We start from the raw sequence: 50,219 nt of genomic DNA, 5'->3' as shown, positions 1-50,219 counted from the left end.
AGGGCGACAAGGGCGACACCGGCGAACGCGGCCCGAAGGGCGACCGCGGCGACACCGGCGAACGCGGACCCAAGGGCGACCGCGGCGACACCGGCCCGCAGGGCCCCAAGGGCGACACGGGCCCGGCGGGCGGCCCGCAGGGCCCCAAGGGAGACAAGGGCGACAAGGGCGACACCGGCGAACGCGGCCCGAAGGGCGACCGCGGCGACACCGGCGAACGCGGACCCAAGGGCCGCACCGGCGAGACGGGCCCGCAGGGACCCAAGGGCGACCGCGGCCCGGCCGGCCCCCGGGGCCCCGAAGGACCGCGCGGCCCGAAGGGCGACCAGGGCCCGAAGGGCGACACCGGCCCGTCCGGAGGCCCGCAGGGGCCGAAGGGCGACAAGGGCGACCGCGGCCCCGCCGGTCCGCAGGGCCCCGAAGGACCGCGCGGCCCGAAGGGCTACCCGGGCGAGCAGGGCCCCAAGGGCGACCGCGGGCCCAAGGGAGACAAGGGCGACAAGGGCAAGCCCGGCGACTGCAAGTGCGGCAGCCACCACGGCGGCAAGGACGACCACGGCAAGGGCCACGACAAGGGCCACGGCAAGGGCGATCACGGAAAGGGGGACAAGGGCGACAAGGGCGGCCCGAAGGCCCGCATCGTGGACACGAACCAGGGCCTCGGGATCCGCTCCGGCCCCGGCACCGGCTACACCAAGACCGGCCGGATCGCGGCCGACACGGTCGTCGCCCTCCAGTGCAAGGTCAACGGCGAACAGGTCGACGACAACGCGATCTGGTACAAGCTGGCCGACGGCCGCGGCTGGATCTCCGCCCGCTACGCCCTGAACCTCAACAAGGTCCCGTACTGCTCGTAACCGCAGCACGGTCTGCTTAATGACGAAGGCCCCGCGGCCCACCGGCCGCGGGGCCTTCCCCCGTCAGTGCGCCCATTCCTCGCGCAGCATCCCGAACAGCACCCGGTCATAGCGCTTCCCCGCCACCAGCACGGCCGCCCGCAGACGCCCCTCCTCACGGAAGCCGAGCTTGGAGAAGGCCCGTACGGCACGCTCGTTGCCGCTCCAGGTGTCCAGCTCCAGCCGGTGCAGCCCGTACGCGCCGAACAGGTGGTCCACCATCAGCCGTACCGCTTCGCTGCCGTGGCCGCGGCCCCAGAACTCCCGTTCGCCGATGGTGATGCCCAGGGTGGCCACTCCGGCGTAGGGGTCGAGGTCGCGGTAGTCGGCCATCCCGATGACCGCCCCGCTCGCCAGGTCCTCGACCGTGAAGACGGCCGCCTCCCTGGGCACCAGCCGCAGCTTCCCCTCGAACGCGATCCGGACCGCCTCCGCCGTGACCGGCCCGAACAGGGGATCACCGGCCGCTGCCAGGCGCACCACCTCCGGGTCGTTGCGCCACCGCAGGTGGTGTTCGGCGTCTTCGGCGCGCAGCGCGCGCAGTCTCACCAGGTTTCCTTCGAACATCGCGCCACCCTAAACGATCACCGTTGGCATGACGAAGGCCCCGCAGCCGGTCGACTGCGGGGCCTTCGCCCACATGGGATGAGTGGAGATGGCGGGAATCGAACCCGCGTCCAACGGTGCAGAAGCAGGGCTTCTCCGAGCGCAGTCCGCTGCGCTTTTCTCGGCCCCGGAGATCACACGGACAAGTCTCCGACGGGCTCAGTCACTGTTTGGTTTCCCTCCAGCCCCCGTGACCGGGGCTAGAGGTTTAGATCCCTTGTTGACGCCAGGATCCGGACCGGGACCACTTCCGGGCTGACGCTCCTCACAGAGGCTTCAGCTCACTGTTATTAGGCAGCGAGGGTGAAGCGGGAGTTATCGCTCTTGGAGTTGGCGATTATTTTTTGCGACATGTGGTTAGCGAGATCATTGCCGCTTCCTCGGCTCGCTTCCCCTGCATCGACATCCGCTGTCGAAACCGATCATCCCCATGTTTTGTTTACAAGCTGCGCCACCCCCGGAGGGGCGGTGCTGACACCCATGGTACGCGAAGTGGACCACCGGGTGCCAGGAGATTACAGCGTGCCCCGCTGCTTGCGGCGGATCGCCGAGATCGTCCGCTGCGTCTCGCGCGTGTCCTGCTTCTCGCGCAGGGTCTGGCGCTTGTCGTACTCCTTCTTGCCCTTCGCCAGCGCGATCTCGACCTTCGCGCGGCCGTCCTTGAAGTACAGGGCCAGGGGCACGATCGTGTGGCCCGACTCGTCCGCCTTGCGCTCCAGCTTGTCGATCTCCTCGCGGTGCATGAGGAGCTTGCGCTTGCGCCGGGCGCTGTGGTTGGTCCAGGTGCCCTGGCTGTACTCCGGCACGTGGACGTTGTACATCCACACCTCGCGGCTCTCCACCGACACGAAGCCGTCCACCAGCGAGGCCCGGCCCTGGCGCAGGGACTTGACCTCGGTGCCCGTGAGCACGATGCCGCACTCGTAGGTGTCGATGATCGCGTAGTCGTGCCGCGCCTTCTTGTTCTGGGCGATCAGCTTGCGCCCTTTTTCCTTAGCCATAGTGCGGTCATTTTCGCACTACGACCCCGCCCCGAGGCCACCCAATACCGTGCGCGCCCGCTCCTCGGCCCCGTCGCCGGCGGCCAGGTCCGGGGTGATGCCGCCGCCGTCGAGGCTGCGGCCCGCCGGGGTGCGGTACGTGCCCACCGTCAGCTCCGCCACCGCGCCGCCCGGCAGCGGGGTCGGCATCTGCACGGATCCCTTGCCGAAGGTGCGGGTGCCGACGGTCACGGCACGGCCGCGGTCCTGGAGGGCGCCGGTGACCAGTTCGGCGGCGCTCATCGTGCCGCCGTCCACGAGGGCCACCAGCGGGCGGGCGGTGTCCCCGCCGGGGGGTGCGTACAGGGCGCGCTCCGAGCCGCGTACGTCGTACGTCGCCACGAGCCCGCCGTCCAGGAAGGCGGAGGCCGCCGCGACCGCCTCGGTGACCAGCCCGCCCGGGTTGCCGCGCAGGTCCAGCATCACCCCGGCACCGGGCGGGGCCTGCCGCACGGCCTCCTTGACCCGCTCGCCCGAACCCCGGGTGAAGGAGGCCACCTTGATCACGGTGATGCCGCCCGCGAGGCGGCGTACGGTCACCGGGTCGGCGCGCAGCTGTTCCCGGCGGACGGTCTCGGTGAGGGCGGCGCCGTCCCGGCCGATGCCGAGGACCACCGGGGTGCCGGCCTCACCGCGCAGCAGGGCCACCACGTCGGCGACGGGCAGGCCGCTGACCTGGTGCCCGTCGACGCTCAGCAGCCGGTCGCCGGCCCGCAGCCCGGCCCGGGCGGCGGGGCTGTCGGGCTGGACCCGCTCGACCTCGATGCGCCCGTCGGCGCGCCGCCCGGCCCAGACCCCGACGCCGGTCCAGCGGCCGTCGAGGTCCTCGGCGAAGGCGGCGTACTCGCCCTGGTCGTAGACGGCGCCCCAGCGGTCGCCGCTGCGGCTGACCACCTCCTGGGCGGCCTTCTTCCCGGACTTCCCCTCGGCGACGGCCTCGGCGGCGGCCCGGGCGACGGCCTCCCGGTCGGCGGTCCCGGCGGACGGGACGGCCCCCGGCCCGGCGGCGCCGGCGGAGGCGGCGGGGACGTCGTCCACCTCGGCGGACCCCCAGCACCCGGTGGCCGCCGCGGTGCCCACGGACACGGCGAACAGCAGCGTCAAGAAGGCCCCGCGACGCAGGTCACGGGGCCGGAGACAGAGAGCGGGCAGACCCGGCATACGCCCGAGTCTAGGCCAAGCCCCCCTGCCCCCACCGGGGTTGACCGTCGACGGCAGGGGGCGCTCGTCACACTTTGAGGTACTTGCGCAACGCCACGAACGCTGCCAGGGAGGGCATCAGCAGGCCGATGACCAGGACCAGGGGGAGCTTCGTGAAGACCGCGTCCCAGCCGATGAAGTTGATCAGCTGGAGCTTGCCGCGGAGGCCGATGCCGTGGTCGATCACGAAGTACTGGACCGCGCCCAGCATTCCGCAGGCGAAGAGGGCGCCGATGAGGCCGGCCACGGCCGCCTCCATGATGAACGGCACCTGGATGTAGAACCCGGAGGCGCCGACCAGCCGCATGATGCCGGTCTCCCGCCGACGGCTGAACGCCGAGACGCGCACGGTGTTGACGATCAGCAGCAGCGCCACGATCAGCATGATCAGCATGATGCCGAGGGCGGCCACGTTGAGGGTGCCCAGCAGGGCGAAGAGGTTGTCGAGCTCGGTGGACTGGTCGGCCACCGACTGGACCCCGTCGCGGCCGGCGAAGGCGGAGGTGATGACCTCGTACTTCTCGGGGTTCTTCAGCTTGACCCGGAACGAGTCGGGCATCTGGTCGGGGGTGACGACCGAGGCGAGGGCGGTGTGCCCGAAGCGCTCCTTGTAGTGCTTGTAGGCCTCGTCCGAGGACTCGTACATGACCGTCTGGACGAGGTCCATCTTCTTGAGCTCGCGCTCGATGCCCTGCTTCTGCTCGGGGGTGACGGCCCCCTTCGAGCAGGGCTTGCCGTTCCCGGCGGCGGGTGCGGCGGCGGTGCCCGGCGCCCCGGCCGCGGCCGGGGCCGGGGCGGTGCCCGCGGCGGCGTCGAGGGCGTCGTTCTTGGTGCAGAGGTAGACGGTGACGTTGACCTTGTCGTACCAGTACCCCTTCATGGCGCTGACCTGGTCCCGCATGAGCAGGGAGCCCCCGAAGAGGGCCAGCGACAGGGCCACGGAGATGATGACCGCGAAGGTCATGGTGAGATTGCGGCGGAGGCCTACGCCGATCTCCGACATGACGAACTGGGCGCGCATGGCGTCTCAGAGACCTTTCAGTGCTGGTAGCCGTAGACGCCGCGCGACTGGTCGCGTACGAGTCGGCCCTGTTCGAGTTCGATGACGCGCTTGCGCATCTGGTCCACGATCTGCTGGTCGTGCGTGGCCATGATGACGGTGGTGCCGGTGCGGTTGATCCGGTCCAGCAGCTTCATGATCCCGACGGAGGTCTGCGGGTCCAGGTTGCCGGTCGGCTCGTCGGCGATCAGCAGGGCGGGGCGGTTGACGAAGGCGCGGGCGATGGCCACGCGCTGCTGCTCGCCGCCGGACAGTTCACCCGGCATCCGGCCCTCCTTGCCGCCGAGGCCGACCAGCTCCAGCACCTGCGGGACGGCCTTGCGGATCTCGCCGCGGGGTTTGCCGATGACCTCCTGGGCGAAGGCGACGTTCTCGGCCACCGTCTTGTTGGGCAGGAGCCGGAAGTCCTGGAAGACGGTCCCCAGCTGGCGCCGCATGTGCGGGACCTTCCAGTTGGAGAGCTTGGCGAGGTCCTTGCCCAGGACGTGCACCTGCCCGTGGCTCGCCCGTTCCTCGCGCAGGACCAGCCGCAGGAAGGTGGACTTGCCGGAGCCGGAGGAGCCGACCAGGAAGACGAACTCGCCCTTGGCGATGTCGAGGGAGACATCTCTGAGTGCGGGCCGGGTTTGCTTCGGGTAGGACTTGGAGACGTTGTCGAATCGGATCACGGGTGCACCACGGTCGCCGGGAGTAGGTGTGCGTGACCATACGCGAACGGGCGCGAGGTGGGGACCCGGCATCCGGACTTGCCCGATTTATCCCCAGCTCCTGGGGGAGCCGGACCGCTCTTGTCCGGACGGGCCGCGCCGAATGCCGAAGGAGCTGGCACAGTGGGAGGGGGAACGGACTCGCTCCCCCCGCCGTTAAGCGTCATGAGGGGACGAGAGGAGGAGCGCATGACATATGACCGGCTCGTGTGCGCGAACTGCGCCGCACCTGTCAGCCAGGGCCGCTGCCCGGTGTGCCGGGCGAACCGGGAGCGCCTCCAGCAGGAGGGCCCCTTCGCGGGGCTGAACCCGATGGCGCTCATCGCGCTCATGGTGGTGCTGGTGGCCGCACTGGCACTGGTGGCCCGGACCGCGTAGGCCGCGCCGCGTCCCGATCAGAGGCGAAGAGAGAAGGGCCCGGACACCCACGGTGTCCGGGCCCTTCCTCACTGTGTGCGGCGGCGCCGCGTGCGCGCTCAGGCGCTCTGCTGCTCCTGCTGCTTGCGCCAGCGGATGCCGGCCTCCAGGAAGCCGTCGATCTCGCCGTCGAGGACCGCCTGGGGGTTGCCGACCTCGAACTCCGTCCGCAGGTCCTTGACCATCTGGTACGGGTGCAGGACGTAGGAGCGCATCTGGTTGCCCCAGGAGCTGCCGCCGTCCTTGAGGGCGTCCATCTTGGCCTGCTCCTCCTGGCGGCGCCGCTCCAGCAGCTTGGCCTGGAGCACGTTCATCGCGCTGGCCTTGTTCTGGATCTGGGAGCGCTCGTTCTGGCAGGAGACCACGATGCCGGTCGGGAGGTGGGTGATGCGCACCGCCGAGTCGGTCGTGTTGACGCCCTGGCCGCCGGGACCGGAGGCGCGGTAGACGTCCACGCGTAGCTCGGACTCGTCGATCTCGACGTGGTCGCTGGTCTCGACGACCGGCAGCACCTCGACGCCCGCGAAGGAGGTCTGGCGGCGGCCCTGGTTGTCGAAGGGCGAGATGCGCACGAGACGGTGGGTGCCCTGCTCGACGGAGAGGGTGCCGTACGCGTACGGGGCCTTGACCACGAAGGTGGTCGACTTGATGCCGGCCTCTTCCGCGTACGAGGTCTCGTAGATCTCCGTCGGGTAGCCGTGGCGCTCGGCCCAGCGCAGGTACATGCGCTGGAGGCGCTCGGCGAAGTCGGAGGCGTCGACGCCGCCGGCCTCGGCGCGGATGTTGACCAGGGCCTCGCGCTCGGCGTACTCGCCGGAGAGCAGGGTCCGGACCTCCATCTCGTCCAGCGCCTTGCGGACGGACGCGAGCTCGGCCTCGGCCTCGGCCAGGGTGTCCGCGTCCTCCATCTCCTGCGCGAGCTCGAAGAGCACCGCGAGGTCGTCGATGCGGCCGCGCAGCGTCTCGGTCTTGCGGACCTCGGCCTGGAGGTGCGAAAGCTTGCTCGTGATCTTCTGGGCGGCGTCCGGGTCGTCCCACAGGGACGGCGCGGCGGCCTGCTCCTCAAGCACGGCGATTTCTGCCCTCAGCTTGTCGAGGTCCAGGACGGCCTCGATCGACCCCATGGTCGAGGAGAGGGACTTCAGCTCTTCGGAAACATCGACGACTGCCACGGGTCCAGCGTAGCCGGTCCGCGGGCGGCCATCTCCGGCCAGGCCGGGTCAACGGGTTCGGAGGAGGGTCGGTACGGGCGTACGCTCACCGTATGACCGTTCTACTCGTGAAGCGCCGCCATGTGGACCACATGCGTGTCACCACCACGAGCTGTCTGCCGCCGGACCTCGCACAAGCCTGATCAACCCCGATCCGACTTCGGTCCTGTACGCGGTCACGCCCGCCCGGCGCCATCCCTGCCGGCCGGTCCTCTCCACGCTGCCCGCCGCCCCGCCATCTCTGGGGCACAGGACCCCGTGACATCCGAAACGGAGCCGTCATGCCGTCCGCGCACCCCTCCTCCTCCCCTTCCTCCGCCTCCTCCGCCTCCTCCGCGTCCCTCGCAGTGATCGACCTCTCCCGGGCCGACGACCCCGCGGAGCGGGACGACTTCCTCAAGCAGCTGCACGCCGCCGCCCGCGACACCGGCTTCCTGTACCTGACGGGGCACGGGATAACGGAGGCCGAGACCGCCCGCATCCTGGAGCTGACCCGGGCCTTCTTCGCGCTCCCGGAGGCCGACCGGCTGGCGGTGAGCAACCTGAACTCCCCGCACTTCCGGGGCTACACCCGCATCGGGCACGAGCTGACCGGCGGGGCCTCGGACTGGCGGGACCAGCTGGACGTGGGGGCGGAGCGGCCGGCGCCCGAGGTGGGGCCGGAGGCCCCCGCGTACCTGTGGCTGGAGGGCCCGAACCAGTGGCCGGCGTCGCTGCCGGAGCTGCGGGAGGCGGTGCTGGGCTGGCAGGAGCGGCTGGCGGCGGTGGCGCACCGGCTGCTGCGGGAGCTGCTGACCTCGATCGGGGCGCCCGCGGACTTCTTCGACGCGGCCTTCGCGGACCGGCCGCACCTGCACACGAAGCTGATCCGCTACCCCGGGTCGGCTCCGTCCGGCGCGGACCAGGGGGTGGGCGCGCACAAGGACTACGGGTTCCTGACGCTGCTGCTCCAGGACGGGGTGGGCGGGCTCCAGGTCGTGCGGGACGGCGGCTTCGTGGACATCCCGCCGCTGCCGGGGGCGTTCGTGGTGAACCTGGGCGAGCTGCTGGAGATCGCCACGGAGGGCTACCTGGTGGCCACCGACCACCGGGTGGTCAGCCCGCCGGGGGCGGTGGAGCGGTTCTCGGTGCCGTTCTTCTACAACCCGCGGCTGGACGCGGTGATCGACACCGTGCCCGGAGAGTACCTGCGGTCCGCGCCGGGGGTCGCGCACGACGCGTCGAACCCGCTGCACGCGGAGTACGGCCGCAACGAGCTGAAGGGGTGGGTCCGGGCGCACCCCGAGGTGGCGCGGCGCTGGCACCCGTCCCTGATCTGACCGTTCCGCCCCGGCGGCGGTGGCCCGGGCCCGGCCGCCACCGCCGCCGCGCGACACCCCCTACGGCCGGGACGGCGACGAGTGCTTCGTGTCGCGGGGCGGCGGGGTCGCGTCGTCGCCGGAGCCGGCGAGCCAGCTTCCCACCCCCACCGCCGCGGCCAGCGCCACCGCCGACGCCGAGAGGACCAGCCTGCGCTTGCGCACCGCCTCCGCCCGGTGCCGGGCGGTGCCCGGGCGGTGGCCGCCGGCCGGGCGCGGCACGCGGGCCGTGCCCAGCGCCCCGCCCGCGAGCTCGTCGGGCGTGGGCACCCGCATGGAGGTGTGCGTGTCCCGGTTGGAGTCCGTCGCGGAGCCCGGGACCAGCGGGACCACCCCCCGCCTGCGCACCGGGTCGGCGGCGGCCGACTCCTCCGAGGCGGCGGCCGGGGCGTCCTGTTCCGAGGACTCGGCGTCGTCCGGCTCGTCCACGTCCAGCGGCGGCAGGCCGGCCAGCAGCGGCAGCAGCTCCCGCAGCCGTACCGACAGCTCGGAGGCGCGCAGCCGGGACGCGGGCGCCTTGGCCAGGCACTGGACGATCAGCTGCCACAGCTCCTCGGGGATCCCCGGCAGCGGGACCACGGTCTCCGTGACGTGCCGGCGCAGTACCGCGCCCGGGTGCCCCCCACCGAAGGGGGTGAACCCGGCGAGCAGCTCGTACAGCACGGTGGCCAGGGCGTATATGTCGACGGCCGCCCGCGGGGGCAGGCCCTCCACTATCTCCGGGGCCAGGTAGTCGGGCGTCCCGATGATCCGCTTCGCCGGCGCCGCCGGGCGGGCTCCGGCGGGTGCGGGGGCCCGGCGGGGGTGGTCGATGAGTTTGGCCACGCCGAAGTCGGTCAGCAGCGCGGGGTGCGCGCCGGCCGGGCCGAGGGGGCCCTGCATGTCGAGCAGGACGTTCTCGGGCTTCACGTCCCGGTGGACGACGCCCGCGGCGTGCGCCGCGGCGAGCGCGTCCGCGACGTCGGCGACGATGGCCACGGCCGCCTCGGGGGCCAGCCGCCGCTCCCGGTCCAGGCGCGTGCGCAGGTCCGTACCGCGGACGAGGTCCATGACGAGGGCGAGGTCGCTGCCGTCCACCACGAGGTCGCGGACGGTGACGATGTGCGGGTGCTCCAGGCCGAGCAGGGCGCTGCGCTCCTGGACGAAGCGTCCGACCAGCTCCTGGTCGGAGGCGAGGTCCTCGCGCAGCAGCTTCACGGCGACGGGCCCGTCCGGCCCCTCGCCCAGCCACACCGTGCCCGCGCTGCCGCGCCCCAGGATCTGGTGCGCTGTGTACCGGCTGCCGATCTTCCGTGCCACGACTGCTCCCTCAGCGGCTGGCGTAACGCCCCAAAGCTACGCGGCCGAAGGGGGGCCCGGCGCTCCGGATCGGGGTGACCTTCACTTCTGCGGGCGAAATCACGCCCTGGATGTCGACAAATCAACAAGGTCGGCGCTACGGAGGGCCGAAAAGGCCCCCCGCGACGCCGTCTTGGCCCGCCACCGGGGCTGCCGGGGCGTCAGGAACCGGTGGCGCCGCCGCCGTTGGCCTTGTCGCCGATCGAGCCGACGAAGTCGACGACGTCGGTGCCCCAGCTCCAGATCTGGTCCCACCAGCCCTTGCCGGTGCCGACCCACTCCTGGAGCGGGGTCAGCTCCCAGACCAGCCAGCCGCCCACGAAGAGCAGCAGGATCAGGACGAGGCAGCCCTTGAGGCAGCCCAGGCCCGGGATGCGGATCGGGTTGGCGCTGCGCCGGCGCGGCTCGCGCGGCGGACGGGGCTCGCGCGGGGGCTGCTGGCGGGGCGGGCGCTGCGGCTGGGGCTGCTGCACCGGCGGCTGCGGCTGCGGCTGCCGGTACGGCGCCTGCTGCTGCGGCGGAGGCTGCGGGGGCTGGTAGGCCTGCGGCTGCTGGTACGGCTGGGGCTGCGGCGGCGGTGCGTACTGCGGCTGCCGGTACTGCTGCGGCGGCGGGGCCGGACGGTACTGCGGCTGCTGCGGCTGGTGCTGCGGGGGCGGCGGGGCCTGGCGCTGCGGGCGGCGGCGCAGGGGGTCCTCGCTCGGGTCGAGGTAGTGCATCTGCGTCTGCTCGTTGCGGTCCCGGGCGGCCCGCATCTGCGACTGCCAGGGGTGCGGGGCGTCGGGCCGCTGCACGGGGGGCATGACGGAGGTCGGGTCGGGGGCGCCCGGGCCGCCCGCCTGGCCCTGCCCGCCGGCGACGGGCGGCAGCACGGTGGTGGCATCCGCCCCGTCGACCGGCGGCAGGACGCTGGTCATGGCGTTCGGGTCGTACTCGCCCGCGTCCCCCACGGGGGTCGCCTGGGTGGGCGCGCCGCTCCCGGGGAACTGCGGCGCGGCGGCCGGGACCGGCGCCGGCGAGGGGTCGGGGGCGAGGAGCGCGCCGACCCCGAGCGCGGCCTCGACCTCGTCGGGCGAGGAGTGCACGCGGATGCCGGCGGCGACCACGCGCAGGCCGCGGGCCAGGCTCTCGGCGCTCGGGCGCTCGTCGGGCTCCTTGCGCAGGCAGCGCTCGATGACGATCCACAGCGCCTCGGGCACGGACGGGGGCCGCTGCGGGTCCTCGCTGAGGTGGCGGTGGAGCACTTCGAGGGCGGTGCCGCCGGCGAAGGGCGGACGGCCGGTGAGGAGCTCGTAGAGCAGGATGCCGGCGCCGTAGATGTCGACGGCGGAGGTCTGCGGGCGGCCCTCGGCGGACTCGGGGGCGACGTAGGCGGGGGTGCCGACGAACTCGTGGGTGCGGGTCAGGCCCGGGGAGTCGGCGAGACGGGCGATGCCGAAGTCGGTGAGCATCGGCTTCATCTGCCCGTGGCTCTCGTCGAGCAGGACGTTGGCCGGCTTCAGGTCCCGGTGGACGACGCCGTCGGCGTGGCTGGCGGCGAGGGCGTCCGCGATCTGGGCGGTCAGCAGGGCGGCGGCGACGGGGCTGAAGGGGCCGTTCTGCCGGATGTACTTGTGCAGGTCGGGGCCGTCGATCAGGTCCATGACGAGGGCGAGGAGGTCGCCCTCGACCACGAGGTCGCGCGTGCGGACGATGTTGGGGTGCGTCAGGCGCAGCAGGACGGAGCGTTCGCGCAGGAAGCGCATGACGATGTCCGCGTCCTGGGCCAGCTCCTCCTTGAGGACCTTGATGGCCACGGTCTCGCCCGGCTGGCCGGCGACCGCGGCCTCCGCGCCGGCGGTCTCCCTCTGGCGGGCACGCCAGACGGTGCCCGTGGCGCCGCGTCCGAGCGGCTCCTCAAGCAAGTACTTGCTGCCGACTGGCCGCACGTCTCGCGCTCCCCTGCTGTCGTCCTGCGTCGTTTTCCGGCTGATTCCGCCGAGGGGGTCTCCGGATGGTTTCCGGCCCAACTCTAGGGGGTGTCTCCGTGGAGGACGCGGGTCGGCGAAGGTTGGTTGCCGCACATTTGTACGAAGGGTGAGTTTTACGGCGTATGCCGGAGGCGCTTTTCCCCGGAATTGCCCAGCGGTTCGCCCGATCGGGTGGCCGGATCCTTGCGCCGGAGCGAGCCCGCCACCGCCAATCAAGATCATTTGTTGCCGGGTGCCGGGCGTGTTGCGGGCGACAGGTGCGAGGATGCACCCGTACGGAACGGCCGGGACGGGAGCCCTGCCTTCCGGCTGACCTGAACGGACGAAGCGTCCGTGCCGGGCGGGGGGTTGACCGGGCTGACATGTCCCGCCGCTCCTCCGCCGGGCGCCCCGCACCGTGCACTGCGCTCCGCGCAGAAGGGAACGCTGACGGCGATGCAGATCCGGCTGACCGTCCTCGGGTCGCGCGGCGGCCACCCGGCCGCCTCCGCGCCCGCCGGCTGTGACGTGCTCGTCACCGCCCCCGCCGGGACCGCGCTGGCCGCGGTGGCCTCCGGGCTCGCGGCGACCGTCGGCGGGCCCGACACTCCCGCGTCCACCGCCGGGGGCACCCCCCGCGGCACCGTGGTGCTCTACGCCGGGTCGCGGCGGCTCGACCCCCACCGGGCGGTGCTGGGCGAGCCCCCGCTCGTGGACGGGGCGGTGCTGACCCTGCACGTCCCGGCGCCGGACGCGGACGCCCTCGGGGACGACGGGCTCGGCGCCCCGCAGCTGCACGTGGTGGCCGGCCCCGACGCGGGAGGCGTGCACCTGCTGCACCCCGGGTCGGTGCGGATCGGGCGCTCGGCGGACGCCGACGTCCCGCTGGACGACCCGGACGTGTCGCGGCTGCACTGCACGGTGACGGTGATGCCGGACGGCCGGGTGGCGGTGGCCGACCTCGGCTCGACGAACGGCACGACGCTGGACGGCGCGCCGGTCGGGGTCCGGGCCGTCCCCCTGGCACCCGGGGCGCTGCTGCGGATCGGCGAGTCGACCCTGCGCCTGGCCCCCGGCGGCGGCGACCGCCTCCCCGTCGCCCCGGACCTGGAGGGCCACCTCGCGCTCCCGGACCGCTCCGACGGCGCCGCGCGGGCCTCCGCCGGAGCCGGGGACCGCCCGGCCGGGGGCCCCGGTACCCGGGAAGCCCTCCCCCACGCCGCTCCCGCCGCCCCCGGGTGGCCCCCGGCCGGCGCCGCCCACCCCGGATCCGGGGCCACGCCCCCGCACGGCACGGCGACCCACCCCGCACCCGCGGCCCCCGCACCCTCCCGTCCCGGGACCCCCGACGCCGGAGCGCCCGACGAGGCCCCCCGGCGGCGGCGCGGCGGGATCGGGGCCTGGGCGCGGAAATGGGTGCGGGGGGAGGAGGACGAGGAGGCGGCCGCCGAGGCCGTCGGGGCGGCGGAGCCCGCAGCGGCTGCGCCCGACGTGGACGACCCCGCCGCGCTGCTGCTCGCCGCGCTCGGCCCCACCGGGCGGCTGTGGTCGCGCGGGCCCGGCCACCCCGGGTTCCTGGAGGTGGGGCTCGGGGCGGGGAGCCGGGTCGCGCTGCGGGAGAGCGGGTCGCTCGGCGTCGCGGGCCCGCGGGGGCGGCTGATGGGGGTCGCGCGGTCCGTCGTCGCCCAGCTCGCGGCCCTGCACGCGCCCGCACAGCTGGAGATCGTGCTGCTGGCCGCCGACCGCGTCCGCCCGCTCCAGGAACGCCGCCGCGACTGGGCCTGGCTCGGCTGGCTGCCCCACGTACGCCCCGGGCACGGCCAGGACTGCCGGCTGCTCCTGGCGTACGACCGCGACCAGGCGGCCGCCCGTGGAGCCGAGCTGGCCCGCCGGCTGGACGACGGCCCGCTCGGCAGCGGCTGGGCGTCCGCCGAGCCGTCGGCCGTGCGCCGGACCGCCGACGCCTACGAGGGTCCCCGCACCCTCGTCGTCGTGGACGGCGACCCCGGCACCGGCGCCCTGCGCGACCTCACCGGCCGGCTGGCCTCGCACGGCCCCGCCGCCGGCATCCACGTCCTCGCGCTCGCCGAGGCCCCCGCCGCCACCCCCGCCTCGCCGGTGGCGCAGACGTACGAGACGGCCTGCGCGGCCACCCCCGCCTTCCGGGACTGCGCCGTCGCCGCCCTGCTCAGCGGGGACGTCGCCACCGCCGTACGGACCTTCGCGGTCAGCGGCGGCAGGCCCGTACCGCCCGGCGGAACCGCCGTGGCCGACGGGGTCTCCGCCGCCTGGGCGGAGCGGTTCGCCCGCGCCCTGGCCCCGCTGCGCACGGACGTCACCCCGGCGGACCAGCAGGGCGGCCACCGCCCGGCCGCCAGCCTCCCCGCGGCCGCCCGGCTCCTCGACGAGCTCGGGCTGGCCCGCGCCACCCCGGCCTCCCTCATGGCCCGCTGGGCCGCCGCCACCGACCAGGGCCGGGCCGTCGGCGGTCTGGCCGACGTGGTCCTCGGGGCGGGCCGGCGCGGGCCGGTCGGCGCCGAGCTGGTCCACGAAGGCCCGCACCTGCTGATCGAGGGGCCCGCCGGCAGCGGCCGCACCGAGCTCCTGCGCTCCCTGGCGGCCTCCCTGGCGGCCGGGTCCCGCCCGGACCACCTCGGTCTGCTCCTCCTCGACGGCGCGGGCGGCGACCGCGGCGAGGGCCTGCTGCCGTGCACGGAGCTGCCGCACGTGTCGGCCCACCTCGTGGCCTCGGACCCGCTGCGGATGCGGGAGTTCGCGCAGGCCCTCGCCACCGAGCTGGGGCGCCGCCACGAGCTGCTGGACGGGGTGCCGTTCACGGAGTGGCACGGCCGGCACGCCCTGTCCGACCGAATGGTCTCGCCCCGTGACCCCGGGCCGGGCGAGCAGCGCGGCGACCTCGACCCCCAGCGCACCGGCACGCTCCGGCTGCGCGCCTCCGCGCCCCGCTCAGAGCCGGCCGCCGGGCCGAGCCCGCTGCCCCGGCTGGTGCTGCTGGTGGACGACTTCGACGCGCTGGTCGCCCCGGCCCTGGGCAGCCCGGGGCGGCCCGCGGCGGGTTCACTCGTACGGATCCTGGAGGGGGTCGCCCGTGAGGGCGCCCGCCTCGGGGTGCACCTGATCACCGCCACCGCCCGCCCGGACCGCACCGAGGACACCGAGCCGGCCCGGCAGGCGGCGCTGCGGGTGGAGCTGGACGCCCCGGACCGGCCGGGCCCGGGGCGCGGCCGGCTGCTGTACGCCGACGGGCGGGCGGTCCCGTTCCAGGCGGGCCGGGTCACCGGGCGGATCCCGCGGACGGCGACCCTGAGGCCGACCGTGGTCCCGGTGGAGTGGGAGCGGATGGGCGACCCGCCGGCCCGCCGTCCGGTGCGGGAGCTCGGCAACGGGCCGACCGACCTCGCCCTCCTGGCCAGCGCCCTCGACCGGGCCTCGCACCTGGTCTCGGCCATACCGGTGCTGTTCCCGGCGGCCCCCTGACCGCGTGCCGCTCCCCCGCGACGCGGTATTGCGGGGGTGCCCGGCGCGGCGTAGACCTGGTGGCACGGAGCACACCACGGTCACTCGGCATCGGGGGCGGCACCATGCGCGGACAGCACGGGCAGCACGGATCGAGCCAGACGAGAGCGAGAGCGAGAGCGCGGACGCGCGCCTGGGCGGCCCTGGCCGCCGCCGGCGCGCTGGCGCTCACCGCCTGCGGCGGGGGCGGTGGCGGCGGCGCCGCCGGGAGCACCCCGTCCACCGGCCAGGAGCGGCCCCCCACCGTCGAGTTACCGAAACTGCCCGGCGAGAAGCTGGAGGTCTCGGCGGTCTGGACGGGTCCCGAGCAGGCCAACTTCACCAAGGTGCTGAAGGAGTTCGAGAAGCGGACGGGCGCGAGCGTCGCCTTCGTCCCGGCGCAGGACCCCATCGTCACCTTCCTCGGCACGAAGATCGCCGGCGGTCAGCCCCCGGACGTGGCGCTGCTGCCGCAGGTCGGTGCGCTGGTCGCGGCGGTGCGCAACAAGTGGGTGCAGCCGGCGGGCCCGGAGGCCCGGGCGCAGCTGGAGGCGAACTACTCGCCGGGCTGGCGGCAGCTGGGCGCGGTCGACGGGACCCAGTACGGGGTCTACTACAAGGCGGCGAACAAGTCGCTGGTCTGGTACAACGCCAAGGCCTTCGAGGCGGCGGGCGTGAAGCCGCCGAAGACGTGGAAGGAGCTGCTGGCCGCGGCGGACACCCTCTCGGCCTCCGGTACCCCGGCGGTGTCGGTGGCGGGTGCGGACGGCTGGACGCTGACGGACTGGTTCGAGAACGTCTACCTCTCGCAGGCGGGTCCGGTGAACTACGACCGGCTGGCCAAGCACGAGATCAAGTGGACGGACGACAGCGTCAAGCAGGCGCTGACCACCCTCGGCCAGCTGTTCGGCCGCAAGGACTTCCTGGCGGGCGGTACCAGCGGGGCCCTGGCGACGGAGTTCCCGAAGTCGGTGACGCAGACGTTCACCGGGGGCGACCGGCCGGCGGCGGCGATGGTCTTCGAGGGCGACTTCGTCGGGGTGAACATCGCGCAGACGTCGGCGAAGGTCGGGGAGGACGCCCTGGTCTTCCCGTTCCCGGCGGTCGGCGGGAAGGCTCCGGTGGTGTCGGGCGGTGACGTGGCGGTGGCGCTGAAGCCGTCGAAGGGCGCGCAGGCCCTGCTGACGTTCCTGGCGTCGGCGGACGCGGCGCGGATCCAGGCCGGGGAGGGCGGTTTCGTCTCCCCGAACAAGGCGGTGGACTTCTCGGCGTATCCGAACGACATCCAGCGGGGCATCGCGAAGGCGCTGATCGCGGCCGGCGACGACTTCCGCTTCGACATGTCGGACCAGGCTCCGGCGGCGTTCGGCGCGACGCCGGGGACGGGTGAGTGGAAGGCGCTCCAGGACTTCCTGGCGAACCCGTCGGACGTGGCGGGCACCCAGGCACGGCTGGAGGCGGACGCGGCCAAGGCCTACGGGAACGGGAACCAGGGGTCGTGACGGCCTCGACGCGGGCGGCCCGGGGCACCCCGGGCCGCCGGGCCGCCGCGCGCCGGCGGCTGGTGGCGGCGGCGTTCCTGCTGCCGGCGCTGGTGCTGCTGGGGGCGCTGGTCGTGCAGCCCATCGGTTTCTCGCTCTACCGCAGCCTCTTCGACCGTTCCGGGGACTCCTTCGTCGGCGCCGGGAACTACGCGGCGATCGTGCGTGATCCGGCGATCCGCACCGCCCTGCGCAACACGGCGGTGTGGGTCGTGGTGGCCCCGGCCGTGGCCACGGTCCTCGGCCTGGTCTTCGCGGTGCTGACGGAACGGGTGCGCTGGGGGACGGCGTTCAAGCTGCTGGTCTTCATGCCGATGGCCATCTCGATGCTGGCGGCGGGGATCATCTTCCGGCTGGTGTACGACCACGACCCGCACCGGGGTGTCGCCAACGCGGTGGTGGTCGGGGTGCACGACACGTTCGCCGCGTCCTCGGCGTTCCCGAAGGCCCGCCCGGGCCGGGACTCGCCGCTGGAGCCCGCCGGGGACGGGGCCTTCGTGACGCGCGGCCCGGTACGGGCGGGGGTGCCGGCGCTGCTGCCGCTGGTGGGGGTGGCGCCGGAGGCCCTGCCGGAGGGGGCCCGTACGGCGGTGGGGGCGCGGCCGGTGCCGGGTGAGGTCACGGGCACGGTCTGGCAGGACTTCACCCGGGGCGGGGGTGGCGCGGTGAACGTGGTCGACCCGACGGAGACGGGCCTGTCGGGGATGCGGATCGAGGCGGTGAAGGACGGCCGGGTGGTGGCGGCGGCGACGGCCCGGGCGGACGGCACGTTCAGCCTGCCGTCCGCCGCGGACGGGGCCCGGCTGCGGCTGCCGGCGTCGAACTTCCGGGAGCCGTACGCGGGGGTGGAGTGGCTGGGGCCGGTACTGGTGACGCCCGCGGTGATCGGCGCGTACGTGTGGATGTGGGCCGGGTTCGCGATGGTGCTGATCGGGGCCGGGCTGGCGGCGGTGCCGCGGGAGCTGCTGGAGGCGGCGCGGGTGGACGGGGCGGGCGAGTGGCAGGTGTTCCGGCGGATCACCGTGCCGCTGCTGGCGCCGGTGCTGGTGGTGGTCCTGGTGACCCTGGTCATCAACGTCATGAAGGTCTTCGACCTGGTCTTCGTGATCGCGCCGGGGGCGGTGCAGGACGATGCCAACGTGCTCGCGCTCCAGCTGTACCGCAGCTCCTTCGGCACGGACGCCGACCAGGGGCTGGGCAGCGCCATCGCGGTCCTGCTGCTGGTGCTGGTGGTGCCGGTGATGCTGCTGAATATCCGCCGTATGCGCAGGGAGGGCTCGCGGTGAACGCCGTACGGCGCGTGGCGGGCGGCGCGGCGGTGCGCGTCCTGCTGGTCCTGGCCGCCCTGTTCTGGCTGGTGCCCACCCTGGGCCTGCTGGTCTCCTCCTTCCTGTCCCCGGAGGATCTGAACCGGGGCGGCTGGTGGCGGGCGCTGACGGCGCCCTCGCGGCTGACGGCGTCCAACTACGCGCACCTGCTGGCCGACGACACGATCACCGGCTCCCTCCTGAGCACGGTCGCGATCGCCGTTCCGGCGACCGTGCTGGTCCTCGCGCTGGGGGCGCTGGCCGGATACGCCTTCGCCTGGCTGGAGTTCCCGGGCCGGGACTGGCTGTTCCTGGTCGTGGTGGGGCTGCTGGTGGTGCCCGTTCAGGTGGCGCTGATCCCTGTCTCCGAACTCTTCGGCGCGATCGGGCTGTTCGGGACGACGGCCGGGGTGGTGCTGTTCCACACCGCGTTCGGGCTGCCCTTCGCGGTGTTCCTGCTGCGGAACTTCTTCGCGCAGATCCCGCGCGAGCTGCTGGAGGCCGCGCGGCTGGACGGGGCGGGCGAACTGCGGATGTTCGCCCGGGTGGTGCTGCCGCTGGGCGGCCCGGCGATCGCCTCGCTCGGCATCTTCCAGTTCCTGTGGGTGTGGAACGACATGCTGGTGGCGCTGGTCTTCGCCGACTCGGCGCACCCGCCGGTGACGGTGGCGCTCCAGCAGCAGGTGCGGCAGTTCGGGAACAACATCGACGTGCTGGCGCCCGGGGCGTTCCTGTCGATGGTCGTGCCGCTCGCCGTCTTCTTCGCCTTCCAGCGGCAGTTCGCGACGGGGGTGATGGCCGGAGCGGTCAAATAGCCCGAAAAGCCATGGTGATCATGTCATTGACGTGGCGTGTTGACGCTGAGTAACCCGAATGCCGCAGGGGGCGTAACCCGATCGCCGCGCCGGCGTTGCCGAGCAATATGCCCGCGCCGACCCCTGGATGTCCCGTGCCCCGGTTCAGCGTCATCGTGCCCGCGTACAAGGTTCAGGCGTACCTCCAGGAGAGTCTGGACTCGGTCCTGTCGCAGTCGTACCCGGATCTGGAGCTGATCGCGGTCGACGACGCCTCACCGGACGCCTGCGGTGCGATCATCGACGAGTGCGCGGCCCGCGACCCCCGGGTCACGGCCGTGCACCTGGCGCACAACCTCGGCCTGGGCCCGGCCCGCAACGCGGGTCTGGCCCGGGCCACCGGCGACTACCTGCTCTTCCTGGACGGGGACGACACCCTCGCTCCCGGTGCCCTCCAGGCCATCACCGACCGGCTCAAGGCCACCGGCTCGCCCGACGTCCTCGTCTACGACTACGCCCGCTCCTTCTGGACGGGCGAACTGGTCCGCAACCGCCTCGCGCACCGCCTGCGCGAGGACGGCCCGGCCAGCTTCCGGCTCACCGACCGCCCGGCGCTGCTGAGCATGCTGATGGTGGTGTGGAACAAGGCGTACCGCCGCGAGTACGTGGAGCGCGAGGGCCTGGAATTCCCGCCCGGCTTCTACGAGGACACCCCCTGGACCTATCCGGCGCTGCTGGCCGCCGAGTCCGTCGCCGTCCTCGACCGGGTCTGCGTGCACTACCGGCAGCGGCGCACCGGTTCGATCCTGACCACCACCAGCCGCCGCCACCTCGACGTCTTCGACCAGTACGACCGGGTCTTCGGCTACCTCGCGGCCCGCCCCGAACTGGAGCGCTGGCGCCCGGCGGTGCACCGGCGGATGGCCGAGCACTTCTGCGCCCTGTACGCCGACCCGCGGCGCCTGCCGCGCGCCGGCCGGGCCGAGTTCTTCGCCCGTGCCTCGGCCCTGCTGCGCCGCTACCGCCCCCCGGGCGGCGGGGGCGCCCTTCCGCCGTCCCCGAGCCGCACTGACCGGCTGCGGCACGCCCTCATGCGGCTGGGCCTGCGGCGCACCTACCGGCTGGCGTCGGCCGCCCGCGCGGCCGCGCTGGCCTCGGCCCGGGCGGGCTCGGCCCTGGGGCGGGGGCTGCGCGAGAGCGCGCTGCGCCTGCACTACCGGGTCCAGCGGCTGCTGCCGCTGCGGCCCGAGCTCGCGGTGTTCTCCGCGTACTGGCACGGCGGCTACGCCTGCAACCCGGCCGCCATCGAGGCCACGCTGCGCGAGCTGGCCCCGCGCATGCGCACGGCGTGGATCTGCGACCCCCGGCACGCCGCGACCCTGCCGCCCGAGACGACCCCGCTGACACCCGGCTCGGCCGCGTACTGGACGGCCCTGGCCCGGGCGACGTACCTGACGACGAACGTCAACTTCGACCGGGCCCTGGTCAAGCGGCCCGGCCAGGTCCTGCTCCAGACCCAGCACGGCACCCCCCTCAAGCGGGTCGGCCTCGACCTCCAGGACCGCCCGGCCGCCGCCCCCACCGCGGACTTCGAGGGCCTGCTGCGCGGCGCCGACCAGTGGGACTTCCTGCTCTCCGCGAACCGGCACTCCACCCTGGTCTGGGAGCGGGCCGTCCCCGCCTCCTACACCACCCTCGAATACGGCTACCCACGCAACGACCCCTTCCACCGGGCCGCCCAGGCCGAGGTCGTGGCCCTGCGCGAACGCCTCGGCATCGCCCCGGGCACGACCGCGATCCTGTACGCCCCGACCCACCGCGACTACCGCCGCAGCCGGCCCGAGCACCTGGACTTCGAGCGGGTCCTGCGCGACCTGGGCCCGCGCTTCACGATCCTGGCCCGCACCCACCTCACGTACGCGGGCACCGAGCCAGCCCGGGACCCGCACCCGAGGCTGCTGGACGTCTCCGGCCACCCGTCGGTGGAGGAGCTGTGCCTGGCCTCGGACGCGCTGGTCACCGACTACTCCTCCCTGATGTTCGACTACGCGTCCCTGGACCGGCCGATCGTGATCCACGCGGACGACTGGGAGGCGTACGAGGCCGCCCGCGGCACCTACTTCGACCTGCGGACCTGCCCGCCCGGCGCCATCGCCCGCACCGAGGACGAGCTGGTGGACATCTTCGCCACCGGGCACTGGCAGGGCTCCCGCTCGGCGCAGCTGCGGGCCGCGTTCCGCGCGCGCTTCTGCTCGTACGACGACGGGTACGCCGCCGAACGCGTGGTGCGCCGGGTGTTCCTGGGGCAGCAGGCGCCGCTGCCGGCCGTCATCCCGCTGGAGGACCGCCGGCCCGCGCCCCCGGCGCCGTCCGTGGCCGCGTCCGCTGCCGCGGCCCGCACGCCGCTGACGGCGGGCCTGTGGCCGTAGGGGCCCCGGGGGCTCAGCGCAGGGTGAGGGGGGTCTCGGACAGGACGTGGGTGAGCTTCTCGGGGTTGCGGACGTAGTAGAGGCCGGTGACGAGGCCGTCCTCGATCCGCATCGCCATGATCCCGTCGAGCTCGCCGTCCAGGTACGCGACGAGTGCCGGGCTGCCGTTGACCACGGTGGGGGCGAGGGAGAGCGGCAGCTTGTTCTTGCCGATCCCGCCGAACAGGAAGCGGGCGACCTTCTCGGCGCCGCCGATCGGGCGCAGCGCGGCCTGCTTGAGGCCGCCGCCGTCGCCGATCAGGACCACGTCGGGGGCGAGTACGTCGAGGAGGGCCTGGGGGTCGCCGGTCTCCACGGCGCGCAGGAAGGACTCCACCGCGGCGGAGGCCGCGCTGCGGGGGACGGCCTGGCGCGGGCGGCGGGCGTCCACGTGCTTGCGGGCGCGGTGGGCGATCTGGCGGACGGCGGCGGGGGTCTTGTCGACGGCCGCGGCGATCTCCTCGTAGCCGAAGTCGAAGGCCTCGCGCAGGACGAAGACGGCCCGCTCGGTGGGCGAGAGGGTTTCGAGGACGAGCATCATCGCCATCGACACGCTTTCGGCGAGCTCGGCGTCCTCGGCGACGTCCGGGGTGGTGAGCAGGGGCTCGGGCAGCCACTGGCCGACGTAGGCCTCCTTGCGGCGCTGGAGGGCGCGCAGCCGGTTGAGGGCCTGGCGGGTGGTGATCCGGACCAGGTAGGCGCGCTGTTCGCGGACCTGGTCGAGGTCGACGGCGACCCAGCGCAGCCAGGTCTCCTGGAGGACGTCCTCGGCGTCGGCGGCCGAGCCGAGCATCTCGTAGGCGACGGTGAAGAGCAGGTTGCGGTGGGCGACGAAGGCCTCGGTCGCGGGATCGGTGGTCTCGGTGCTCATGTCTCGGTGCCTCTCCTTCACGGCCGGCGCCCGCGGTGTCCTCGCTCGCACGCCCACCGGAAGATCATCCGGTACGGGGGGCGCGTGCCACCAGGGCCGCGTCCGGCCGGTTCGGTCGTGGATCGCCGGGTTCAGGCTGCCTGTTCGACGGTCGCCGGCGCCTCGGGCCGGGCGGCCGCCAGGAGCTCGTGCCGGGCGGCTACCGAGGACTGGTGCATCGTGTACCCGCCGGGCTTGCGCGCCTCGCCCGCCAGGTGCTTGAGGATGCCCTTGCAGACGAGCTCCTTCAGCTTCGCGCCGAGGCGGCCGTCGATGTGGAACCACACGGCCTCGTCGGCCTTGCTGGCGAACTGGAAGATGCCGTCGTGGCGGCCCAGGCTGATGCACTGCCCCGCGAAGCCCTGGCTGAGGTTCCCGGGCCGTTCCCCCGCGATCCGGCTGAGGACGGTGTCCGCCGCCCGCGCGCCCAGGGGGATGGCGGCCTGGCAGCTCATCCGGGGCGGCAGGTTGGAGGGAGCCGCCGAGTCCCCCGCCGCCACGATGCGTTCGTCGTCCAGGCTCGTCAGGGTCTCGTCCGTCAGCAGCCGGCCCAGGGCGTCGGTACGCAGCCCGCTGCGGGCGGCCAGGTCCGGCACGCCGAAGCCCACGCTCCATACGGTGACCTCGCTGGGCAGCTCGCGGCCGTCGGCCAGGCGTACCGCGCCGGCGGTCACCTCCGTCACCCTGCTGCCGGGGCCGTCCACGACGCTCACCCCGAGCGCCGCCAGCCGCCGGGCCACCGCACGCCGGCCACGGGCGTGGAGGTAGGGGCCGAGGACCCCGCCGCACACCAGGGTCACGGCCCGGCCTTCCCCGGCCAGCTCGGCGGCCGTCTCGATCCCGGTCGGGCCGCCGCCGACCACGACCACCGGGGCCTGCGGTGACGCGGCCTCCAGGACCGGGCGCAGCCGGGCCGCCTCCTCGAAGGTGGCCAGCGGGTGGGCGAACTCCGCGGCGCCCGGCACGCCGGGGTCGGCGCTGCCGCTGCCCACGGCGTAGATCAGGTGGTCGTAGCCGGCCGTGGTGCCCGACGCCAGCTCCACGGCCCGCCCGGCCGCGTCGATGCGGATCGCGCTGTCGACCACCAGCCGTACGCCCTCGGCCAGCACCTCGCGGTAGGCCACCACCGCCGGGTCGGTCCCTCCCGCCAGCTGGTGCAGGCGGACGCGGTGGACGAAGTCCGGGCGGGGGTTGACGAGGGTGACGTCCACGTCGGCGCGCTGCGTGAGGCGGTTGGCCGCCATGACGCCCGCGTATCCGCCGCCGATGACGAGGACTTCGGTGTGCTTGCCGCTCATGGTGTCTCCTCCGGTTCCAGGGGGTTCGACCACAGGACACCGGGGGCCCGCCCGCTGTGACAGCGTGTGGCCCGGATCACACCCGGGGAGGGTCAGCCGGTCTTCAGTCCGGCGACGACCGAGCGGGCGAGCCCGTCCAGGTAGCCGGCCGGTACGGCGTCCCCCACCACGACCTGCCGCCAGTACAGGGGGCCGATCGCCAGGTCCAGGGCCCGCTCGGGGGAGGCGGAGTCCGCCAGCTCGCCGCGTGCGACGGCCTCGGCGACGATGCCCTCGGCGAGGCGGCGCTGGCCGTCGAGCAGGGCCCCGCGCACCGCGTCCGCGATCTCCGGGTTGCGGGCGGCCTCCACGAGCAGGTCGGGGATCACCGCCGAGGCCACCGGGTGCCGCAGGACGTGCGTCATGACCTCCAGGAGGGCTCGTACGTCGCCGTAGAGGGAGCCGGTGGCGGGAACGGGCAGGCCGTCGGCGGCGAAGGCGCCGATCAGGTCGAGGACCAGGTGGAGCTTGGACTTCCAGCGCCGGTACACGGCCGTCTTGCCGACACCGGCCCGCCGGGCGATGCCCTCGATGGACATCCGGGCGAAGCCCGCCTCCGCCAGCTCCGCGAGCACGGCGGCGCGGATCGCCTCCGTCACGTCCTCGCGCAGGACGGCCGCGCCGGCGGGGGCGCGGCGGGCCGGGGCGGGGGCGGGGGCGGCGGTCGGGGCGGCGGCAGGCTGGTTGGTCATGCACAGAGCATAGCCGCGCACGACGCCACAGACCCGTCACGACGATACGGTTGCGTTCCGACCTTGGGCGCCCTAACCTCGGCGTAGCGACGATACGGACCCGTCCCGTCGCCAGGCCCCCTCCTTCGGACCCCTCCGGGGACCCCCACAGGCGCCCCCGGCGACGCCCCGACCCCGTCGAAAGCGAAGCCCGTGACCCGAGCGACCACCGCGCCCCCCGTCGCGGCCCCCACCCCCACCGCCGCGGAACTGGCGGCGGCCCACGGCCTGACCCTCAGCGGCGCCCGCCCCTCCCTGCCCCGCTACGTCGCGCAGCTCTGGGACCGGCGCCACTTCGTGCTCGCGTACGCCACCGCCCGGATGCACGCCACGTACAGCACGGCCAAGCTCGGCCAGGTCTGGCACCTGATGACCCCGCTGCTCAACGCGGCCGTCTACTACTTCATCTTCGGCATGGTGATGCGCGCCTCCCACGGCGTGCCCGACTACGTGCCGTTCCTGATCACCGGCGTCTTCGTCTGGGACTTCATCGGCAGCTCGATCAACACCGGCACCCGCGCCGTCCACAGCAACCTCGGCCTGGTCCGGGCCCTGCACTTCCCCCGCGCCAGCCTGCCCCTGTCCTCGGTCGTCCAGCTCTTCCAGCAGCTGCTGGTCACCATGGGCGCCCTGGTCATCCTGCTGCTGGCCTTCGGGCAGGTGCCCTCCCCGGCCTGGCTGCTCGCCGTCCCGGCCCTGTTCCTGATGGCCGTCTTCTGCGCGGGCTGCGCGATGGTCATGGCCCGCATCGGCAGCAAGAACCCGGACGTCAGCCAGCTGATGCCGTTCGTGCTCCGCACCTGGATGTACTCCTCGGGCGTGATGTGGTCCATCGACACCATGCTGCGGTCGGACCACCTGCCGCACTGGGTCACGCTCCTGCTCAAGCTCAACCCGGCGGCCGTCTACATCGACCTGATGCGCTTCGCGCTGATCGACAGCTTCAAGGCCTCACAGCTGCCCCATCACGTCTGGCCGATCGCCGTCGGCTGGGCCCTGCTCGCCGGCATCGGCGGCTTCGTCTACTTCTGGAAGGCAGAGGAGGAGTACGGCCGTGGCTGACACCCTCACCCGCACCGGCACCGCCGGCGGCACCGCCGCCGACACCCGGATCCCGACCGTCATCGCCGACGAGGTCCACGTCGTCTACAAGGTGCACGCCGGTGGCCGCAAGGGCGGCGCCACCGCCGCGCTCAGCCGCATCTTCTCCCGCAAGCCCGCCCCCGGGGTGCGCGAGGTGCACGCCGTCAGGGGCGTCAGCTTCACCGCCTACAAGGGCGAGGCCATCGGCCTCATCGGCACCAACGGCTCCGGCAAGTCCACCCTCCTCAAGGCCATCGCCGGCCTCCAGCCCGTGGCCCGCGGCGCCGTCTACTCGCACGGCCAGCCCTCCCTCCTGGGAGTCAACGCCGCCCTGATGAACGACCTCACCGGCGAACGCAACGTGGTCCTCGGCGGACTGGCGATGGGCATGACCAAACAGCAGATCCGCGAGCGCTACCAGGACATCGTCGACTTCTCCGGCATCAACGAGAAGGGCGACTTCATCTCCCTGCCCATGCGCACCTACTCCTCCGGCATGGGCGCCCGCCTGCGGTTCTCCATCGCCGCCGCCAAGGACCACGACGTCCTGATGATCGACGAGGCCCTCGCCACCGGCGACGCCGCCTTCCAGCGCCGCAGCCAGGCCCGCATCGAGGAGCTCCGCGCCCGGGCCGGCACCGTCTTCCTCGTCAGCCACTCCATCGGCACCGTCCGCGAGACCTGTGACCGGGCGATCTGGCTGGAGTCGGGCGTCGTCCGCATGGACGGCCCCTCCAAGGAGGTCTGCGACGCCTACGAGGCGTTCACCCGCGGCTAGTGCGGTGACCCGCACCGGACCGTCTCTTCCGGCAACGCCGAACGGGCCGGGCCCGGAACCCTCCTGAGGGGTTCCGGGCCCGGCCCGTGTCCGTCGGCCGCCGGCCGGCTAGCCGTGCGCCCGCAGCAGCGAACGCATCGTGCGCATCGCCACCGACAGGTTCGCCAGGTCGAAGTCGTCCGAGCCCCGGATCTCGTCCAGGGTCGTGCGCGCCCGGCCGATCAGCGCCGCGTTCTTCTCCTCCCACGCCTTGAAGCGCTCCTCGGGAGTCGCGTCCGCGTCGCCCACCGACAGCACGTCCGCGGTCAGCGCCGCGTGCGCCGCGAACAGGTCCTCGCGGATCGACGCACGGGCCATGGACTGCCACCGGTCCGACCGCGGCAGCTCGATGATCCGGTCCATCAGCTGCGTGATCTCCAGCCGGTCGGCGAGGTCGTAGTACACCTCGGCGACGGCCAGCGGGTCCACGCCCGTCCGGTCGGCGGTCGCGACGATGTCCAGCGTCGGGAAGGCCGACGAGAACCCGGCCACCTTCGCCGCGAGCTCCGAGGGCACGCCCTCGCCGGTCAGCTCGTCCATCACCGACTGGTACCACTCCAGGTCCGCGCCGCGCACCAGCTTCGGCAGCTGGGCCCAGACCTGCGCCACCCGCGCGCCGAACAGCTCGACCGTCTCGGTGATCTGCAGCGGCTGCGGCCGGTTGTTCAGCAGCCAGCGCGTACCGCGCTCCACCAGGCGCCGCGAGTGCAGCCGCACCCGGGTCTGGACGTCGGCCGAGACCTTGTTGTCCAGGGCCTCGACCTCGTCCCACACCTGCGCCAGGCCGAAGATCTCACGGGCCGACAGCTGCGCCCGGACGATCTCCTCCAGCGAAGCGCCGGTCTCCTCCCGCAGACGGTGCAGGAAGGTCGAACCACCGGTGTTGACGGTGTCGTTGACCAGGAGCGTCGTGATGATCTCCCGGCGCAGCGCGTGCGCGTCGACCTGCTCCTGGAACTTCTCCACCAGCGCGCCCGGGAAGTAGGCGTGCAGCAGACGGCGCAGGTACGGGTCGTCCGGCAGCTCGGTGTGGATGAGCTCGTCCGCCACCGTGATCTTGGTGTAGGCGAACAGGACGGCCAGCTCCGGCTGGGTGAGGCCGCGGCCGGTGTTCAGCAGCTCGCGGATCTGCCGGTCGTTGGGCAGGAACTCCAGCTGGCGGTCCAGCAGGCCGTCCCGGCCCAGGCGGCGCATGAAACGCTGCTGCGCGTGCAGCAGGCTCGGCGCCTGGGCGGAGGCGTTGGCGAGGGCCACGTTCTGCGCGTAGTTGTTGCGCAGGACCAGGCGGCCGACCTCGTCCGTCATCTCGGCCAGCAGCTTGTTGCGCTGCTTGACCGTCATGTCGCCCTCGGTGACCAGCGCGTTGAGCAGGATCTTGATGTTCACCTCGTGGTCGGAGGTGTCCACGCCCGCGCTGTTGTCGATGGCGTCGGTGTTGACCTTGCCGCCCTCGCCGCCGGCGCCGCTGCGGGCGAACTCGATCCGGCCCAGCTGGGTCAGACCCAGGTTGCCGCCCTCGCCGATGACCTTGGCGCGGACGTCGGAGCCGTTGACGCGGATGGCGTCGTTGGCCTTGTCGCCGACGTCGGCGTGCGTCTCGGCCGTCGCCTTGACGTACGTGCCGATGCCGCCGTTCCACAGCAGGTCCACGGGGGCCTTCAGGATCGCCTGCATCAGGTCGGCCGGGGTCATCTTGGTGACGCCCGCCTCGATGCCGAGGGCCGCCCGCATCTGCGCGTTGACCGGGATGGCCTTCGCGCTGCGCGGGTGGATGCCGCCGCCCGCCGACAGCAGCGCGGTGTCGTAGTCCGCCCACGAGGAACGCGGCAGCTCGAACAGGCGCCGGCGCTCGGCGTAGGAGGTCGCCGCGTCCGGGGTCGGGTCGATGAAGATGTGCCGGTGGTCGAAGGCGGCGACCAGGCGGATGTGCTCGGACAGCAGCATGCCGTTGCCGAAGACGTCGCCGGACATGTCGCCGACGCCGACGACCGTGAAGTCCTCGCTCTGGGTGTCGTGGCCCAGCTCGCGGAAGTGGCGCTTGACCGACTCCCACGCGCCGCGGGCCGTGATGCCCATGCCCTTGTGGTCGTAGCCGGCCGAACCGCCCGAAGCGAACGCGTCGCCCAGCCAGAACCCGTACGACTCGGCGACACCGTTGGCGATGTCGGAGAACGTCGCGGTGCCCTTGTCGGCGGCGACGACGAGGTAGGTGTCGTCCCCGTCGTGACGGACCACGCCCTTGGGCGGGACGACCTCGCCCGCGACCATGTTGTCGGTGATGTCCAGCAGCGCCGAGATGAAGATCTTGTACGAGGCGATGCCCTCGGCGAGCCACGCGTCGCGGTCCACCGACGGGTCCGGCAGGTTCTTGGCGACGAAGCCGCCCTTGGCGCCGACCGGCACGATGACGGTGTTCTTGACCATCTGCGCCTTGACCAGGCCGAGGATCTCCGTACGGAAGTCCTCACGCCGGTCGGACCAGCGCAGGCCGCCTCGGGCGACCTTGCCGAAGCGCAGGTGGACGCCCTCGACGCGCGGGGAGTACACCCAGATCTCGAACGCCGGGCGCGGCGCCGGCAGGTCCGGGATGGCCTGCGGGTCGAACTTCATCGACACGTAGGAGTGCTGCTCGCCCGCGTCGTTCAGCTGGAAGAAGTTCGTCCGCAGCGTGGCCTTGATCAGCGTCAGGAACGCCCGCAGGATGCGGTCCTCGTCGAGCGAGGCGACCTGGTCCAGGGCCCCGTCCAGCTCCTCCAGCATGGCGTCGACGAGCTCGGTGCCGGCGGACTGGCGGCCCGGCGACATCCGCGCCTCGAAGAGGGAGACCAGCAGCCGGGTGGTGTGGACGTTGTTGCGGAGGGTGTCCTCCATGTAGTCCTGGCTGAAGGTGGAGCCGGCCTGGCGCATGTACTTGGCGTACGCGCGCAGGACCACGGCCTGCCGCCAGGTGAGCCCGGCGCCCAGGACGAGGGTGTTGAAGTTGTCGTTCTCCGCCTCGCCGGTCCACACGGCCGCGAAGGCCTCCTGGAACCGCTCGCGCGCGTCGTCGCCGAGGTAGGAGTCGCCGTTGCCGGTGGACAGCGGCATCCGCAGGCCGAAGTCGTAGATCCAGGCGCTCACCCGGTCGCTGCGGCGCAGCTCGTACGGGCGCTCGTCGGTGACCTCGACGCCCAGGCGCTGGAGGACCGGCAGGACGGCGGACAGGGAGACCTGCTCGCCCTCGCGGTAGATCTTGAAGCGGCGCTCGCCCGGGCCCGCGCCGACGGGCTCGTACAGCGAGAGTGCGAACTCGCGGTCGCTCGCCGACAGCCGCTCCAGGTGGCACAGGTCGGACACGGCCATGCGCGGCGTGTGGTCGGCCTTGTAGCCCTCGGGGAAGGAGCCGCTGTACTTGCGCAGCAGTTCGGCGGCGCGCTCCTCGCCCAGCTCGGCCGTCAGGGCCTCGCCGAAGCCGTCGGCCCAGGATCGGGCGGCCTCGACCAGGCGGGTCTCGACGCGCTCGACGTCGGCGTCGGTCAGCGCGGGCAGCCGGGTGCCCTGCGGGACGCGCACGACGAAGTGGATGCGGGAGAGGATCGACTCGGTGTTCCAGGCCGTGAAGTCGACGCTGGTGCCGCCGAGCTCCTCCTTCAGGATGTCCATCAGGCGCAGCCGGACACCGGTGGTGAAGCGGTCGCGCGGGAGGTAGACGAGCGCCGAGTAGTAGCGGCCGTACTCGTCCTGGCGCAGGTACAGCCGCAGCCGGCGGCGCTCCTGCAGGTACAGCACGGAGGTGGCGATCTCGCGGAGCTTGTCGACCGGGGTCTGGAACAGCTCGTCGCGCGGGTAGGTCTCCAGGATCTGGAGCAGGTCGCGGCCGTCGTGGCTGGACGGCGAGAAACCGGCGCCCTCCAGCACCTCGGCGACCTTGCGGCGGATCACCGGGACGCGGCGCACGGACTCGGTGTACGCGGCGGAGGAGAACAGGCCGAGGAAGCGGCGCTCGCCGACGACGTTGCCCTCGGCGTCGAACTTCTTGACGCCGACGTAGTCGAGGTAGGACGGGCGGTGCACGGTCGCGCGGCTGTTGGCCTTCGTCAGCACCAGCAGCTCGTGCTCGCGCGCCTTGGCGCGGGCGTCGGCCGGCAGCCGGTTGAAGGACGGCGAGACGGGGTGCGCGTCCTCCTGGCCGTGGTGGACCGGGTCGGAGCGCAGGATGCCCAGGCCCGTGCCGGGGACGGCCGCGAGGGCGTCGCCGTCGACCAGGTTGTACTCGCGGAAGCCGATGAAGGTGAAGTGGTCGTCGGCCAGCCAGCGCAGCAGCTCGCGGGCCTCCTCCAGCTCGTACTCGCGCAGGTCCGGCGCGGTCGGCTCGTTCGGCAGCTCGTCGGCGATGCGCAGCGCGGCGTCGCGCATCTTCTCCCAGTCCTCGACGGACTCGCGGACGTCGGACAGGACGCGCAGCAGGTCGCCGGTGATCTGCTTGAGGTCGGCCTTGTCGGTCTCGCGGTCGATCTCGACGTGGATCCAGGACTCGACGAGGGAGTCGTGGGGGCGCGCGGTCCTGGGGCCGTGGGCGTCGCAGTCGGGGCCGAGGATCTCGATCAGCTTGCCGGTGAGGTCACGGCGCACGACGACCTGCGGGTGGATCACGACGTGGATGCCGCGGCCCTGGCGGGACAGCTCGTTGGTGACCGAGTCGACGAGGAAGGGCATGTCGTCGGTGACGACCTCGACGACCGAGTGGCTGGAGGTCCAGCCGTTCTCCTCGACCGTGGGGGTGTGCACGCGCACGTTCGCCGTGCCCTGCGGGCGGTTCTCGGCCAGCCGGTAGTGGGAGAGCGCCGCCCCGAACACGTCGACCGGGTCGCGGTCGGCGAGGTCCTCGGGGGCCGTGTGCAGGTAGTAGCGCTGGAGGTAGGCGAGCGTCGCGCCCTGTCCGGGGTGCTCCCCCTGCTCGGACCCAGTCGGAAGTAGCCCCCCGGCCGGGCTGTTCTCAGCTACCCGTGCCGCCCGCGCGAGCAGCTCGGCCTTTGCTTCGTCCAGCTTGGTCTGCATGTCCTCTGGCTCCTGTCGCGCGCCATTGCGTGACGTAGGTGAAGGAAGGAATGACAAGGCGCCGCGATGAGGCGGAACGTCCGTCCGGATTCGGTTTCGACGCCATGTCGTCGGGAGAGCCGCCCGGGAGGACTTCGACCTTGATCGACAGGTCCCGGCGGCGGGGATCAGCGAAGGCCCGGGCACGGACGTGCGCCGGGCGCGGGCCGGGGGCGTCAGGGCCCCCGATGACTATCGCGCTGATCACGGGTACAAGGCTATCTCGCCCCACCCCCAGGTCGTCATTCACTGCATCTGTACAAATCCCGGGGGAAAACCTGGACACTCTGGCCAGCGACGTGGCCGCCGTGGCGTGCGGGGGTGCCTATCCGGCCAGCTCACGGGCGGTGGCGACGGCCTCGGCGAGGCTGTCGACCACGGGCACGCCCGCCGACTCCAGGCTGGCCCGGCTGTGCGACCCGCCGGTGTACAGGACCGCGCGGGCGCCCACGTGGGCGGCGGCGAGCGCGTCGTCCACGGCGTCGCCGACGAGGACCGTACGGGAAGCCGTCACCCCGGCCGCCTCCATGGCCGCCATATGGCGTACGAGGTGCCCCGCCTTGGAGGTGTGCGACGGCCCGGTGCGGCCGTCGACGCGCAGGAAGTGCACGTCGATGCCGTGCTCGCGGACCAGGGGAACGAGCTTCTCATGGGGCGCCAGCGACAGCAGGGACTGGGTGAACCCGTCCTCCTGCCAGCCCCGCAGCAGCTCCCGCGCCCCTTCGGCGAGCCCGGAGTCCGCTGCGGCCGCCCAGTAGTGGCGGTGGAAGGCCTCGTCCATGACGGCCCACTCGGCGTCGGTGGGCAGCCGCCCCATCAGCCGCTCGTAGAACCGCGGCACGGGCACCACGTACAGCTCGCGGTACCTCTCCAGGGTGATCGGCGGGAATCCGAGCTCGGCGAAGGAGGCGTTGGTGGCGACCATGACCGCGTCGATGTCGTGCAGCAGGGTCCCGTTCCAGTCCCACACGATGTGGGCCCCGGCCGTGCTCACCCGGATCTCCACACTCATCCCAGCAGCCCCGGGATCTCCTGCACGCCGAACCACAGCAGCTCGTGGTCCTCGGCCCCGTCGACGAGGAACTGCGCGTCGTCGTCACCGGCGTCGGCGGCCGCGAGGGCCCCGGCGGCGACGGTGACGTCCCGCTCGGCGTCCTCGGCGTCCACGTGGACGGCGGCGGCGACGGCGAGCCGCACGGGGGCGGCGAGCGTCACCTGCCCGAGGGTGGCCTCGTCCACGCCGGGGGACGCGACGGCGGCCCTGTCGTCCACGTCGACGGCGACGACGACCCGCTTGCGGGGGGCCGCGGCGTCCTCGGCCAGCATCCGCAGCGAGGCGGCGGCGGCGCGGCCGAGGGCCGCGTACTCCAGCTCCTCGATGTCGTCGGAGACGTACCACTCCCGCAGCCCGGGCGTCACGGCGTAGGCGCGGAGCGGGGCGGGCCCCAGTTCGCCGGCCTTGTGCGCCTCGGCGAGCCCGGGGAGTGTCAGGGGGACGTACACGCGCATGGCCGGCTGCTTTCGGTAGTCGGAAAACCCCCTCAGGATACGACCGCGACCCGCGAACTCCCCCAGGGGCGGGGGCCCCGGATCTCCACGGCGGCACACCGCCAGCGCAGATCAGCCCCCTGTTCGAGCCGGAAGGCCATCGCGGAGACCCGCTCCCCGGTCGCGATCCGCGCGAACGCCTCGATCACCCCCGGCCCGGGGTGGAACCGCCCGCAGCGCCGCAGCACGGGCCGCAGCCACTCCCGCAGCGGCCCGGTGGGCGCGAGCTCGACCGGGACTCCGACACCAGGCGGCGCAGGGCCGCGTTCGGCTCGGCCGTCGCCAGCCACGCGTCCGTCGCGTCCAGGGTCGCCTGCGAGACCTGGAGCGAGGGGTAGAGGCCCACCGCGATCTGCTGGGCGATCTCGTGGCTGCGGCCGTCCCAGACGTCCTTGACCACCGCGAAGTACTTCTCGGCGTACGGAGCGAGCAGCTCGCGCTGGTCGCTCTGGACGAAACCGACGATCACGGCCTCCTGCACCGCGTTGGGCAGGTCGCCGGACTCCACCACCGCGGCCCAGGCCGCGGCCTTGGCCTCCGCCGTCGGACGCGCGGCCCGCGCCGTCTCGGCGTGGCGCTCACCGGCGGCCGTCGCGTCCCGCTCCAGCTCCGCCGCGATCTCCGCCTCGTCGGCGCGGCCCGTGGCGGCCAGGCGCTCCAGGAACGCCCAGCGCAGCTCGGTGTCCACGACCAGGCCCTCGACGGTCTCCGTACCGGCCAGCAGCCCGGCCAGCAGGTCCAGCTGCGCGTCCGTACGCGCCGTCGCCGCGAACGCGCGCGCCCACGCCAGCTGGTGGTCGCTGCCCGGCTCGGCCGCGCGCAGGTGCTCCAGCGCGGCCTCCGTCCAGACCGCCAGGCCCTGCTCCCGCCACGCCGGGTCGGCGTACACGTCGATGGCCAGCTTCACCTGGCGGTGCAGCGACTGCACGACGCCGATGTCCGACTCCTTGGCGATGCCCGACAGCACCAGCGCCAGGTAGTCGCGCGTCGCCAGCTCGCCGTCACGGGTCATGTCCCACGCCGACGCCCAGCACAGCGCCCGCGGCAGCGACTCGGTGAAGTCGCCCAGGTGCGCGGTGACGTTGGCCAGCGAGACCTCGTCCAGACGGACCTTGGCGTACGACAGGTCGTCGTCGTTGAGCAGGACCACCGCCGGACGCGCACGCCCGACCAGCTCCGGCACGGCCGTCAGTTCGCCGTCGATGTCCAGCTCGATCCGGTCCGTACGGACCAGCCTGCCGCCGTCCAGGTCGTACAGGCCCACCGCGATGCGGTGCGGGCGGAGCACCGGCTCGCCCTTGGCGCCCGCCGGCAGGGCCGGGGCCTCCTGGCGGACCGCGAAGGAGGTGACGACCCCGTCGGCGTCCGTCTCGATCTGCGGGCGCAGCACGTTGATGCCGGCCGTCTCCAGCCACGCCTTCGACCAGGCGGCCAGATCGCGGCCCGAGGTCTCCTCCAGGGCGCCCAGCAGGTCGGACAGGCGCGTGTTGCCGAACGCGTGCGCCTTGAAGTACGCCTGCACGCCCTTGAAGAAGGCGTCCATGCCGACGTACGCGACGAGCTGCTTGAGCACCGAGGCGCCCTTGGCGTACGTGATGCCGTCGAAGTTGACCAGGACGTCGTCCAGGTCGCGGATGTCGGCCATGATCGGGTGGGTGGACGGCAGCTGGTCCTGCCGGTAGGCCCAGGTCTTCATGGAGTTCGCGAACGTGGTCCAGGCGTGCGGCCACTTCGAGCCCTCGGCGTAGGCCTGGCAGGCGATCGAGGTGTAGGTGGCGAACGACTCGTTCAGCCACAGGTCGTTCCACCACTCCATGGTGACGAGGTCGCCGAACCACATGTGGGCGAGCTCGTGCAGGATGGTCTCGGCGCGCACCTCGTACGACGCGTCCGTCACCTTCGACCGGAAGACGTACTGGTCGCGGATGGTGACCGCGCCCGCGTTCTCCATCGCGCCCGCGTTGAACTCGGGCACGAAGAGCTGGTCGTACTTCGCGAACGGGTAGTCGTAGGCGAACTTCTCCTGGAACCAGTCGAAGCCCTGCCGGGTCACGTCGAAGATCGCGTCCGCGTCGAGGAACTCGGCGAGCGAGGGACGGCAGTAGATGCCGAGCGGGACGACCTGCCCGTCCTTGCCCTCGTACGTGCTGTGCACCGCGTGGTACGGGCCCACGATCAGCGCGGTGATGTACGAGGAGATCCGCGGGGTCGGCTCGAAGGACCACACCCGGTCCTTGGGCTCGGGCGTCGGGGAGTTCGAGATGACCGTCCAGCCCTCGGGGGCCGTCACGGTGAACTGGAACGTCGCCTTCAGGTCGGGCTGCTCGAAGCTGGCGAAGACCCGCCGCGCGTCCGGCACCTCGAACTGGGTGTACAGGTAGGCCTGCTGGTCGACCGGGTCGACGAAGCGGTGCAGGCCCTCGCCGGTGTTGGTGTAGGCGCAGTCCGCGACGACGCGGAGCTCGTTGGCGCCGGCGGCGAGGCCGTCCAGGGCGATCCGCGAGTCGTGGAAGACGGCGGCCACGTCCAGGGCCTCGCCGTTCAGTACGACCTCGTGCACGGCCGGCGCGACCAGGTCGATGAAGGTGCCGGCCCCTGCCTCGGCCGACTGGAAGCGCACGGTGGTCGCGGACCGGAAGGTGCCGCCCTCCTGCGCGCCGCTGAGATCGAGCTCGATCTCGTACGAGTCGACGGTGAGCAGCTTCGCCCGCTGCTGAGCCTCTTCACGGGTGAGATTCGTGCCAGGCACGCGTTCATCTCCTTTGATGGTGACGTTGCCCCGCCATCCTTCCATGCAGGGCCCGTCACCGGGCAGGAGTAATCCAGAGGCGAACACGGGCATCCGCCCCGAAGAGAGGAGGGGGGGGGGGGGGCCCCCCCCCCCCCCCCCCCCCCCCCCCCCCCCCGGCGCGGCCCCCCCCCCCCCCCCCCCCCCCCCCGCGTTCCGGGGCCGTGGGCCGGGGGCGCAGATCGGCCAAGTGCGCCTGCGGGGCCATGTTGTCTTGTCGCACGACTGACGCACACTCACCGATGTGGCTAACATCACGCCAACCCGGCGTCGTTGCCGGGAGGTTACGGAGGTGCGACGTGCTGCCAGTTCGGGGTGGGGACGGCCGGAAGCTGACGCTCTGGGGCATCCGTACCAGCTGGAGCACCGTGGCTGACGGGGAGTTCTTCTGCCCCGGCTGCGGCGGTGACCGCAACTACCGTCGGCGCACCGGGCGCCGCCGGTTCACCGTGCTCGGCCTGCCGCTGCTGCCGCGCGGCCAGGCCGGACCCGTCGTCGAGTGCCAGGCCTGCCGCGAGCGCTTCGGCACCGAGGTGCTGGACCACCTCACCACCACCCGCTTCTCCTCCCTCCTGCGCGACGCCGTGCACACCGTGACGCTGGCCGTGCTCGCCGCGGGCGGGACCTCCTCGCGCGGCGCGCTGGAAGCCGCCGTGTCGGCCGTACGGGCGGCCGGCTTCCAGGACTGCACCGAGGAGCAGCTGGAGTCCCTCGTGGAGGCGCTGGCCACCGACGAGGGCCGGCTGGGGCTGTACGACGGGCCCGAGTGCTGCGGGGCGGCGCTGTCCATCGAACTCCACGAGGCGCTGGAGCCGCTCGCGGCGCACCTGGCCGGCCCCGGCCGCGAATCGATCCTGCTGACCGGTGCGCGGATCGCCCTGGCGGACGGGCCCTACATCCCCGCCGAGCGGGCGGTGCTCGCCACCGTGGGAGCGGCGCTGCGGATGGGCTCGGACGAGGTGGACGGACTCCTGTCGGCGGTGCGCGCGCCCTAGCGGCGCGCACCATCAGGATCCGGGCCCGGCGGATTTCCGCCGGGCCCGGGCGCGTTCGGGGGGTGAAATCCCGGCATGTGGGCGCCTGAGAGGTAACGATTCGGCCGTACTGGCCGGAAAGGGAGCCCGCGAGGCCCCCGGCGCCGCACGGAGTTCCCGTTTCCGTACAGGACTTCCGCATTCCGGACGGCCGGAATCGGCCCGCTGATTTGCGCGGACGAATGCGCGTGAGCCCGTAAATGCCCTGTCAGGGCCGGGAACTTCGCAGGTGCGCAGGGGAACGGGCCTGTCGGGGCCGGGCTCGCATACTCCTGAACGCGGGCGCCCGCCATGGTGGGAACCTACGAAGAGAGTGTCCCGGAACGTCAACTCTTTGTCGGAGTCTCCGATATCTGTGAGCACTTCCACAGGCGTTCAATTCCGGTCACACGACGAGATGTGCGTGTTCCCACTGACAACCCCGGCGGACCAACGGGTTAGCGACCCACTCCGGCCAGGGGACAACCAGCTTCCTCTCAATTACCTACCTCCTTGAAGGGCAAGGCAGAGATGGCACGTGTCGCCGCCCGGCTTTCCGCAAGCGGAGAGCAGAGCTCGCACCCGGTCGACGAGGTGCTCCCCCTCCCCAAGCTCGCGCTGTACGGCTTCCAGCACGTACTCGCCTTCTACGCCGGCGCGGTGATCGTTCCGATCATCGTCGGCAGTGCGCTGAAGCTGAGCCCTGAACAGCTGGTCTACCTGATCAACGCGGACCTCTTCACCTGCGGCATCGCCTCGATCATCCAGGCCTTCGGCGTAGGCCGCGTCGGCGCCCGGCTCCCGCTGATCCAGGGCGTGACCTTCACCGCGGTCTCCCCGATGATCGCCATCGGCCTCGGCGCGGGCGGTGGAACGGCCGCCCTGCTGGTCATCTACGGCGCCGTCATCACCGCCGGCATCGCGACCTTCGCCTTCGCCTGGCTGCCCGCCAAGGCCTTCCGCGCGGTCATGCGGCTGTTCCCGCCGGTCGTCACCGGCACGGTGATCACGGTCCTCGGCATCGTCCTGATCCCGGTCGGCCTCAAGGACGCCGCGGGCGGAGCCCCCACCGTGGCCGACGGCGGCGTCCCCACGCAGCTGGCCTACGCCGGCGGCACCATGCTCTTCATCCTCGTGCTGATGAAGTTCGGCGGACCGTTCCTGCGCAGCATCGGCATCCTGCTGGGCCTGGTCGGCGGCACGGCCGTCGCCTTCCTGCTCGGCGACGCGGAGTTCGGCGACGTCGGCACGTCCGACTGGATCGGCGTCACCACCCCCTTCCACTTCGGCGTCCCGAAGTTCGAGTGGTTCCCGATCCTCCTCATGCTGATCGTCATGCTGATCACGATGGTCGAGACGACCGGCGACACGTACGCCGTCGGCGACATCGTCGGCAAGGAGGTCGACAGCGAGACCGTCGCCCGCGCCCTGCGCGCCGACGGCGCCGCGACCGCCCTCGGCGGCACCCTGAACTCCTTCCCGTACGTCGCCTTCGCCGAGAACGTCGGCCTGGTGCGGATGACCAAGGTCAAGAGCCGCTTCGTGGTCGTGGCCGCGGGCGTCTTCATGATCGTCCTGGGTCTGATCCCCAAGGCCGCCGCGATCGTCGCCTCCGTCCCGCCGGGCGTGCTCGGCGGCGCCGCCACCGTGATGTTCGGCATGGTCGCCCTCGCCGGTATCCAGACCCTGGGCAAGGTGGACCTCAAGGAGGAGAAGAACGCCCTGATCGTCGGCGTCTCGCTGGCCTTCGCGCTCTTCCCCGCCACGGTCCCGGCCTACTTCGACAAGCACCTGAGCGCGGACCTGTCCTCCCTGCTCAACAGTGGTGTGACCCTCGGTGCCAGCGCCGCCATCGTCTTGAACCTGGTCTTCAACGGCCTCGCCGAGGACGACGGGCGGACGGCCGCACCGGCCGAGGTCCTCGCCGAGACGCTGGCCGAAGCGCTGACCGGCCACGCCGTGGTGCCGGCCCAGCCGGCCGTCGCCCCCGCGGCCGCCGAGAAGGGCCCGGCCAAGGGCGCGGCGAAGGAGGACGCGGCCGAGGACGCCTCCGCGAAGGACGCCTCCGCGAAGGACGGCGAGGCGAAGGACGGCGCGGTCAAGGCCGAAGCCGGGGAGGCCGCAGCCGAGGAGGCCGACGAGGCGGGGGCACCCGCCGTCTGACCGCCTCCCCCCCCTGATCCTCCCAAGGGGTGCCGCCCCCGTCCGGACACCGCTCCGGGCGGGGGCCGGTGCTGTCCGTGCGCGGGGGACAATGGGACGCATGAGTCTGTTCCGCGACGACGGCATCGTGCTGCGCACCCAGAAGCTGGGCGAGGCGGACCGCATCATCACGCTGCTCACCCGCGGCCACGGCCGCGTCCGGGCCGTCGCCCGCGGAGTACGGCGCACGAAGTCCAAGTTCGGCGCCGGGCTGGAACCTTTCTCCCACGCCGACGTGCAGTTCTTCGCCCGGGGCAGCGAGCTGATCGGCCGCAGCCTGCCCCTGTGCACCCAGACCGAGATCATCGCCCCGTACGGCAACGGCATCGTCACCGACTACGCCCGCTACACCGCCGGCACCGCGATGCTGGAGACCGCCGAGCGCTTCACCGAGAACGAGGGCGAGCCCGCCGTGCAGCAGTACCTGCTGCTGGTCGGCGCCCTGCGCACGCTCTCGCGCGGCGAGCACGCACCGCACCTGATCCTCGACGCCTTCCTGCTGCGCTCCCTGGCCGTCAACGGCTACGCGCCCAGCTTCGAGGACTGCGCGAAATGCGGGATCCACGGCCCCAACCGGCACTTCTCCGTCGCCGCGGGCGGGATCGTATGCGGCGACTGCCGGGTCCCTGGAAGCGTCGTACCATCTGCTGAGGCCATCGGGCTGCTCAGCGCCCTGCTGACGGGGGACTGGCCGAAGGCCGACGCGGCCGAGCCGCGGCACGTGCGCGAGGGGAGCGGACTCGTCTCCGCCTATCTGCACTGGCATCTGGAACGCGGGCTGCGTTCCTTGCGTTACGTAGTAAAGTGACCGAGATCGGAGACCGAAGCGCCATGGCAGTACGCGGATTCCTGGGACTCTCCCGACGGGACTACACGGTCCCCGAACCGCACCCGACCGGCGCCCGTCCGCCGAAGATCCCGGGCGAACTGGTCCCGGAGCACGTCGCGATCGTGATGGACGGCAACGGCCGCTGGGCCAAGGAGCGGGGTCTGCCGCGCACCGAGGGCCACAAGGTGGGCGCCGAGCGCGTCCTCGACGTGCTCCAGGGCGCGATCGAGATGGGCGTCAAGAACATCTCCCTGTACGCCTTCTCCACCGAGAACTGGAAGCGCTCGCCCGACGAGGTGCGCTTCCTGATGAACTTCAACCGCGACTTCATCCGCAAGACCCGCGACCAGCTCGACGCGCTCGGCATCCGGGTGCGCTGGGTGGGCCGCATGCCCAAGCTGTGGAAGTCCGTGGCCAAGGAGCTCCAGGTCGCCCAGGAGCAGACCAAGGGCAACGACAAGCTGACCCTGTACTTCTGCATGAACTACGGCGGCCGCGCCGAGATCGCCGACGCCGCCCAGGCGCTCGCCGAGGACGTGAAGGCCGGCCGGCTGGACCCGTCGAAGGTCACCGAGAAGACCCTCGCCAAGTACCTCTACTACCCGGACATGCCGGACGTGGACCTGTTCCTGCGCCCCAGCGGCGAGCAGCGCACGTCCAACTACCTGATCTGGCAGAGCGCCTACGCCGAGATGGTCTTCCAGGACGTCCTGTGGCCGGACTTCGACCGCCTCCACCTGTGGGACGCCTGCCTGGAGTACGCCAAGCGCGACCGCCGCTTCGGCGGTGCGGTCCCGAACCAGCCCGAGGGCACCGAGAGCTGACCGGGGATCCCGGGACACGACTCCGCCGCCGGAGCCCTCGGGCCCGGCGGCGGAGTCGTACGACATCGACCGGATTCCGACCGGTGTTCGGCCGAAATCCGGTCCGTTCGGGCTATCCGGCGGCCGCGCAGTCCGCGCAGGTGCCGAAGATCTCGACGGTGTGGGCCACGTTCACGAAGCCGTGTTCGGCCGCGATGGCCTCCGCCCACTTCTCCACCGCCGGGCCCTCCACCTCGACCGCCTTGCCGCACTTGCGGCAGACCAGGTGGTGGTGGTGGTCGCCCGTGGAGCAGCGGCGGTAGACGGACTCGCCGTCGCTGGTGCGCAGCACGTCCACCTCGCCGGCGTCCGCCAGGGACTGAAGGGTGCGGTAGACGGTGGTCAGGCCGACGGAGTCACCGCGGTGCTTGAGCATGTCGTGCAGCTCCTGGGCGCTGCGGAACTCGTCCACCTCGTCCAGCGCCGCCGCCACCGCGGCCCGCTGCCGGGTGGATCGCCCTCGTACTGGCGCGGCATTCGTCTCGCCAGGCGCAGTCGCCACCGGTTCCTCCTCGTTTCGGCCTCGCCTCATTGTGCCAGGCGGCCGGTCCTACTGGACCTTCACGTCGTCCCGGGTGCAGACCTCCTCGGCGGCCCGGGCGGCGTTCGCGCGGCGCCGGGCCACGGGCGTGGACAGGGCCGTCGTGGCCATGAAGACGGCGATGGCCAGCAGCACGATCGTGGCGCCGGACGGCGCGTCCATGTAGTACGTGGCGGCCGTGCCGCCGAGCGAGACCACCACGCCGATCCCCATGGCCAGCGCCAGGGTCGCGGCGAAGCCGCGGGCGACCCGCTGGGCGGCCGCGACGGGGATCACCATCATGGCGCTGACCAGCAGCAGGCCCACGATCCGCATGGCCACGGTGACGGTGACGGCGGCCGTGACGGCCATCAGCAGGTTCAGCGCGCGCACCGGCAGGCCGGTGACGCGGGCGAACTCCTCGTCCTGGCTGATCGCGAACAGCTGGCGGCGCAGCCCGATCGTGACGGCGATGACGAAGGCGGCGAGGATCACCACGGCGGTGACGTCCTCGGGGGAGACGAAGCTGATCGAGCCGAAGAGGTAGCTGCTCAGGTTGGCGGTGGAGCCGCCCGGGGCCAGGTTGATGATCATGACGCCGCCGGCCAGGCCGCCGTAGAAGAGCATGGCGAGCGCGATGTCCCCGCTGGTCTTGCCGCGGGAGCGGATCAGCTCCATGCCGACGGCTCCGACGACCGCGACGAGGGTGGCCATCCAGACCGGGCTGGTGTTGAGCAGGAAGCCCAGGGCGACGCCGGTCATGGCGACGTGGCCGATGCCGTCGCCCATGACCGCCTGGCGGCGCTGGACGAGGTACGTGCCGATCGCGGGCGCGGTGATGCCGACCAGCGCGGCGGCGATCAGCGCCCGCTGCATGAAGGCTTGGTGCAGGATGTCCATCAGCTCAGCAGTCCCGTCCGCAGGGGCTCGGCGTCGTGCGCCGCGTGGGGGTGTACGTGGTCGTGGCCGGGGAGGGCGTGCTGTCCGACGGCCTCGGGCGGCGGCCCGTCGTGGACGACGCAGCCGTCGCGCAGGACGACGGCCCGGCCGATCAGGGGCTCCAGGGGGCCCAGCTCGTGCAGGACGAGGAGGACGGTGGTCCCGGCGGCGACCTGCTCGCGCAGGGCGCGCGCGAGGACCTCCTGGTTGGCCAGGTCCACGCCGGCCATCGGCTCGTCCATGATCAGCAGCTCGGGTTCGACGGCCAGCGCCCGGGCTATGAGCACGCGCTGGTGCTGGCCGCCGGAGAGGGCATTGACCGAGGCGTCGGCGTGGCCGTCCATGTCGACGAGGGCCAGGGCCCGCTCGACTGCGGCCCTGTCGGCCTTGCGCAGGACACCGAAGCGGCTGCGGGCCAGGCGCCCGGAGGAGACGACCTCCCGGACGGTGGCGGGGACGCCGCTGGCGGCGGTGGTGCGCTGGGGGACGTACCCGATGCGCGACCACTGGCGGAAGCGCTTGAAGTCGGTGCCGAAGAGGGACAGGGAGCCGCCGGTGAGCGGCACCTGGCCGACCACGGCGCGCACGGCCGTGGACTTGCCCGAGCCGTTGGCGCCGAGCAGGGCGACGACCTCGCCCCGGCGGACGCTGAGGTCGACCCCGCGCAGCACGGGGCGGGAGCCGAGCGAGGCCGTGGCCCCGCGCAGGGATATGACGGGGTGGTCGTCGTCCGCCGTTCGGGGCGTTGACTGCATGGCTCGCGCCTCCGTTGCTGCTGTCGTCACTTGGATCCGAGGGCCTTCTGGAGGTTCTTCAGGTTGGACCGCATGACCTCGAAGTAGTCGGCGCCCTGCGACCTGTCGGTGATCCCCTCCAGGGGGTCGAGGACGTCGGTCCGCAGACCGGTGTCCCGGGCGAGGGTCTTGGCCGTCTTGTCGCTGGCCAGGGCCTCGAAGAACACGGTGGTCACATTGTCCTTCCTCGCGAGGGCCTGGAGGTCCTTCATCCGTGCCGGGCTGGGCTCGGCCTCGGGGTCGACGCCGGAGATGCCCTCCTGGTCGAGGCCGTAGCGCTCGGCGAGGTAGCCGAAAGCGGAATGCGTGGTGATGAACGTCCTGGAGGCCGTGTTCTTCAGGCCCTCCGCGAATTCGGTGTCCAGCGCGGCCAGTTTGGCCACCAGCTGGTCGGTGTTCTTCCGGTAGTCGGCCGCGTGCTGGGGGTCGGCCTTCTCCAGTGCGGCGCCGAAGCCCTTGGCGATCTCCGCGTACTTGACCGGGTCGAGCCAGACGTGCGGGTCCTCGGCCGCCTCCCCGTGGTCGTGGCCGTGGTCGTCCCCCTCGGCGGCGTGGTCGTGGTCCTCCTCGCCGGAGGTGCCGTGCACCTCCAGCTTCGTGAGGGTGGCCGCGTCCACGGTGTGCTTCACGCCGGACTGGGCTATGGCCTTGTCGACGGCGGGCTGGAGGCCCTTGAGGTAGAGGACCACATCGGAGTCGCCCAGCTGCCCGGTCTGCCGGGGGGTGATGTCCAGGTCGTGCGGTTCGACGCCCGGCTTGGTGAGGGTGGTGACCTTCACGTGGTCCCCGCCGACCTGCTCGGCGAGGAACTGGAGGGGGTAGAACGACGCCGTCACGCCGAGCTTGCCGTCCTTGTCCGCGCCCGCGGCACCGGCCCCGGAGCAGGCGGTGAGGGCCGTGGCCGCGAGGGCCACGGCTCCGGCGAGCGCGGCGGTGGGTATGAGGCGTCGTACGTTCATGACATCCATTTTCATCAAAGATGGAAACGGTTGTCAAAAAGGCAGGTGGAGGGTCCGGAGGAGCATGCTGGAAGGGGATACCGACTTGAAGTGGAGGGTGCGGGCGCCGGTAACCTAAAGCCTTCGCCGTTCGTCCTCGTAATGAAGAGAGCACCGTGGCCGCCGACAAGATCGAAACCATCGTCAGCCTGAGCAAGCGCCGTGGCTTCGTTTTCCCTTGCAGTGACATCTACGGCGGCTCCAGGGCTGCCTGGGACTACGGTCCGCTGGGTGTCGAGCTCAAGGAGAACATCAAGCGCCAGTGGTGGAAGGCGATGGTCACCGGGCGCGAGGACATCGTCGGCCTCGACTCCTCCGTGATCCTGGCCCCCGAGGTCTGGGTGGCCTCCGGCCACGTCGCGACCTTCTCGGACCCGCTGACCGAGTGCACCTCCTGCCACAAGCGTCACCGTGCCGACCACCTGGAAGAGGCCTACGAGGCCAAGCACGGCCGCGTCCCCGCCAACGGCCTCGCCGACGTCAACTGCCCCAACTGTGGTGTGAAGGGTCAGTTCACCGAGCCGAAGCAGTTCTCCGGCATGCTGGAGACCCACCTCGGCCCCACCCAGGACACCGGCTCGAAGGCGTACCTGCGCCCCGAGACCGCCCAGGGCATCTTCACCAACTTCGCCCACGTCCAGACCACCTCGCGCAAGAAGCCCCCGTTCGGCATCGCGCAGATGGGCAAGTCCTTCCGCAACGAGATCACCCCGGGCAACTTCATCTTCCGCACGCGCGAGTTCGAGCAGATGGAGATGGAGTTCTTCGTCAAGCCGGGCGAGGACGAGCAGTGGCAGGAGTACTGGATGCAGGAGCGGTGGAACTGGTACCGCGGCCTGGGCATGCGCGAGGAGAACATGCGCTGGTACGAGCACCCGAAGGAGAAGCTGTCCCACTACTCGAAGCGCACCGCCGACATCGAGTACCGCTTCAACTTCGGCGGCAGTGAGTTCTCCGAGCTGGAGGGCGTCGCCAACCGTACGGACTACGACCTCAAGGCCCACGCCGCCGCCTCCGGCCAGGACCTCACGTACTTCGACCAGGAGGCCGGCGAGCGCTACACCCCGTTCGTCATCGAGCCGGCGGCCGGTGTCAACCGCGCCATGCTCGCCTTCATGCTCGACGCGTACATCGAGGACGAAGCCCCGAACGCCAAGGGCGTCATGGAGAAGCGCACCGTGATGCGCTTCGACCCGCGCCTCGCCCCGATCAAGGTCGCCGTCCTGCCGCTGTCCCGCAACGCGCAGCTGTCGCCGAAGGCCAAGGGCCTGGCCGCCGACCTGCGCAAGAACTGGAACATCGAGTTCGACGACGCGGGCGCCATCGGCCGCCGCTACCGCCGCCAGGACGAGATCGGCACGCCGTTCTGCGTCACCGTCGACTTCGACACCCTGGACGACAACGCGGTGACCGTGCGCGAGCGCGACACCATGAAGCAGGAGCGCGTGTCCCTGGACCAGATCCAGGGCTACCTCGGCAGCCGCCTGCTGGGCTGCTAGGTCCGGAAGCGGAAGGACCGGTGGCCCGGTGCGCGGATCGCGCACCGGGCCACCGGTCTTTTCCCGCTCCGCGTGGGTCAGGCGGCGGGGGCGTCGGCCTGTGCGCCCGCGGCGGCCGCGGCGGCCGCGGCCCGCTTCTCGCCCTCGGCCTTGGTGCGCTTGACGAAGCGGATGGTCCAGAGGGCCAGACCGCCGAGCGTCCCGTAGATCATGAACGGGCTGATGGTCACCATGGTGGAGGTGTCCAGGACGTACGACAGGACGATCCGGACGGCGGCCTCGATGAGGTAGACCACCCCCCAGACCAGGGTCATGCGGCGCTGGGCGTTGCGGAAGCCCTCGAACCGCCACAGGTCGTTGTAGTAGGCCACGCCCGCCGGCGTGCCGTCCGTGCCGAACTTCCGGCCGAAGTAGAACATCAGCGGGCGCGGCGCGAGCAGCGTGGCCAGGCACAGGAGGCCGAACAGGCCTGTGACGGCCGAGTCCTTGACCAGGAGCGCCCGGGTGGAGTTGGCGCCGACGAGGGACACCGCCGCGGTGATCGCCAGGAACACCAGGGTGACGATGGCGAACTCGTCCAGCTTGCGCCGCCAGGCCACCATGATGGCGCTGTCCAGGACCGGCCAGGCGCCACTGACCAGCAGGGCCGAGGCCTCGCTCCAGCCGTGGTCGTCGACGAGGGTGTTGTAGGTGACGATCGGCGCGACGACGCTGAGCGCGATGGTCAGGACCAGACCGATGGCGGCGGCGCCGCCGGAGCGTGCGGGAGGTGAGGTCTGTACTGCTGCCGTGGACAAGGTTCCCCCTGGAAGTGCCTGAGTGGTGCGGTAAGGGGACCGTAGGGAACCGTTACTGGCATGTACAAGTCGACACGGTCCAAAATGATCACCAAACCGTGCGGAGTGTCTGATTCCGCTCAACGGGGGCCGTGACAGCGGTGGTTCAGGCGCGCAGGCCCCTGATGACGAGCCCGACGACGGCCTCGAACTCCGCGGTGATCGTCGGCGAGAGCCACTCCGCCACGTACTGGGGGTCGTGGAAGCGGCCGGTCGCGTCGAAGACGGCGCGCGCGGCGGCCGGCACGTCGGGCGCGGCCAGGGTGCCGGCGGCGACGCCCTCGGCGATGATCCGGGTCAGCTGGTCGATCAGCTCGGTCAGGTGGGTGTCGACCACCCCGCTGTTCTCGCCGAGCAGCACCGTGTAGGTCGCGAAGAGCTCCGGGTCGTCCCCCGCCTTGTGGCGCTTGGCCTCGAAGAGGGCCTCCAGCCAGGACTCCAGCTTGGAGGGGGCGGGCTCGCCCGGCGCCGAGGCGATCCCCTCCAGCATGACCACGCTCTTGGCGAGCCAGCGGTCCGTGACGGCCTCGCGCAGCGCCGCCTTCGAGGGGAAGTGCCGGTAGACGCTGCCGTGGCTGACACCCAGGGCGCGCGCCACGTCCACCACGGTCGCCTTGGTGGGACCGAAGCGGCGCAGCACCTCCTCGGTGGCTTCGAGGATGCGCTCGGGGGTCAGGGGTTCGGCGGCAGCGGAGGGCATGGGTACGACCGTACCGCCAGCTCAGTGCTCGCTGTCGAGGTGGGCCATCTGGGCCGCCGGATACCGGTCGCCGGCCGCGGCCCCGGCCGGGACCGCCGCCTCGATGGCGGCCAGGTCGGCCTCGGTCAGCTCGACCCGCAGCGCGCCGAGGGCCTCGGCCAGCCGGTCCCGGCGGCGGGCGCCCACCAGCGGCACGATGTCGGCGCCGCGGAGCGGGCCCTGGGCGAGCACCCAGGCGATGGCGATCTGGGCCACGGTCACGCCCTTCTCGCCGGCGACCTTGCGCAGGGCCTCGACCAGGTCGAGGTTGCGGCCGAGGTTGTCGCCCTGGAAGCGGGGGCTCATCCCGCGGAAGTCGCCGGGCGCCAGCGCGCGGTCGCGGCTGAAGTGCCCGCTGATCAGGCCCCGGGACAGCACCCCGTACGCCGTGATGCCGACGCCGAGCTCGCGCGCGGTGGGCAGGATGCGGTCCTCGATGCCGCGCGAGATCAGCGAGTACTCGATCTGGAGGTCCGAGATCGGGGCGACCGCCGCGGCCCGGCGCAGGGTGTCCGCGCCGACCTCCGAGAGGCCGATGTGCCGGACGTGGCCCGCCTGGACGGCCTCGGCGATGGCGCCGACGGTCTCCTCGATCGGGACGTCCGGGTCGACGCGGGCGATCCGGTAGACGTCGATGTGGTCCCGGCCGAGCCGCTGGAGCGAGTAGGCCAGGAAGTTCTTCACGGCCTCGGGCCGCCCGTCGTACCCGGTGAAGGCGCCCTCGACGGTCCGCAGGGCGCCGAACTTCACGCTGGTCAGCGCCCGCTCGCGGGCCGCGGCGGGGGCGGTGCGCAGGGCCTCGTTGATCAGCAGCTCGTTGTGGCCCATGCCGTAGAAGTCGCCGGTGTCCAGGAGCGTGTCCATGCCGTCGGGGGCGGCTTCCAGGAAGGCGTGGATGGTGGCGAGCGACTCGACCCGGTCGGCCTCGCCGTAGAGGGCGGACATGCCCATGCAGCCCAGCCCCAGGGGGAAGACGGCCGGACCCGTGGCGCCGAGGCGGCGGGCGGTGGGGGTGGTGGACGCGGCGGTGTTCTCGTTCGTGGTCATGGAAAGAGAATGGCATGACGACTGACAGATTTCAATATCTGTCAGTCGTCAGGCGGACGGGGGTGCGGAACGGCGCTGCGAGAAGGGCCGAGGCGGGGCGTTGTCAGCCCGCCGGAGCCGGCCCGGGAGCCGGCGGCAGCCCGCCGTCCGGGCGGGGCCCGTGAGCCTGCCCCGGCGGGGGGCCGGAAGGACCGGACGGGGGGCCGGGAGGCGCGGAGGGCTGCGACGGGTCCAGCGCCCGGGCCGTCCGCAGGGCGGTGGCGTGCGCCCACGGCCCGGTGGTGACGGCCCCGACGGCCAGGACCAGGAACGCGCAGCCGGTGATGATCCACCAGGCGGGCCGGGTCGCCGTGGCGAAGTCCGCACCGCCCGCCGTCCCGGACGCCAGCACCGCCCCTATCACCGCCACGCCCAGCGCCCCGCCGGTCTGCCGGCTGGTGGAGGCCACCGCGGCCGCCACCCCCGCCTGGGAGCGCGGCATCCCGGACAGCGCCGTATTGGTGATCGGGGCGTTGACCAGGCCGAAGCCGATGCCGAACAGCACGTAGCCGGTGAACATCAGCGGGGTGGAGGACTCCGCCGAGAACGCCGCGAACAGCAGCCCGCTCGCCCCCATGGCCACCCCCGACACCAGCAGCGACGGCCGCGGCCCGTGACTGGCGACCAGCCGCCCCGAGACCGGCGCGCACAGGAAGGCCATCGCCGCCATCGGCAGCATGTGCAGCCCTGCGTCCAGGGCGTTCAGTCCCCGCACCTCCTGGAGGTAGAGGGTGGTCAGGAAGAGGAACCCGGACAGCGAGGCGAAGGTGCTCACCGCGATCACGGTCGCCCCGCTGAAGGGGGCGCTGCGGAAGAACCGCGGGTCGATCAGCGGGTCCTCGCGCCGGGACTCGTAGAACAGCAGCCCGCCCAGCGCGGCCGCCGCGCCCAGCGCGCACGCCAGGATCGGAGGGGAGTCCCACCCCTGGGCCGGCGCCTCGATGATCGCGTACGTCACCCCGCCCAGCAGCGCCACGACCAGCACCTGACCCACCGGGTCCGGCCGCCGGGGGCGCTCGGAGCGGGACTCCGGCACGAAGCGCAGGGTCAGGGCCAGGGCGGCCAGCCCGACGGGCAGGTTGACCCAGAAGATGGACCGCCAGCCCACCGAGTCCACGAGCAGCCCGCCGATCAGCGGCCCGGCGGCCATGGAGATCCCGACCACCGCGCCCCAGACCCCGATCGCGCGGGCGCGCTCCTTCGGGTCGGTGAAGGTGTTGGTGATGATCGACATGGCGACGGGGTTGAGCATGGCCCCGCCCACGGCCTGGACCATCCGGAAGACGATCAGCCAGTGCAGGCCGGGCGCCAGGGAACACAACACCGACCCCGCCGTGAAGAGCGCCAGCCCCCAGGCGAAGACCCTCCGGCGCCCGATCCGGTCCGCCGTCGACCCGGCCAGTATCAGCAGCGAGGCGATGACCAGGGTGTACGCGTCGATGGTCCACTGCATCCCGGAGACCGACGCGTCGAACTCGCGGCGCATCGCGGGCAGGGCCACGTTCAGGACGGTGTTGTCCAGACTGACGATCAGCAGGCTCATACAGCAGATCCCCAGGACCAGCAGACGGTGCCGGCGGCTCCCGTGTTCCACGCCACTCATGTGATGCATACCGCCGAGCGTACGAATAACCGGGGAACGGCGCTGCGGGACAATGGGGGGATGACCACGCTTCCCGCCCCCCTCGCGATCGGCCCGCACACCGTTCAGCCCCCGGTGGTGCTCGCGCCGATGGCCGGCATCACCAACGCCCCCTTCCGGACCCTCTGCCGCGAGTTCTCGGGCGGCAAGGGGCTGTTCGTGAGCGAGATGATCACGACCCGCGCCCTGGTCGAGCGCAACGAGAAGACCATGCAGCTGATCCACTTCGACGAGACCGAAAAGCCGCGGTCGATTCAGCTGTACGGGGTGGACCCGGTGACGGTCGGCAAGGCGGTCCGCATGATCGTCGAAGAGGACCGCGCCGACCACATCGACCTCAACTTCGGCTGCCCGGTCCCCAAGGTCACGCGCAAGGGCGGCGGCTCGGCCCTCCCCTACAAGCGCCACCTGCTGCGCGCCATCCTCCGCGAGGCCGGGGGGGGGGGGGGGGGGGGCCCGCGGGGCCCCCCCCCCCCACCAACCCCCCCCCCCCACCCCCATCCGCTCCCGCGCGGCTGGGGTCCGGTTTGGTGTAGTCGTGGGGGGGGGGGGGGGGGGGGG

General features: G+C 72.6%; 40 protein-coding genes and 1 other RNA gene. 16 read left to right on the top strand and 25 right to left on the bottom strand.

The genetic code is table 11. The annotated features are described in order from the left end of the window. Window positions 1-857 (top strand): SH3 domain-containing protein (locus WDV06_RS19470; protein WP_395511038.1); only part of this gene is annotated, 857 nt, incomplete at its 5' end. A 63-nt stretch (window positions 858-920) separates the two neighbouring features. On the opposite strand, the gene WDV06_RS19465 is transcribed toward WDV06_RS19470, so the two are convergent. The 6 genes from WDV06_RS19465 to ftsE all read right to left on the bottom strand — a co-directional run bounded on the left by WDV06_RS19465 (window position 921) and on the right by ftsE (window position 5,470). After that, window positions 921-1,463, bottom strand: a complete 543-nt coding sequence (locus WDV06_RS19465) for a GNAT family N-acetyltransferase (RefSeq protein ID WP_045949120.1) — start codon at window positions 1,461-1,463, stop codon at window positions 921-923. An 80-nt stretch (window positions 1,464-1,543) separates the two neighbouring features. Further along, window positions 1,544-1,932: a transfer-messenger RNA gene (ssrA, locus tag WDV06_RS19460) on the bottom strand. Window positions 1,933-2,017: 85 nt separating this feature from the next. After that, a complete protein-coding gene (gene smpB / locus WDV06_RS19455; protein ID WP_395511037.1) occupies window positions 2,018-2,503 on the bottom strand; it encodes an SsrA-binding protein SmpB in 486 nt (161 codons plus the stop codon). Window positions 2,504-2,521: 18 nt separating this feature from the next. Continuing rightward, window positions 2,522-3,703 (bottom strand): S41 family peptidase, encoded by a 1,182-nt coding sequence (locus tag WDV06_RS19450; protein WP_395511036.1) that lies wholly within the window; start codon window positions 3,701-3,703, stop codon window positions 2,522-2,524. Window positions 3,704-3,770: 67 nt separating this feature from the next. Further along, window positions 3,771-4,763, bottom strand: coding sequence for a permease-like cell division protein FtsX (gene ftsX, locus WDV06_RS19445; protein WP_395511035.1), 993 nt, complete (start codon window positions 4,761-4,763; stop codon window positions 3,771-3,773). A 17-nt stretch (window positions 4,764-4,780) separates the two neighbouring features. Beyond that, window positions 4,781-5,470, bottom strand: coding sequence for a cell division ATP-binding protein FtsE (gene ftsE / locus WDV06_RS19440; protein ID WP_042810247.1), 690 nt, complete (start codon window positions 5,468-5,470; stop codon window positions 4,781-4,783). Window positions 5,471-5,698: 228 nt separating this feature from the next. On the opposite strand from ftsE, the gene WDV06_RS19435 reads away from it, so the two are divergent. Then, window positions 5,699-5,887, top strand: a complete 189-nt coding sequence (locus tag WDV06_RS19435) for a hypothetical protein (RefSeq protein ID WP_344155544.1) — start codon at window positions 5,699-5,701, stop codon at window positions 5,885-5,887. Window positions 5,888-5,985: 98 nt separating this feature from the next. Here the strand turns inward: WDV06_RS19435 and prfB are convergent, their stop codons facing one another. Further along, entirely contained in the window at window positions 5,986-7,098 is a 1,113-nt protein-coding gene (gene prfB, locus WDV06_RS19430) for a peptide chain release factor 2 (protein ID WP_395511034.1), read from the bottom strand. 320 nt (window positions 7,099-7,418) lie between these two features. Here prfB and WDV06_RS19425 point away from each other — a divergent pair, with 320 nt between their 5' ends. After that, window positions 7,419-8,456 (top strand): isopenicillin N synthase family dioxygenase, encoded by a 1,038-nt coding sequence (locus WDV06_RS19425; protein ID WP_395511033.1) that lies wholly within the window; start codon window positions 7,419-7,421, stop codon window positions 8,454-8,456. A gap of 60 nt (window positions 8,457-8,516) precedes the next feature. On the opposite strand, the gene WDV06_RS19420 is transcribed toward WDV06_RS19425, so the two are convergent. Beyond that, a complete protein-coding gene (locus tag WDV06_RS19420) occupies window positions 8,517-9,794 on the bottom strand; it encodes a serine/threonine-protein kinase (protein WP_395511032.1) in 1,278 nt (425 codons plus the stop codon). Between the two features lie 200 nt (window positions 9,795-9,994). Next, window positions 9,995-11,761: a serine/threonine-protein kinase gene (locus tag WDV06_RS19415; RefSeq protein ID WP_395511031.1), complete on the bottom strand. Its 1,767-nt coding sequence runs from the start codon at window positions 11,759-11,761 to the stop codon at window positions 9,995-9,997. Between the two features lie 477 nt (window positions 11,762-12,238). On the opposite strand from WDV06_RS19415, the gene WDV06_RS19410 reads away from it, so the two are divergent. The 5 genes from WDV06_RS19410 to WDV06_RS19390 all read left to right on the top strand — a co-directional run bounded on the left by WDV06_RS19410 (window position 12,239) and on the right by WDV06_RS19390 (window position 21,369). After that, window positions 12,239-15,280 (top strand): FHA domain-containing protein, encoded by a 3,042-nt coding sequence (locus WDV06_RS19410; protein WP_395511030.1) that lies wholly within the window; start codon window positions 12,239-12,241, stop codon window positions 15,278-15,280. A 104-nt stretch (window positions 15,281-15,384) separates the two neighbouring features. Beyond that, window positions 15,385-16,800, top strand: a complete 1,416-nt coding sequence (locus WDV06_RS19405) for an ABC transporter substrate-binding protein (protein WP_395511029.1) — start codon at window positions 15,385-15,387, stop codon at window positions 16,798-16,800. Beyond that, the gene (locus WDV06_RS19400; RefSeq protein ID WP_395511028.1) at window positions 16,797-18,125 is read left to right on the top strand and encodes a carbohydrate ABC transporter permease; all 1,329 of its coding nucleotides are present in this window, start codon (window positions 16,797-16,799) and stop codon (window positions 18,123-18,125) included. The genes WDV06_RS19405 and WDV06_RS19400 overlap by 4 nt, the downstream gene beginning before the upstream one ends. Further along, window positions 18,122-18,961, top strand: a complete 840-nt coding sequence (locus tag WDV06_RS19395) for a carbohydrate ABC transporter permease (protein WP_395511027.1) — start codon at window positions 18,122-18,124, stop codon at window positions 18,959-18,961. Before WDV06_RS19400 ends, WDV06_RS19395 begins: the two co-directional genes overlap by 4 nt. Before the next feature lie 134 nt (window positions 18,962-19,095). Further along, complete coding sequence (locus tag WDV06_RS19390; RefSeq protein ID WP_395511026.1) at window positions 19,096-21,369, top strand: bifunctional glycosyltransferase/CDP-glycerol:glycerophosphate glycerophosphotransferase; 2,274 nt, start codon at window positions 19,096-19,098, stop codon at window positions 21,367-21,369. 13 nt (window positions 21,370-21,382) lie between these two features. Here WDV06_RS19390 and WDV06_RS19385 read toward each other — a convergent pair whose 3' ends face one another. The 3 genes from WDV06_RS19385 to WDV06_RS19375 form a co-directional block, all read right to left on the bottom strand. Beyond that, window positions 21,383-22,279, bottom strand: a complete 897-nt coding sequence (locus WDV06_RS19385; protein ID WP_395511025.1) for an RNA polymerase sigma-70 factor — start codon at window positions 22,277-22,279, stop codon at window positions 21,383-21,385. A 131-nt stretch (window positions 22,280-22,410) separates the two neighbouring features. Next, on the bottom strand, window positions 22,411-23,616 hold the full coding sequence (locus WDV06_RS19380) for an NAD(P)/FAD-dependent oxidoreductase (RefSeq protein ID WP_395511024.1): 1,206 nt from the start codon (window positions 23,614-23,616) through the stop codon (window positions 22,411-22,413). 92 nt (window positions 23,617-23,708) lie between these two features. Continuing rightward, on the bottom strand, window positions 23,709-24,347 hold the full coding sequence (locus tag WDV06_RS19375) for a TetR/AcrR family transcriptional regulator (protein ID WP_395511023.1): 639 nt from the start codon (window positions 24,345-24,347) through the stop codon (window positions 23,709-23,711). Window positions 24,348-24,539: 192 nt separating this feature from the next. On the opposite strand from WDV06_RS19375, the gene WDV06_RS19370 reads away from it, so the two are divergent. Together WDV06_RS19370 and WDV06_RS19365 are read left to right on the top strand one after the other, a co-directional pair. Then, on the top strand, window positions 24,540-25,448 hold the full coding sequence (locus WDV06_RS19370; protein ID WP_395511022.1) for an ABC transporter permease: 909 nt from the start codon (window positions 24,540-24,542) through the stop codon (window positions 25,446-25,448). Continuing rightward, window positions 25,441-26,247 carry an ABC transporter ATP-binding protein gene (locus WDV06_RS19365; RefSeq protein WP_395511021.1) on the top strand — a complete coding sequence of 269 codons (807 nt, stop codon included), beginning with the start codon at window positions 25,441-25,443 and terminating at the stop codon, window positions 26,245-26,247. The genes WDV06_RS19370 and WDV06_RS19365 overlap by 8 nt, the downstream gene beginning before the upstream one ends. A 108-nt stretch (window positions 26,248-26,355) precedes the next feature. On the opposite strand, the gene WDV06_RS19360 is transcribed toward WDV06_RS19365, so the two are convergent. From WDV06_RS19360 to pepN, 5 genes are all read right to left on the bottom strand, one after another. Beyond that, a complete protein-coding gene (locus WDV06_RS19360; RefSeq protein WP_395511020.1) occupies window positions 26,356-31,323 on the bottom strand; it encodes an NAD-glutamate dehydrogenase in 4,968 nt (1,655 codons plus the stop codon). A 364-nt stretch (window positions 31,324-31,687) separates the two neighbouring features. Continuing rightward, window positions 31,688-32,374, bottom strand: a complete 687-nt coding sequence (locus WDV06_RS19355; RefSeq protein ID WP_395511019.1) for an HAD family hydrolase — start codon at window positions 32,372-32,374, stop codon at window positions 31,688-31,690. Then, window positions 32,371-32,871 carry a DUF6912 family protein gene (locus tag WDV06_RS19350; protein WP_395511018.1) on the bottom strand — a complete coding sequence of 167 codons (501 nt, stop codon included), beginning with the start codon at window positions 32,869-32,871 and terminating at the stop codon, window positions 32,371-32,373. The genes WDV06_RS19355 and WDV06_RS19350 overlap by 4 nt, the downstream gene beginning before the upstream one ends. 32 nt (window positions 32,872-32,903) lie before the next feature. After that, window positions 32,904-33,059 carry an Rv3235 family protein gene (locus WDV06_RS19345; protein WP_395511017.1) on the bottom strand — a complete coding sequence of 52 codons (156 nt, stop codon included), beginning with the start codon at window positions 33,057-33,059 and terminating at the stop codon, window positions 32,904-32,906. Next, window positions 33,056-35,659 (bottom strand): aminopeptidase N, encoded by a 2,604-nt coding sequence (pepN, locus tag WDV06_RS19340; protein ID WP_395511016.1) that lies wholly within the window; start codon window positions 35,657-35,659, stop codon window positions 33,056-33,058. Before pepN ends, WDV06_RS19345 begins: the two co-directional genes overlap by 4 nt. Before the next feature lie 338 nt (window positions 35,660-35,997). Here pepN and WDV06_RS19335 point away from each other — a divergent pair, with 338 nt between their 5' ends. The 4 genes from WDV06_RS19335 to WDV06_RS19320 all read left to right on the top strand — a co-directional run bounded on the left by WDV06_RS19335 (window position 35,998) and on the right by WDV06_RS19320 (window position 40,566). Beyond that, window positions 35,998-36,693, top strand: coding sequence for a TerB family tellurite resistance protein (locus WDV06_RS19335; RefSeq protein WP_395511015.1), 696 nt, complete (start codon window positions 35,998-36,000; stop codon window positions 36,691-36,693). Window positions 36,694-37,242: 549 nt separating this feature from the next. After that, a complete protein-coding gene (locus WDV06_RS19330; protein WP_395511014.1) occupies window positions 37,243-38,874 on the top strand; it encodes a nucleobase:cation symporter-2 family protein in 1,632 nt (543 codons plus the stop codon). A gap of 100 nt (window positions 38,875-38,974) precedes the next feature. Further along, window positions 38,975-39,721: a DNA repair protein RecO gene (recO, locus tag WDV06_RS19325; protein WP_395511013.1), complete on the top strand. Its 747-nt coding sequence runs from the start codon at window positions 38,975-38,977 to the stop codon at window positions 39,719-39,721. Window positions 39,722-39,744: 23 nt separating this feature from the next. Further along, a complete protein-coding gene (locus WDV06_RS19320) occupies window positions 39,745-40,566 on the top strand; it encodes an isoprenyl transferase (protein ID WP_395511012.1) in 822 nt (273 codons plus the stop codon). A gap of 112 nt (window positions 40,567-40,678) precedes the next feature. On the opposite strand, the gene WDV06_RS19315 is transcribed toward WDV06_RS19320, so the two are convergent. Genes WDV06_RS19315 through WDV06_RS19300 form a run of 4 tightly spaced genes read right to left on the bottom strand, consistent with a single transcriptional unit; the run spans window position 40,679 to window position 43,817 of the window. Next, window positions 40,679-41,107, bottom strand: a complete 429-nt coding sequence (locus WDV06_RS19315) for a Fur family transcriptional regulator (RefSeq protein ID WP_395511011.1) — start codon at window positions 41,105-41,107, stop codon at window positions 40,679-40,681. A 48-nt stretch (window positions 41,108-41,155) separates the two neighbouring features. Continuing rightward, window positions 41,156-42,025, bottom strand: coding sequence for a metal ABC transporter permease (locus tag WDV06_RS19310; protein WP_395511010.1), 870 nt, complete (start codon window positions 42,023-42,025; stop codon window positions 41,156-41,158). Next, window positions 42,025-42,819 carry a metal ABC transporter ATP-binding protein gene (locus WDV06_RS19305; protein WP_395511009.1) on the bottom strand — a complete coding sequence of 265 codons (795 nt, stop codon included), beginning with the start codon at window positions 42,817-42,819 and terminating at the stop codon, window positions 42,025-42,027. Before WDV06_RS19305 ends, WDV06_RS19310 begins: the two co-directional genes overlap by 1 nt. Before the next feature lie 26 nt (window positions 42,820-42,845). Continuing rightward, window positions 42,846-43,817, bottom strand: coding sequence for a metal ABC transporter substrate-binding protein (locus tag WDV06_RS19300; protein ID WP_395511008.1), 972 nt, complete (start codon window positions 43,815-43,817; stop codon window positions 42,846-42,848). A 155-nt stretch (window positions 43,818-43,972) separates the two neighbouring features. Here WDV06_RS19300 and WDV06_RS19295 point away from each other — a divergent pair, with 155 nt between their 5' ends. Next, complete coding sequence (locus tag WDV06_RS19295; RefSeq protein WP_395511007.1) at window positions 43,973-45,355, top strand: glycine--tRNA ligase; 1,383 nt, start codon at window positions 43,973-43,975, stop codon at window positions 45,353-45,355. 77 nt (window positions 45,356-45,432) lie between these two features. On the opposite strand, the gene WDV06_RS19290 is transcribed toward WDV06_RS19295, so the two are convergent. The 4 genes from WDV06_RS19290 to WDV06_RS19275 all read right to left on the bottom strand — a co-directional run bounded on the left by WDV06_RS19290 (window position 45,433) and on the right by WDV06_RS19275 (window position 49,628). After that, the gene (locus WDV06_RS19290) at window positions 45,433-46,152 is read right to left on the bottom strand and encodes a VC0807 family protein (RefSeq protein WP_395511006.1); all 720 of its coding nucleotides are present in this window, start codon (window positions 46,150-46,152) and stop codon (window positions 45,433-45,435) included. Between the two features lie 145 nt (window positions 46,153-46,297). Continuing rightward, the gene (locus WDV06_RS19285) at window positions 46,298-46,891 is read right to left on the bottom strand and encodes a TetR/AcrR family transcriptional regulator (RefSeq protein ID WP_395511005.1); all 594 of its coding nucleotides are present in this window, start codon (window positions 46,889-46,891) and stop codon (window positions 46,298-46,300) included. A gap of 21 nt (window positions 46,892-46,912) precedes the next feature. Then, window positions 46,913-47,977 carry an aldo/keto reductase gene (locus tag WDV06_RS19280; protein ID WP_395511004.1) on the bottom strand — a complete coding sequence of 355 codons (1,065 nt, stop codon included), beginning with the start codon at window positions 47,975-47,977 and terminating at the stop codon, window positions 46,913-46,915. 103 nt (window positions 47,978-48,080) lie between these two features. Then, window positions 48,081-49,628: an MFS transporter gene (locus WDV06_RS19275; protein WP_395511003.1), complete on the bottom strand. Its 1,548-nt coding sequence runs from the start codon at window positions 49,626-49,628 to the stop codon at window positions 48,081-48,083. A gap of 51 nt (window positions 49,629-49,679) precedes the next feature. Between WDV06_RS19275 and WDV06_RS19270 the strand changes: the two genes are divergently transcribed. After that, on the top strand, window positions 49,680-50,219 hold a 540-nt coding region (locus WDV06_RS19270), incomplete at its 3' end, for a tRNA dihydrouridine synthase (RefSeq protein ID WP_395511002.1).

Origin of the sequence: Streptomyces racemochromogenes, assembly GCF_044129415.1 — a bacterium.
Lineage (GTDB): Bacteria > Actinomycetota > Actinomycetes > Streptomycetales > Streptomycetaceae > Streptomyces > Streptomyces racemochromogenes_A.
This window is presented reverse-complemented; position numbering and strand designations above follow the sequence as displayed.

Coding starts and splice junctions, on each gene's coding strand:
- WDV06_RS19350 (WP_395511018.1), bottom strand. CDS start 32,871: ATGCGCGTGTACGTCCCCCTGACACTCCCCGGGCTCGCCGAGGCGCAC.
- WDV06_RS19305 (WP_395511009.1), bottom strand. CDS start 42,819: ATGCAGTCAACGCCCCGAACGGCGGACGACGACCACCCCGTCATATCC.
- WDV06_RS19375 (WP_395511023.1), bottom strand. CDS start 24,347: ATGACCAACCAGCCTGCCGCCGCCCCGACCGCCGCCCCCGCCCCCGCC.
- WDV06_RS19275 (WP_395511003.1), bottom strand. CDS start 49,628: ATGCATCACATGAGTGGCGTGGAACACGGGAGCCGCCGGCACCGTCTG.
- WDV06_RS19300 (WP_395511008.1), bottom strand. CDS start 43,817: ATGAACGTACGACGCCTCATACCCACCGCCGCGCTCGCCGGAGCCGTG.
- WDV06_RS19330 (WP_395511014.1), top strand. CDS start 37,243: ATGGCACGTGTCGCCGCCCGGCTTTCCGCAAGCGGAGAGCAGAGCTCG.
- WDV06_RS19410 (WP_395511030.1), top strand. CDS start 12,239: ATGCAGATCCGGCTGACCGTCCTCGGGTCGCGCGGCGGCCACCCGGCC.
- WDV06_RS19320 (WP_395511012.1), top strand. CDS start 39,745: ATGGCAGTACGCGGATTCCTGGGACTCTCCCGACGGGACTACACGGTC.
- WDV06_RS19380 (WP_395511024.1), bottom strand. CDS start 23,616: ATGAGCGGCAAGCACACCGAAGTCCTCGTCATCGGCGGCGGATACGCG.
- ftsX (WP_395511035.1), bottom strand. CDS start 4,763: ATGCGCGCCCAGTTCGTCATGTCGGAGATCGGCGTAGGCCTCCGCCGC.
- WDV06_RS19280 (WP_395511004.1), bottom strand. CDS start 47,977: ATGACCACGAACGAGAACACCGCCGCGTCCACCACCCCCACCGCCCGC.
- WDV06_RS19310 (WP_395511010.1), bottom strand. CDS start 42,025: ATGGACATCCTGCACCAAGCCTTCATGCAGCGGGCGCTGATCGCCGCC.
- WDV06_RS19405 (WP_395511029.1), top strand. CDS start 15,385: ATGCGCGGACAGCACGGGCAGCACGGATCGAGCCAGACGAGAGCGAGA.
- WDV06_RS19450 (WP_395511036.1), bottom strand. CDS start 3,703: ATGCCGGGTCTGCCCGCTCTCTGTCTCCGGCCCCGTGACCTGCGTCGC.
- WDV06_RS19385 (WP_395511025.1), bottom strand. CDS start 22,279: ATGAGCACCGAGACCACCGATCCCGCGACCGAGGCCTTCGTCGCCCAC.
- smpB (WP_395511037.1), bottom strand. CDS start 2,503: ATGGCTAAGGAAAAAGGGCGCAAGCTGATCGCCCAGAACAAGAAGGCG.
- WDV06_RS19465 (WP_045949120.1), bottom strand. CDS start 1,463: ATGTTCGAAGGAAACCTGGTGAGACTGCGCGCGCTGCGCGCCGAAGAC.
- WDV06_RS19435 (WP_344155544.1), top strand. CDS start 5,699: ATGACATATGACCGGCTCGTGTGCGCGAACTGCGCCGCACCTGTCAGC.
- recO (WP_395511013.1), top strand. CDS start 38,975: ATGAGTCTGTTCCGCGACGACGGCATCGTGCTGCGCACCCAGAAGCTG.
- WDV06_RS19355 (WP_395511019.1), bottom strand. CDS start 32,374: ATGAGTGTGGAGATCCGGGTGAGCACGGCCGGGGCCCACATCGTGTGG.
- WDV06_RS19285 (WP_395511005.1), bottom strand. CDS start 46,891: ATGCCCTCCGCTGCCGCCGAACCCCTGACCCCCGAGCGCATCCTCGAA.
- WDV06_RS19425 (WP_395511033.1), top strand. CDS start 7,419: ATGCCGTCCGCGCACCCCTCCTCCTCCCCTTCCTCCGCCTCCTCCGCC.
- WDV06_RS19360 (WP_395511020.1), bottom strand. CDS start 31,323: ATGCAGACCAAGCTGGACGAAGCAAAGGCCGAGCTGCTCGCGCGGGCG.